52 protein-coding genes and 1 pseudogene (2 of these 53 running past the window's edge) are annotated in these 56,795 nt (G+C 72.6%); 39 read left to right on the top strand and 14 right to left on the bottom strand.

The features are described from left to right. Positions 1-397, bottom strand: the 5' end (the start) of a protein-coding gene (locus tag ACVUH9_RS00500; RefSeq protein ID WP_475752868.1) for a glycosyltransferase family 39 protein. The gene continues 1,028 nt to the left of window position 1, outside the view; the window shows 397 of its 1,425 coding nt (coding positions 1-397); its start codon is at positions 395-397; its stop codon lies beyond the left edge, outside the window. A 75-nt stretch (positions 398-472) separates the two neighbouring features. On the opposite strand from ACVUH9_RS00500, the gene ACVUH9_RS00495 reads away from it, so the two are divergent. Next, complete coding sequence (locus ACVUH9_RS00495; protein ID WP_475752866.1) at positions 473-1,186, top strand: hypothetical protein; 714 nt, start codon at positions 473-475, stop codon at positions 1,184-1,186. A 92-nt stretch (positions 1,187-1,278) separates the two neighbouring features. On the opposite strand, the gene ACVUH9_RS00490 is transcribed toward ACVUH9_RS00495, so the two are convergent. Next, complete coding sequence (locus tag ACVUH9_RS00490; RefSeq protein ID WP_475752864.1) at positions 1,279-2,361, bottom strand: aminotransferase class V-fold PLP-dependent enzyme; 1,083 nt, start codon at positions 2,359-2,361, stop codon at positions 1,279-1,281. Between the two features lie 81 nt (positions 2,362-2,442). Here ACVUH9_RS00490 and thrS point away from each other — a divergent pair, with 81 nt between their 5' ends. Next, complete coding sequence (gene thrS, locus ACVUH9_RS00485) at positions 2,443-4,422, top strand: threonine--tRNA ligase (protein WP_475752863.1); 1,980 nt, start codon at positions 2,443-2,445, stop codon at positions 4,420-4,422. Positions 4,423-4,491: 69 nt separating this feature from the next. Here thrS and ACVUH9_RS00480 read toward each other — a convergent pair. Further along, positions 4,492-5,237, bottom strand: a pseudogene (locus ACVUH9_RS00480) (SDR family oxidoreductase). Between the two features lie 111 nt (positions 5,238-5,348). Here ACVUH9_RS00480 and ACVUH9_RS00475 point away from each other — a divergent pair. Continuing rightward, entirely contained in the window at positions 5,349-6,224 is an 876-nt protein-coding gene (locus ACVUH9_RS00475; protein ID WP_475752862.1) for a LysR family transcriptional regulator, read from the top strand. A gap of 56 nt (positions 6,225-6,280) precedes the next feature. On the opposite strand, the gene ACVUH9_RS00470 is transcribed toward ACVUH9_RS00475, so the two are convergent. Continuing rightward, complete coding sequence (locus tag ACVUH9_RS00470; protein WP_475752860.1) at positions 6,281-6,769, bottom strand: low molecular weight protein-tyrosine-phosphatase; 489 nt, start codon at positions 6,767-6,769, stop codon at positions 6,281-6,283. Between the two features lie 147 nt (positions 6,770-6,916). Between ACVUH9_RS00470 and infC the strand changes: the two genes are divergently transcribed. The 10 genes from infC to ACVUH9_RS00420 all read left to right on the top strand — a co-directional run bounded on the left by infC (position 6,917) and on the right by ACVUH9_RS00420 (position 16,406). Beyond that, complete coding sequence (infC, locus tag ACVUH9_RS00465; RefSeq protein WP_475752858.1) at positions 6,917-7,810, top strand: translation initiation factor IF-3; 894 nt, start codon at positions 6,917-6,919, stop codon at positions 7,808-7,810. 127 nt (positions 7,811-7,937) lie between these two features. Further along, positions 7,938-8,138 carry a 50S ribosomal protein L35 gene (gene rpmI / locus ACVUH9_RS00460; RefSeq protein WP_475752856.1) on the top strand — a complete coding sequence of 67 codons (201 nt, stop codon included), beginning with the start codon at positions 7,938-7,940 and terminating at the stop codon, positions 8,136-8,138. Continuing rightward, positions 8,135-8,500, top strand: a complete 366-nt coding sequence (gene rplT, locus ACVUH9_RS00455) for a 50S ribosomal protein L20 (RefSeq protein ID WP_475752854.1) — start codon at positions 8,135-8,137, stop codon at positions 8,498-8,500. Before rpmI ends, rplT begins: the two co-directional genes overlap by 4 nt. 86 nt (positions 8,501-8,586) lie before the next feature. Further along, complete coding sequence (locus ACVUH9_RS00450) at positions 8,587-9,312, top strand: TrmH family RNA methyltransferase (protein WP_475752853.1); 726 nt, start codon at positions 8,587-8,589, stop codon at positions 9,310-9,312. A 163-nt stretch (positions 9,313-9,475) separates the two neighbouring features. Continuing rightward, positions 9,476-10,582: a phenylalanine--tRNA ligase subunit alpha gene (pheS, locus tag ACVUH9_RS00445; protein WP_475752851.1), complete on the top strand. Its 1,107-nt coding sequence runs from the start codon at positions 9,476-9,478 to the stop codon at positions 10,580-10,582. Continuing rightward, positions 10,579-13,143, top strand: a complete 2,565-nt coding sequence (gene pheT, locus ACVUH9_RS00440) for a phenylalanine--tRNA ligase subunit beta (protein WP_475752849.1) — start codon at positions 10,579-10,581, stop codon at positions 13,141-13,143. Before pheS ends, pheT begins: the two co-directional genes overlap by 4 nt. A gap of 7 nt (positions 13,144-13,150) precedes the next feature. Then, the gene (gene argC, locus ACVUH9_RS00435; RefSeq protein ID WP_475752848.1) at positions 13,151-14,212 is read left to right on the top strand and encodes an N-acetyl-gamma-glutamyl-phosphate reductase; all 1,062 of its coding nucleotides are present in this window, start codon (positions 13,151-13,153) and stop codon (positions 14,210-14,212) included. Between the two features lie 39 nt (positions 14,213-14,251). After that, positions 14,252-15,565: an acetyl-CoA C-acetyltransferase gene (locus tag ACVUH9_RS00430; RefSeq protein WP_475752846.1), complete on the top strand. Its 1,314-nt coding sequence runs from the start codon at positions 14,252-14,254 to the stop codon at positions 15,563-15,565. A 67-nt stretch (positions 15,566-15,632) separates the two neighbouring features. Next, positions 15,633-16,208 (top strand): TetR/AcrR family transcriptional regulator, encoded by a 576-nt coding sequence (locus ACVUH9_RS00425; protein ID WP_475753976.1) that lies wholly within the window; start codon positions 15,633-15,635, stop codon positions 16,206-16,208. Between the two features lie 15 nt (positions 16,209-16,223). Then, entirely contained in the window at positions 16,224-16,406 is a 183-nt protein-coding gene (locus ACVUH9_RS00420; RefSeq protein WP_475752844.1) for a hypothetical protein, read from the top strand. Between the two features lie 51 nt (positions 16,407-16,457). On the opposite strand, the gene ACVUH9_RS00415 is transcribed toward ACVUH9_RS00420, so the two are convergent. Further along, the gene (locus ACVUH9_RS00415) at positions 16,458-17,225 is read right to left on the bottom strand and encodes an SDR family NAD(P)-dependent oxidoreductase (protein ID WP_475752842.1); all 768 of its coding nucleotides are present in this window, start codon (positions 17,223-17,225) and stop codon (positions 16,458-16,460) included. Positions 17,226-17,309: 84 nt separating this feature from the next. Further along, a complete protein-coding gene (locus ACVUH9_RS00410) occupies positions 17,310-18,455 on the bottom strand; it encodes an acyl-CoA dehydrogenase family protein (RefSeq protein WP_475752841.1) in 1,146 nt (381 codons plus the stop codon). Between the two features lie 117 nt (positions 18,456-18,572). On the opposite strand from ACVUH9_RS00410, the gene argJ reads away from it, so the two are divergent. From argJ to ACVUH9_RS00395, 3 genes are read left to right on the top strand one after another with little or no spacing between them, the layout of a single operon-like run. Beyond that, positions 18,573-19,886, top strand: coding sequence for a bifunctional glutamate N-acetyltransferase/amino-acid acetyltransferase ArgJ (gene argJ, locus ACVUH9_RS00405; RefSeq protein ID WP_475752839.1), 1,314 nt, complete (start codon positions 18,573-18,575; stop codon positions 19,884-19,886). Continuing rightward, positions 19,883-20,773 (top strand): acetylglutamate kinase, encoded by an 891-nt coding sequence (argB, locus tag ACVUH9_RS00400; RefSeq protein ID WP_475752837.1) that lies wholly within the window; start codon positions 19,883-19,885, stop codon positions 20,771-20,773. Before argJ ends, argB begins: the two co-directional genes overlap by 4 nt. A gap of 27 nt (positions 20,774-20,800) precedes the next feature. Next, positions 20,801-21,994 carry an aspartate aminotransferase family protein gene (locus tag ACVUH9_RS00395; RefSeq protein ID WP_475752835.1) on the top strand — a complete coding sequence of 398 codons (1,194 nt, stop codon included), beginning with the start codon at positions 20,801-20,803 and terminating at the stop codon, positions 21,992-21,994. Between the two features lie 20 nt (positions 21,995-22,014). Here ACVUH9_RS00395 and ACVUH9_RS00390 read toward each other — a convergent pair whose 3' ends face one another. Continuing rightward, positions 22,015-22,659 (bottom strand): hypothetical protein, encoded by a 645-nt coding sequence (locus tag ACVUH9_RS00390; RefSeq protein ID WP_475752833.1) that lies wholly within the window; start codon positions 22,657-22,659, stop codon positions 22,015-22,017. Positions 22,660-22,857: 198 nt separating this feature from the next. Between ACVUH9_RS00390 and ACVUH9_RS00385 the strand changes: the two genes are divergently transcribed. Beyond that, the gene (locus ACVUH9_RS00385) at positions 22,858-23,559 is read left to right on the top strand and encodes a DUF4389 domain-containing protein (RefSeq protein WP_475752832.1); all 702 of its coding nucleotides are present in this window, start codon (positions 22,858-22,860) and stop codon (positions 23,557-23,559) included. A 111-nt stretch (positions 23,560-23,670) separates the two neighbouring features. Here ACVUH9_RS00385 and ACVUH9_RS00380 read toward each other — a convergent pair whose 3' ends face one another. Then, the gene (locus tag ACVUH9_RS00380) at positions 23,671-24,561 is read right to left on the bottom strand and encodes an alpha/beta hydrolase (RefSeq protein WP_475752830.1); all 891 of its coding nucleotides are present in this window, start codon (positions 24,559-24,561) and stop codon (positions 23,671-23,673) included. A 110-nt stretch (positions 24,562-24,671) separates the two neighbouring features. Between ACVUH9_RS00380 and ACVUH9_RS00375 the strand changes: the two genes are divergently transcribed. From ACVUH9_RS00375 to dnaE, 5 genes are all read left to right on the top strand, one after another. After that, the gene (locus tag ACVUH9_RS00375; protein ID WP_475752828.1) at positions 24,672-26,024 is read left to right on the top strand and encodes a hemolysin family protein; all 1,353 of its coding nucleotides are present in this window, start codon (positions 24,672-24,674) and stop codon (positions 26,022-26,024) included. 50 nt (positions 26,025-26,074) lie between these two features. Then, positions 26,075-27,424, top strand: coding sequence for an argininosuccinate synthase (locus ACVUH9_RS00370; protein WP_475752826.1), 1,350 nt, complete (start codon positions 26,075-26,077; stop codon positions 27,422-27,424). Then, positions 27,417-27,605: a hypothetical protein gene (locus ACVUH9_RS00365; protein ID WP_475752824.1), complete on the top strand. Its 189-nt coding sequence runs from the start codon at positions 27,417-27,419 to the stop codon at positions 27,603-27,605. The genes ACVUH9_RS00370 and ACVUH9_RS00365 overlap by 8 nt, the downstream gene beginning before the upstream one ends. 8 nt (positions 27,606-27,613) lie before the next feature. Beyond that, entirely contained in the window at positions 27,614-28,168 is a 555-nt protein-coding gene (locus ACVUH9_RS00360) for a hypothetical protein (protein WP_475752822.1), read from the top strand. A gap of 136 nt (positions 28,169-28,304) precedes the next feature. Then, positions 28,305-31,874 carry a DNA polymerase III subunit alpha gene (gene dnaE / locus ACVUH9_RS00355; protein ID WP_475752821.1) on the top strand — a complete coding sequence of 1,190 codons (3,570 nt, stop codon included), beginning with the start codon at positions 28,305-28,307 and terminating at the stop codon, positions 31,872-31,874. Between the two features lie 67 nt (positions 31,875-31,941). Here dnaE and ACVUH9_RS00350 read toward each other — a convergent pair whose 3' ends face one another. Both ACVUH9_RS00350 and ACVUH9_RS00345 read right to left on the bottom strand, forming a co-directional pair. Continuing rightward, positions 31,942-32,397, bottom strand: coding sequence for a carboxymuconolactone decarboxylase family protein (locus tag ACVUH9_RS00350; protein ID WP_475752819.1), 456 nt, complete (start codon positions 32,395-32,397; stop codon positions 31,942-31,944). Positions 32,398-32,438: 41 nt separating this feature from the next. Then, the gene (locus tag ACVUH9_RS00345) at positions 32,439-33,047 is read right to left on the bottom strand and encodes a carboxymuconolactone decarboxylase family protein (protein ID WP_475752818.1); all 609 of its coding nucleotides are present in this window, start codon (positions 33,045-33,047) and stop codon (positions 32,439-32,441) included. Between the two features lie 165 nt (positions 33,048-33,212). Here ACVUH9_RS00345 and pdxR point away from each other — a divergent pair, with 165 nt between their 5' ends. The 3 genes from pdxR to ACVUH9_RS00330 all read left to right on the top strand — a co-directional run bounded on the left by pdxR (position 33,213) and on the right by ACVUH9_RS00330 (position 37,747). Further along, positions 33,213-34,697, top strand: a complete 1,485-nt coding sequence (pdxR, locus tag ACVUH9_RS00340; RefSeq protein ID WP_475752816.1) for a MocR-like pyridoxine biosynthesis transcription factor PdxR — start codon at positions 33,213-33,215, stop codon at positions 34,695-34,697. Positions 34,698-34,707: 10 nt separating this feature from the next. After that, positions 34,708-36,084, top strand: coding sequence for a glutamate--tRNA ligase (gene gltX / locus ACVUH9_RS00335; protein WP_475752814.1), 1,377 nt, complete (start codon positions 34,708-34,710; stop codon positions 36,082-36,084). Positions 36,085-36,637: 553 nt separating this feature from the next. Then, on the top strand, positions 36,638-37,747 hold the full coding sequence (locus tag ACVUH9_RS00330; protein ID WP_475752812.1) for an HDOD domain-containing protein: 1,110 nt from the start codon (positions 36,638-36,640) through the stop codon (positions 37,745-37,747). Between the two features lie 216 nt (positions 37,748-37,963). Here ACVUH9_RS00330 and ACVUH9_RS00325 read toward each other — a convergent pair whose 3' ends face one another. Then, positions 37,964-38,449: a VanZ family protein gene (locus ACVUH9_RS00325; protein WP_475752811.1), complete on the bottom strand. Its 486-nt coding sequence runs from the start codon at positions 38,447-38,449 to the stop codon at positions 37,964-37,966. 60 nt (positions 38,450-38,509) lie between these two features. Here ACVUH9_RS00325 and ACVUH9_RS00320 point away from each other — a divergent pair, with 60 nt between their 5' ends. From ACVUH9_RS00320 to ACVUH9_RS00305, 4 genes are all read left to right on the top strand, one after another. Continuing rightward, entirely contained in the window at positions 38,510-38,905 is a 396-nt protein-coding gene (locus ACVUH9_RS00320) for an RrF2 family transcriptional regulator (RefSeq protein ID WP_475752809.1), read from the top strand. 2 nt (positions 38,906-38,907) lie between these two features. After that, positions 38,908-39,840, top strand: coding sequence for a cysteine synthase A (gene cysK, locus ACVUH9_RS00315; RefSeq protein WP_475752808.1), 933 nt, complete (start codon positions 38,908-38,910; stop codon positions 39,838-39,840). Between the two features lie 150 nt (positions 39,841-39,990). Next, positions 39,991-40,743, top strand: coding sequence for a serine O-acetyltransferase (cysE, locus tag ACVUH9_RS00310; RefSeq protein WP_475752806.1), 753 nt, complete (start codon positions 39,991-39,993; stop codon positions 40,741-40,743). A 444-nt stretch (positions 40,744-41,187) separates the two neighbouring features. Then, positions 41,188-42,072, top strand: coding sequence for a LysR family transcriptional regulator (locus ACVUH9_RS00305; RefSeq protein ID WP_475752804.1), 885 nt, complete (start codon positions 41,188-41,190; stop codon positions 42,070-42,072). On the opposite strand, the gene ACVUH9_RS00300 is transcribed toward ACVUH9_RS00305, so the two are convergent. Continuing rightward, entirely contained in the window at positions 42,029-42,910 is an 882-nt protein-coding gene (locus ACVUH9_RS00300) for a queuosine salvage family protein (RefSeq protein ID WP_475752802.1), read from the bottom strand. The genes ACVUH9_RS00305 and ACVUH9_RS00300 overlap by 44 nt on opposite strands. A gap of 121 nt (positions 42,911-43,031) precedes the next feature. Here ACVUH9_RS00300 and ACVUH9_RS00295 point away from each other — a divergent pair, with 121 nt between their 5' ends. The 6 genes from ACVUH9_RS00295 to gatB all read left to right on the top strand — a co-directional run bounded on the left by ACVUH9_RS00295 (position 43,032) and on the right by gatB (position 50,642). After that, positions 43,032-45,719, top strand: a complete 2,688-nt coding sequence (locus tag ACVUH9_RS00295; RefSeq protein ID WP_475752801.1) for an ATP-dependent helicase — start codon at positions 43,032-43,034, stop codon at positions 45,717-45,719. Positions 45,720-45,763: 44 nt separating this feature from the next. Then, positions 45,764-46,645, top strand: coding sequence for a bifunctional methylenetetrahydrofolate dehydrogenase/methenyltetrahydrofolate cyclohydrolase FolD (gene folD / locus ACVUH9_RS00290; RefSeq protein ID WP_475752799.1), 882 nt, complete (start codon positions 45,764-45,766; stop codon positions 46,643-46,645). Further along, positions 46,642-47,247, top strand: a complete 606-nt coding sequence (locus ACVUH9_RS00285) for a hypothetical protein (RefSeq protein ID WP_475752797.1) — start codon at positions 46,642-46,644, stop codon at positions 47,245-47,247. The genes folD and ACVUH9_RS00285 overlap by 4 nt, the downstream gene beginning before the upstream one ends. 131 nt (positions 47,248-47,378) lie before the next feature. Beyond that, the gene (gene gatC, locus ACVUH9_RS00280) at positions 47,379-47,663 is read left to right on the top strand and encodes an Asp-tRNA(Asn)/Glu-tRNA(Gln) amidotransferase subunit GatC (protein WP_475752795.1); all 285 of its coding nucleotides are present in this window, start codon (positions 47,379-47,381) and stop codon (positions 47,661-47,663) included. A gap of 1 nt (position 47,664) precedes the next feature. Beyond that, complete coding sequence (gene gatA / locus ACVUH9_RS00275) at positions 47,665-49,185, top strand: Asp-tRNA(Asn)/Glu-tRNA(Gln) amidotransferase subunit GatA (protein ID WP_475752793.1); 1,521 nt, start codon at positions 47,665-47,667, stop codon at positions 49,183-49,185. Then, entirely contained in the window at positions 49,182-50,642 is a 1,461-nt protein-coding gene (gene gatB, locus ACVUH9_RS00270) for an Asp-tRNA(Asn)/Glu-tRNA(Gln) amidotransferase subunit GatB (RefSeq protein WP_475752791.1), read from the top strand. Before gatA ends, gatB begins: the two co-directional genes overlap by 4 nt. 78 nt (positions 50,643-50,720) lie before the next feature. On the opposite strand, the gene ACVUH9_RS00265 is transcribed toward gatB, so the two are convergent. Continuing rightward, complete coding sequence (locus ACVUH9_RS00265) at positions 50,721-51,239, bottom strand: hypothetical protein (RefSeq protein WP_475752790.1); 519 nt, start codon at positions 51,237-51,239, stop codon at positions 50,721-50,723. Positions 51,240-51,265: 26 nt separating this feature from the next. Here ACVUH9_RS00265 and ACVUH9_RS00260 point away from each other — a divergent pair, with 26 nt between their 5' ends. From ACVUH9_RS00260 to ACVUH9_RS00245, 4 genes are all read left to right on the top strand, one after another. Next, positions 51,266-51,574: a hypothetical protein gene (locus tag ACVUH9_RS00260; protein ID WP_475752788.1), complete on the top strand. Its 309-nt coding sequence runs from the start codon at positions 51,266-51,268 to the stop codon at positions 51,572-51,574. Between the two features lie 156 nt (positions 51,575-51,730). Continuing rightward, the gene (gene ilvB, locus ACVUH9_RS00255) at positions 51,731-53,425 is read left to right on the top strand and encodes a biosynthetic-type acetolactate synthase large subunit (protein WP_475752786.1); all 1,695 of its coding nucleotides are present in this window, start codon (positions 51,731-51,733) and stop codon (positions 53,423-53,425) included. Positions 53,426-53,428: 3 nt separating this feature from the next. Further along, complete coding sequence (ilvN, locus tag ACVUH9_RS00250) at positions 53,429-53,980, top strand: acetolactate synthase small subunit (protein WP_475752784.1); 552 nt, start codon at positions 53,429-53,431, stop codon at positions 53,978-53,980. 101 nt (positions 53,981-54,081) lie between these two features. Further along, positions 54,082-55,557, top strand: coding sequence for an isochorismate synthase (locus ACVUH9_RS00245; RefSeq protein WP_475752781.1), 1,476 nt, complete (start codon positions 54,082-54,084; stop codon positions 55,555-55,557). A gap of 9 nt (positions 55,558-55,566) precedes the next feature. Here the strand turns inward: ACVUH9_RS00245 and ACVUH9_RS00240 are convergent, their stop codons facing one another. After that, on the bottom strand, positions 55,567-56,795 hold the 3' portion of the coding sequence (locus tag ACVUH9_RS00240) for a sugar ABC transporter permease (RefSeq protein WP_475752779.1). The gene runs 43 nt beyond the window's last position; the window shows 1,229 of its 1,272 coding nt (coding positions 44-1,272); its start codon lies beyond the right edge, outside the window — the gene reads right to left on this strand; the stop codon is at positions 55,567-55,569.

The following is a 56,795-nucleotide window of genomic DNA, read 5'->3' as shown; positions in this document are numbered from 1 at the left end:
TCAGCGCACAGCCGAGCGCGAAGGCGGCGAGGATCGTCAGCGTCGAGATCAGGAACTGCGTCCAGTACAGGACGTTGAGGTCGTCGGGGCCGGCTGGATGTGCGCCGGGCGCGATCTCGTAGGCGAGCGCGAAGACGGACGGCGTCGCCGGCGGCCAGTGGAGCGCCTGGACCTCTGCCTTCTCGCGGGCCTTCTTCGTCTCCGGCCCGCGGGAGGTACGCCCGGTGTAGGTCCCCGTGCGGGAGAGGTTCTGGGCGATCGAGGTGTACGACTTGGCGTCCGCCGACTGCTGTTCGACCGGGTTCCCGGCCTGGTACGCCCGGATTCCTCCGCCGACGAGCAGGATCAGCAGCAGGGCGAGCCAGGCCGACCGGGGTATCTGACGTAGCCGCGGCATCGCGGCGCACGATACGTGGTCGCCTGGACCCGAGGGGCCGGCGGCCCGGTCACCGGCGAGCGGTACCGTGGTGGCATGGCTGACGATCCCACGGCAGCAGGCGACGAGGAACCCACCCGCGTGACTCCGGCCACCAACGGGGCGGGCAACGGCGGGCGGCTTGCGGATGCCGTCCCCGAGGTGCCGCCGACGGTGACTCCGGCCGGCTCCGTGATCGACGCGCCGGCCGGCGACGCCGCGCCCTCGAGCCCGGCGGACGGCCCGTCGGGGGCCCCGGCCGCCGCGACCAATGCCCCGACGGACACGCCGCCGGCAGCTGCCGCTGGCTCCGCGGCGCCGAAGGGCGACGCCACCACCGGTGAGGGCGGCGGCGCGCAGCCGCCGAAGGGCCCGGGACCGGCCGACGGCGCCAAGGCCGACCCCGGAGCGGGTGACAAGGACAGCGCCCGCGCGCGCGGGCGCGCCGCTGCCGGGCGGACCGCCGAGGGAGCGAAGGTCGTCGGCGACCGGGTCTCGCAGGCGGCCAGCGCGACCGCCCAGGCCCTGCGCGACACCGACGTGCGCGAGATCGCCGAGCACACCACCAACCTGATCGAGAACGCGCGGCCGTTCTTCCTCGCCGCGTTCGCGATCGTCTTCTCCTTCCTCGCCTCGGTCGAGAACCACGCCGCGATCGGCGTCGTGTTCGCGATCGGCGCGATCCTCTGCGTGCTCGGGGCGGCCTACGCGGCCGAGCTGACGAAGGTCATCGGCCCCCGCGGGAACCGCGACCGCCAGTCGCGGAAGTAACGCGCGGGGTAGACGTCCCGCGCGGGTAGGGCAGCGCGGGGCGGGCACTGCGGCCCGGCGGGGACCGCACGGGCCGAGCCAGAGGCCGCGGCTCAGGCCAGGACCGCGAGCAGCCGGTCGAGGTCCTGCTCGTCGTTCCAGGCCCCGACCGACGCCCGCACCAGGTCGGTGCCGGGCAGGTCGCGCACGATCACGCCGGCGGCGGCCAGCCGGTCGCGGGTCGCCACCGGGTCCTGCTCGTGCCACGAGACGAGCGTCGTCCGGCCGCGCGGCGCGACCGTCCTGCCGGCCTCGCCGAGTCGTTCCGCGAGCCGTGCGGCCATCGTCGCCGCCCGCTCCAGGACCGCGTCCCAACCGTGCTCGTCGAGCACGTCGTAGGCGGCGACCGCCGCGGCCGAGACCTCGCCGGAGGTGGCGAGCGCGTCGTGCGCGCGGGCGTCCGGCCACGGCCGGGCGTCGAGTCCGGCGCCGGGCTCGGAGAGGTTCAGGTAGCCGGGGGCCGTGGGCTGCAGGCGCGCCTGCCAGGCCGGATCGATCCAGAGGATCCCGGTGCCGATCGGACCGCACAGCCACTTCTGGCCCGGGGCCGCGTAGAACGCGCAGCCGAGCGCGTGGACGTCGACCGCGATCGCCCCGGCCGCCTGAGCACCGTCGAGCAGGACGGGAACCTCGCCGCGCAGCTCGGCCAGCCCGCTCGGGGCGACGGCGCCGTCGGTCCAGCGGACGTGCGAGCACGCGACCAGCTTCGTGTCGACCCCGACCGCTTCGACGATCCGCTCCAGCGGGACCGCGCGGACGACCACGCCGTGCCGGCGGACGAGCGCCGCGAGCGGCCCGAGCAGCCCGGGGTGCTCCTGCTCGGCGATCAGGATCTCGTCGCCGGCCCGCCACTCGAGGCCCTGGAGCACCCGCGCCATCCCGTCGGTGGTCGCGGTCGTCAGCGCGACGTCCTCGGGCCGGGCACCGAGCAGCCTGGCGTAGCGCTGCCGGCGGTTCTGCTGGGCGTGGTTGACGGTCGCGAAGTGCTGGGCGCCGCGACCGTGCTGCTCGGCCTGGTGGAGCACGCCGCCGAGCGCGGCCCCGGCCGTCCGCGGGAGGGGACCGCAGGTGCCGGCGTTGAGGTAGGCCACGTCCCGCAGGACGGGATACTCGGCGCGGAGCTCGGCGGGGTCCATCGGTCGAGCATACGACCCGTCGTCAACCCCTTGTCCAACCGGACGGGCACCGCGACCGGCGCTCGCATACCCTTCGCGGCTATGCAGGTCACGCTTCCCGACGGCAAGGTTCTCGAGCTCACCGACGGGGCGACCGGTACCGACGCTGCGGCCGCGATCGGGCCGGGCCTGGCGCGGGCCGCGTTGGCGATCATCGTCGACGGCGAACAACGCGACCTCGCGGCGCCGCTGCCCGACGGCGCGCAGATCGGCATCATCACCGACCGCTCCGACGAGGCGCTCGAGCTGATCCGCCACGACACGGCCCACGTGCTGGCGGCGGCGATCCTCGATCTCTACCCGGGCACGAAGATCGCGATCGGCCCGCCGATCGAGCACGGCTTCTACTACGACTTCGAGTTCCCGGAGGGCGTCGTCCTCAACGACGGCGACTTCGAGGCGATCGAGGGCAAGATGGCCGAGCACGTCGCGGCCGACGAGACCTTCCTCCGTGAGGACGTCTCGGTCGAGACGGCGCTCGAGCGGTTCAAGGCCGAGGACCAGCCCTACAAGGTCGAGCTGATCGAGGACCTGGTCAAGAACGCGCCGGCCGACGCGCCGGTCGAGACGGTCTCGCTCTACACCAACGGGCCGTTCACGGACCTCTGCCGCGGCCCGCACGGTCCGGGCACGAAGCGGATCGGGGCCTTCAAGCTCCAGTCGCTGGCGGGGGCCTACTGGCGCGGCGACGCCGAGCGGCAGCAGCTGGTCCGGATCTACGGCACGGCCTTCTTCAAGAAGAAGGACCTGAACAAGCACCTCGAGCTGCTCGAGCTGGCCCGCCAGCGCGACCACCGCAAGCTCGGCAAGGAGCTCGGGCTCTACCACTTCACCGAGGCCGCTCCGGGCTCGGCGTTCTGGACCCCGCGCGGCACGCGGATCTTCAACGAGCTGGTCGCGCTCAGCCGCGAGATGGGCGACGACCGCGGCTACACCGAGGTCAAGACGCCGCAGCTGTTCGACGCCTCGCTCTGGAAGACGTCCGGGCACTGGGACAAGTACCGCGACGACATGTTCCTGACGGCGACCGGCGACGTCGCCTCGGCCGCCGAGGCCGGCGAGGTGATCGAGCCGAACATGGGCTTCAAGCCCATGAACTGCCCGGGCCACTACGAGCTCTACCGCCAGAGCCGCTGGAGCTGGCGCGACATGCCGGTCCGCTTCAGCGAGCCGGGGCTGCTCCACCGCAACGAGCTGTCCGGTGCGCTCCACGGGCTGATGCGGGTCCGGCAGTTCTGCCAGGACGACGCCCACCTGTTCGTGATGGAGGAGCAGATCCAGGACGAGGTGACCGCCTGCCTGAAGTTCGCGCAGGACACCTACGACCTGTTCGGCTTCGCGCAGGAGGACTTCAGCTACGAGCTCTCGACCCGTCCGGACAACCGGCTCGGCTCCGACGAGATGTGGGACAAGGCCGAGGGCGACCTCCGCCGCGCGCTCGACGCCAACCAGCTGCCCTACACGGTCCACGAGGGCGACGGCGCCTTCTACGGGCCGAAGATCGACATCCAGTTCCGCGACTCGCTCGGCCGCTCGTGGCAGCTCGGCACGGTCCAGATCGATTACCAGGCGCCGGAGCGCTTCGACCTCACCTACACCGGCTCCGACAACACCGACCACCGCCCGGTCGTGCTGCACCGGGCGCTGCTCGGCTCGTACGAGCGCTTCATCGGGATCCTGCTCGAGCACACCGGTGGCGAGCTGCCGTTCTGGCTGCAGCCGGCGCACCTGACGCTGCTGACCGTCGCCGAGCGCCACGGCGACCTCGCCCACGAGATCGCGACGCAGATGCGCGCCGCCGGGCTGCGGGTCGTGATCGACGACCGCAACGAGTCGATCGGGCGCAAGATCCGCGAGACCGAGCTGGCCAAGGCGCCGCTGATGGCGGTCGTCGGCGACCTCGAGCTGGAGCAGGGGACGCTGGCGCTGCGCCACCACGGTGGACGCGAGGAGCCGGCGACGCCGGTCACCGAGATCGCCGCCACGCTCGGGACGAAGGTCGGGGAGCGGACCGCGCTCTAGGACCGCACGACCCGTCGAAGTGCGAGGCGGCCCGTGCGGGGGCGCCTCGTCTTCGTAGTCCGTCTGCGGCTAGACGATCCCGCCGTTGGCCCGCACGACCTGGCCGTGACCCAGCGGCCGTCGGGGCCGGCGAGGAACGAGACGACCGCGGCGATGTCCTGCGGCTGGCCGAGGCGCTCCAGCGGCGGCTGGGCGGCGAGTCGGGCGATCGTCTCGTCGTCCTTGCCGTCGAGGAACAGCGCGGTCGCGGTCGGGCCGGGCGCGACCGCGTTGACGGTCACGTCGCGCCCGCGCAGCTCGCGCGCGAGGACCAGCGTCATCGCCTCGACGGCGCCCTTGCTGGCCGCGTAGGCGGCGTAGGTCGGGAACGCGAGCCCGACCACCGAGCTGGAGAAGTTGATCAGCGCGCCACCAGAGCGCAGGCGCCGGACGGCCTGCTGGTCGACGACGACGGTCCCGCGGACGTTGGTCCGGTGGAGCGCGTCGAACGCGTCGAGGTCGAACTCGGCGAGCGGGGCGAGGTGCATCCGCCCGGCGGCGTGGACGACGACGTCGATCCCGCCGAAGGCCTGCTCGGCGCGGTCGAAGAGCGCGGCGACGGCGTGCTCGTCGGCGACGTCGGCCTGGACCGCGATCGCCTGCCCGCCGGCGTCGACGACCGTGCGGACGACCGCCTCCGCGTCGCTCTGGCTGCCGGCGTAGTTGACGACGACGGCGAACCCATCGGCGGCGAGCCGGAGGGCCACGTCGCGCCCGATCCCGCGGGAGGCCCCGGTGACGAGGGCGGTGCGGGCGGTGGGGGCGGGTGCGGTCATGCTGGTCTCCGTGGGGTCGGGGCCGCGGGCGCTGCGGCACTGCGATGATCGTGCCCGTGGGGTCGGAACGGAAACACCCGTCGGTGGTGGAGCCATCGCCGCAGGGTGTCGATGCCTGACCTGCGTCAGCTGCGGGCGTTCGTGGCCGTCGCCGAGCAGCTGAGCTTCACCCGGGCGGCCGAGCGGCTGCACCTCAAGCAGCAGTCGGTCTCGAAGACCGTCCGCGAGCTGGAGCGCGAGCTCGGCGTCGAGCTGCTGGAGCGGACCACGCGCGAGGTCCGCGTGACCGCTGCCGGCGCGGCGCTGCTGGAGTCGGGGCGCGAGCTGCTGCGGCGCGCCGACCTGGCCTTCGCGGAGGCGAGCGAGGTCGGCCGCGGGCTGACCGGCACGGTTCGGATCGGGTGCACGCCGCCGGTCGGCTCGATCGACCAGGCGGAGGTCGTCCGCGCGCTTCGCGAGCGCGCGCCCGACGTCTCGGTCGCGCTCCGCGAGCTGCGGCCCGGCGACCTCGAACGCGGCCTCCGTGCCCGCGAGATCGACATCGTCCTGAGCCGGACGGCGGGCGCGGGGGAGACCGGCCTCGACCGCGCCGAGCTGCGGCCGACGCCGATGGCGGTCTGCCTGCCGGCCGACCACCGACTCGCGGGCGCGGAGAAGGTTCGCTTGGCCGAGCTCGACGGCGAGCGCCTGCTGACCGCGAGCCCGCCGGGCACGCCCTACACCGATCTGCTGCTGGAACGGTTCGCTGCGGCCGGCGCGACCGTGAAGCCGGTCGAGGCGCGGGTCACGGGCGGCTCGGCGTTGCTCACGCAGCTGGTCGACGCCGAGGCCGTCTCGCTGGTGCCGGTCGAGACGCCCGCGGTCGCGGGCACGGTGGTGATCGCGGTCGAGGACGACGTCCGCCTGCCGCTGCTGCTGTCGTGGCCGGCGGGCCTGCCGTCGCCGGCGGTGCGCTGCGTGCGCGCCGCGATGGGCGTCCCAGGCTGACGAGATCGCGAACCGGCGCGTTCCCGGGCGCCCGCTGAGGGCGTGCGTCCGCCGACTCAGGTCGGTGGGGCGACGGCACCCCGCTCGATCTGCTCGAGCAGCCCGCGGCAGGCCGCGTCGACCTGGTCGAGGACCAGCGCGAACCCGTCGCCGTCCCCGTAGTACGGATCGGGGACGTCGAGGTCGGCGGGATCGGAGGCGGGGTCGAACTCGCGCAGCAGGCGGACCCTGGCCGCGGCCTCCGGGCTCGGGGCGATCGCCCGCAGATCGCGCAGGTTCTGCTCGTCCATCGCCAGCAGCAGGTCGGCCGAGGCGAAGTCCTCGACCCGGACCTGGCGGGCGCCGCCGACGAGCCCGATCCCCCGCTGGGCCGCGGCGGCGGTGGCCCGGGCGTCGGGCGGGCTGCCGGTGTGCCACCCTCCGGTGCCGGCCGAGTCGACCGTGATCCGGTCGCCGGCACCACGCTCGGCGATCAGTGCGGCCATCACGCCCTCGCCGGTGGGGGAGCGGCAGATGTTGCCCAGGCAGACGAAGAGCAGGTGCATCCCGTCGGAGGCTACGCGAGGGCGCCGTCTCTGGCCGGATGGACGACCGGGCTGGTGCCTTGTGCCTTCTGCCGCTAGTATCTGTCCCTTGTTTGCTCGCGATATCTCGCGCTCGCACGCTGTGCGCCGCGCGAATAGCTCCTACTAGTGCCGGTCCCTCGTAGGTTTGACCGGCGTCCGCCCGAACGGGACACGACACGTGTCAACGATCGGATTCGGGTTCCCGAGGTTCGCGTCATTGACGAGAACGGGAATCAGATCGGCGTTATGCGGACGGACGAAGCCCTCCGCTACGCCCAATCCCACGATCTCGACCTGGTCGAGGTGGCCGCTACGGCACGCCCCCCGGTGTGCCGCGTTCTGGACTACTCGAAGTACAAGTACGAGCAGGCCCAGAAGAAGAAGGTCGCCAAGAAGCACCAGACCCAGGTCGTCACGCGGGAGATCAAGTTCCGCCCGAAGATCGCCGATCACGACTACGCCACCAAGAAGGGGCACGTGATCCGGTTCCTCAAGGGCAAGGACAAGGTCAAGGTCACGATCATGTTCCGCGGCCGCGAGGTGACGCACCCCGAGCGCGGGCGCGATCTGCTCGAGCGGCTGGTGGTCGACCTCGGTGACATCTGCCAGGTCGATCAGCGCCCGAGCCTGGAGGGACGCAACATGACCATGATGCTGAGCCCCTCCAAGGAGGTCGTGAACGGCACCTGGACCCCGACCGTCGAGGCGTCCGCCGAGGAGAAGGCCGCCGAGGCCGCCGAGGCCGAGGCCGCCGGGATCGTCGTCGGTGGTGACGACGCCACGGACGGCGTGGTCGACGCGCCGACCGAGGACGCGGCTCCGGCTGCGGACGAGGCGACGACGGAGACCGAGGACGCCGCCGTGGCCGAGGACGCCACGGAGGCCGAGGACGCCACGGAGGGCGACGACGCGGCCGAGGCCGCCGAGGCGCCCGTCGAGGCCGCCGAGCAGGCCTCCGGGGGCGACGACGCGGCGGAAGCCGCGGACGGCAGCAGCCCGCAGGACGCTCCGACCGCGTAGGTTATGTCGATCGGCGGTGCGCGTCCCTGCGCGCCGCCACTTGTCCTGACGTCGGTGCCGGCGTCGCGCGATCTGCGCGACGCCTCACCGCACGTTTCCCTCCTATCTGGCACAATTCCCGATCCGCATGCCCAAGCAGAAGACCCACTCGGGCGCAAAGAAGCGCTTCAAGAAGACCGGGACCGGTAAGGTCTCGGCGCGCCACGCGATGTCTTCCCACATCCTGGGAAAGAAGTCGCCGAAGCGCAAGCGCAAGTTCGCGACCGCCGCAATCCTTTCCGCTGCTGATACGGCGCGGGCCAACCGACTGCTGGGTGAGGGCAAGTGACCCGCGTCAAGCGTTCCGTCCATGGGCGCAAGAAGCGCCGTTCGATGCTCGCACGTACCAAGGGGTACGTCGGCAACGCGAACAGCAACTACCGTGAGGCGAAGGAGGCGCAGCTCAAGGCTGGCGTCTACGCCTACCGCGATCGGCGCAACCGCAAGCGCGACTTCCGTCGCCTGTGGATCACGCGCATCAACGCGGCGGCCCGCCTCAACGACATGACCTACGGTCAGCTCATCCACGGCCTGATCCTGGCCGAGATCGAGATCGACCGGAAGAGCCTGGCCGACCTGGCCGTGCGCGACGCCGAGGCGTTCACCGCCATCACGGCCGTCGCCAAGGACGCCCTGGCCGCCAAGGTCTGAGCGACTGACGACGTCGTCGGGACCACCGTCCCGACGATCGTTCCGAGTCTTCGAAGGGCGTCCCACGGGGCGCCCTTCCTCGTTCCATGCTGATCAGCTCCTTCCACAACCCCCGCCTCAAGCTGGTTCGCGGCCTGCTCTCGCGGCGCCGCGAGCGGACCCGTACCGGTCTCTTCGTGGCCGAGGGCGAGGACCTCGTCGCCGCTGCGGCCGCCGCCGGCTGGACGCCGGAGGACCTGCTCGTCGCGGCCGGCAGCGGGTTCAGCGGGACCGAGGTCAGCGAGGACCTGCTGGCCTCGACCTCGTCGCTCGGCTCGGGCACGCGCGCGATCGGGGTCTACCCCCAGCGCTGGGCGGAGACGGCAGTGGGTCCGCGCTGCGTCCACCTGCACGGGGTGCGCGATCCCGGCAACGTCGGGACGATCGTGCGGGCCGCGCACGCGCTCGGCGCGTCGTGCGTGTCGCTCGGGCCGGGGAGCGCCGACCCGTACTCGCCGAAGGCGGTCCGCGCCAGCATGGGCTCGGTCTTCGCCATCCCGCTGGCTCGCGTCGACGGGCCGGAGCAGCTGCCGGGCACGACGATCGCGCTCGTCCTCCGGGCCGGCGACGAGCTCCGCGGGGACGTCGCCGGGGCCGACGGCACGGCAGCGGTCACGCTGCTGGTCGGCGGCGAGCGCGAGGGGCTTCCGGACGAGGTGATCGCGGCCTGCGATCGGGTCGCGCACCTGCCGATCAGCGGTGCCGAGTCGCTCAACGCGGCGATGGCCGCGACGGTCGCGCTCTACGAGCTCGGCCGCACCCCGGCCACCTGAGTCCTCCGCCCGGTCAGCGACGCGGTGCCGGGTCGCCGGCGCGGCGTCCGCGCCCCGACGCCGACCGATTCGACCGGCTGTTCGGTCCGACGGGGGACACCGGCGATCGCCCGCGAGCAAGCGGCGGACGGCCGGCTCCGTCGATCTCATACCATCGACGGCGATGAACGACCGGATCGCCGAACTACGTGCTGCGGGTGAGGCGGCCGTTGCGGCAGCCACCACCACCGACGAGCTCGAGGAGCTCCGGGTCCAGCACCTCGGCCGCAAGGCCGAGCTCCCGAACCTGCTGCGCAACGTCAGCGACCTGCCGCCGGAGCAGCGCGGGATCGTCGGCAAGGCAGCCAACCAGGCGCGCCAGGCGCTCCAGGCGGCGCTCGACGCCCGCCTCGCCGAGCTGAAGAGCGTCGAGCTCGACGCGCGCCTGATCGCCGACCGGGTCGACGTCACGCTGCCCGGTCGCCGCGAGTCGGTCGGCGGGCTGCACCTGCTGACGCGGACCCGTCGCGACATCGAGGACGTCTTCCTCGGCCTCGGCTTCAGCATCGTCGAGGGGCCGGAGACGGAGACCGTCCACTACAACTTCGACGCCCTCAACCACGCGCCGAACCACCCGGCCCGCGATCGCGCCGACACCTTCTACCTGGCGCCGTCGCCGCAGCTCGACGGGGTCACGAAGGACGGCGAGGGTGCGCTCCAGCGGGTCCTCCGCACGCACACCTCGCCGATGCAGATCCGGACGATGGAGCGCGAGCAGCCGCCGGTCGCGGTGATCGTCCCCGGCCGGGTCTACCGGCCCGACAGCGACGCCACCCACACGCCCCAGTTCCACCAGGTCGAGGGACTCTGGGTCGACGTCGACATCACGCTCGCCGATCTCAAGGGCGTGCTGCTGAGCTTCGCCCGCTCGATCTTCGGCGACGAGCGCGACATCCGCCTGCGCCCGCACTTCTTCCCCTTCACCGAGCCGAGCGTCGAGGTCGACGTCAGCTGCTTCCGCTGCTCCGGCAGCGGGCACCTGCGCGACGGTTCGCGGTGTGGCCTCTGCAAGGGCACCGGCTGGATCGAGATCCTCGGCTCGGGGATGGTCGACCCGAACGTGCTGCTCGCCGTCGGCGCGGTCCGCGGGGACGACGTCTACGACCCCGAGAAGGTCCAGGGCTTCGCGTTCGGGATGGGCATCGAGCGGATCGCGATGCTCCGCTACGGGGTGCCCGACCTCCGCCTGCTGTACGAAAACGACCTCCGTCTGCTGGAGCAGTTCGCATGAAGGCTCCACTGAGCTGGCTGGGTGAGCTCGTCGACCTCGACGGGACCCCCGAGACCCTCGACGCTGCCCGGATCGCCGCGCGCCTCAACGGCACCGGCACCGAGCTGGATCACCTGATCCATCACGGCGTCCAGACCCCCGACACGGTCGTGATCGGCCGCGTGCTCGCCGCCGAGCAGCACCCCGACGCCGACCGGCTGAAGGTCTGCCGCGTCGCCACCGGCGAGGGCGACGTGACCCAGATCGTCTGCGGCGCGCCGAACGTCGCCGAGAACCAGGTCGTCGCCGTCGCGCTGGTCGGGACGGTGATGCCCGACGGGATGAAGATCAAGCGGGCGAAGCTCCGCGGTCAGGTCTCCGAGGGGATGATCTGCTCCGCGCGCGAGCTCGGGATCGGCGAGGAGCACAACGGGATCCTGGCGCTCGACGAGCACCTGCCCGGGGCCTTCGAGCTGAACCCCGGTACGCCGCTCTCGGACGTGCTGCCGCACGCCGACGACGTCCTCGACCTCGAGATCACGCCGAACCGGCCCGACTGCCTCGGCCTCTACGGCCTCGCCCGCGAGGTCTCCGCGGCGACCGGCGCTCCGCTGCGCCCGGCGCCGTGGACGCGGGCCGGCGCCCCCGACCGGATCGGCCGCGGCGGGACCCTGGCCGACGAGCACGACGAGGAGAACGTCGAGCGCGAGACGGTCCCCGAGGAGGCGGGCGAGCCCGATCCCGCCGGCGCCACGATCGACGGCTTCTCGGTCACGCTCGACGGAGCCGGCGACGGTGGCTGCCGTCGCTTCACCGCACGGCTGTTCGAGAACGTCACGATCGCGCCGTCGCCGCTCTGGCTGCAGGCGCGGCTGGCCGCGGCCGGCTACCGCTCGATCAACAACGTCGTCGACATCACCAACTACGTGATGCACGTGACCGGTCAGCCGCTGCACGCGTTCGACGCGGACCGGATCGCCGGCGGCAGCCTGCTCGTCCGCAACGCGACGGCGGGGGAGACGTTCACGACCCTCGACGGCCAGGAGCGCAAGCTGACCGCCGGCGACGTCCTGATCGCCGACGCCGACGGTCCGACCTCGCTGGCCGGGGTGATGGGCGGAGCCCGCTCCGAGGTCCGCGACGAGACGACCCGGGTCCTGCTCGAGGTCGCCTGCTGGGACGGCCCGACGATCCACAAGACCGCCCAGCGGTTCGGGCTCTTCAGCGAGGCCGCCAGCCGCAACGCCAAGGGGATCGCGCCGGAGCAGGTCGACTGGGCCCAGGTCCTGGCCACGCGGCTGCTGCACGAGGTCGTCGGCGCTCGCCGGGTCGGCGGCACGATCGACGTCTGGCCCCAGCACGAGGGCGAGTTCCACGGGCTCGGGTCGCACAGGCGGCCGCTGCTGCTGCGCGAGGCCCGGGTCGAGCGGCTGCTCGGGACCGCGGTCCCGCGGGAGCGCCAGGCCGAGCTGCTGACCGCGCTCGGCTTCGAGGTCACCGACGCCGATAGCGGCGCGCCCGCGGGCTCCGCCGTGCTGCACGTGGTCGTGCCGCCGGAGCGTCGCGCCGACGTCAGCCGCGAGGTCGACCTGATCGAGGAGATCGCGCGGCTCGGCGTGGTCGCCGACCTCGAGCCGACGCTGCCGGCCCGCCGGCGCACGAACGCGGCTCAGCTGAGCCCGGTCCAGAAGGCCCGTCGGCGGGCCGAGGACGCCCTCGTCGGGCGTGGCCTGCAGGAGGTCGCCGGCTGGTCGTTCACCGACGCCGGCGCTGCCGGCCGGCTCGGCCTGAGCGACGACGATCCGCGGGCCGCGGCGGTCCGGCTGGAGAACCCGCTGAGCGAGGACCAGGCGGTTCTGCGCCCGACGATCCTCGTCTCGCTGCTCGACATCGCTCGCCACAACCGCACCCGCGGCGCGCAGGACATCCGGATCTTCGAGACCGGCAGCGTCTTCCGCGACACGCCGGATCCGCGCCGCCCCGAGATGCCGTTCGAGCACCTCGCGATCGCGGCGCTGGTCGAGGACGACCTGTTCGCGGCCAAGGGCCTGCTCGAGGCGCTGTTCCAGGCGCTGCGGATCGAGGACTGGTCGGTCGAGGCGACCGACGCCGTCGCCTTCCTGCACCCCGGCCGCGCGGCCCGCGTCCTGATCGGCGACCAGCAGGTCGGCCTGCTCGGCGAGGTCCACCCGCGGGTGGCCGAGCGCTGGGACCTGGCGCAGGCGGCGGTCTTCCTGGTCGACCTCGACCAGGTCCTGCCGCTGGTGCCCGACGTCGTCGCCTTCCGTCCGGTCGGGCAGTTCCCCGACGCCCGCTTCGATCTGGCCGTGGTCGTGGCCGACGAGGTCACGGCCGCCCAGGCGATCGCCGTCGCCCGCAAGGCCGGCGGCAGCCTGCTGGAGGAGGTCGGCGTGTTCGACGCCTACCGCGGCACCGGGATCCCCGACGGCCACGTCTCACTCGCCCTGCACGTGCGGCTGCGCGCGGCGGACCGGACCCTGACCGACGAGGAGATCGGCGGCGTGCGCGAGAAGATCGTCGCCGCGCTGACCGAGAAGCTGGGCGCGGTGCTCCGTGGCTGAGCCCGGGGTGAGCCTGCCCGGGGCCGGTACCGGAACGGGGACGACGGGGCCGCGGGTCGCGGTGCTGGGGGCCTCCGGCTTCGCCGGCGCGCTCGCCGCCCGGCTGCTGCACCGCCATCCGTACTTCGAGCTCGGTGCGATCACCGCCCGGGCCGAGGCCGGGATGCGGCTCGACGAGCTCTACCCGCACCACCGCGTCCCGACCGTGCTGACCGAGCCGGACCTCGACGCGATCGCCGAGAGCCACGACGTCGCGATCGTCGGCTACCCGCACGGGGCGTCGAGCGAGGCGGTCGCCGGGCTCCACGCCCGCGGCCTGGTCGTGCTCGACCTGTCGGCCGACTTCCGGCTCCGCGACCCCGCGGTCTACCGCGAGTGGTACGGCGACGTGCACGTGGCGCCCGAGCTGTTCGGGACCGCCGTCTACGGGCTGCCGGAGATCCACCGCGAGGCGCTGGCGGGTGTCCGTGAGGGCGGTCGGCTGATCGCCGGTCCGGGCTGCTTCCCGACCGCGGCGGTCCTCGCGCTGGCGCCGTTGAGCCGCGCCGGCCTGGTCGCCGACGTGATCGTCGACGCCAAGAGCGGCGTCTCCGGCGCGGGGCGCAAGCTGGCCCGCAACACCCACTACGTCGCGGTCTCGGAGAACGTCCACGCCTACGGCGTCGCCGGCCACCGTCACCAGCCGGAGATCCGCCAGGAGCTGGCCGGGCTCGGGATGGACGCGGCGCTGCAGCCGGTCTTCGTCCCGCACCTGGTGCCGGTCGACCAGGGCGAGCTCGTCTCCTGCTACGTCCGCCCGACCCGTGAGGTCGCCGCGGCCGAGGTCGCCGAGCTCTTCCGCGAGGCCTACGCGGACGAGGCGTTCGTCGAGCTGACCGACGCCGAACCGGGGATGCGCGACGTCCAGGGCACCAACGTGGCGCGGATCCGCACCCACGTCGATCCGCTGTCCGGCCACGTGCTCGTCTTCGGCGTGATCGACAACCTCTGGAAGGGCACCTCCAGCCAGGCGATCCAGTGTCTCAACGTCGCCTTCGGGCGGCCCGAGGGCGAGGGCCTGCCGGCCTGACACGGGCCGCGCGGAAGCTACCAGTGGTAGCTTCCGCGGATGGCCACCACCGCAGGTCGCGACAGGACCCCGCGACAGCTCCAGCCGGTCGCGATCCTGGGCGGCAACCGGATTCCGTTCGCCCGCTCCAACGCCGAGTACCTCGACGCGACCAACCAGCAGATGCTGGGCGCGGCGCTCGACGGCCTGGTCGCCCGCTTCGGGATCGACGGCGAGCGGATCGGCGAGGTCGCCGGCGGGGCGGTGGTCAAGCTCGCCCGCGACCACAGCCTGACCCGCGAGGCGGTCGTCGACTCGGGGCTCTCCCGTCGGACGCCCGCGGTCGACATCCAGCAGCAGTGCGCGACCGGCGGTCAGACCGTCGTCCACATCGCCAACAAGATCGCCGTCGGTCAGATCGGCTCCGGGATCGCCTGCGGGGCCGACACGACCTCCGACCCGCCGCTGGGCTTCGGCTACAAGCTGCGGGGACGGCTGGTCCGGATCAACGCCGCTCGCAGCAAGGCTGACCGGGCGAAGGAGCTGCTGAAGCTGCGGCCGACCGACCTCGACCTCGACATCCCCAGCCCGGCGGAGCGGCGGACCGGCCTGGTGCCCGGCGAGGGCCAGGCCCTGACCGGGGCCGCCTGGGGCATCAGCCGGGCCGACCAGGACGAGCTGGCGCTGGCCAGCCACCGCCAGCTCGCCGCCGCCTACGACCGCGGCTTCCTCGCCGACCTGGTGACGCCGTTCCGGGGCCTGGAGGAGGACGGGAACCTCCGCCGCGACATCGACGCCGAGCGGCTGGCCCAGCTGCGGCCCTGCTTCGGTGGGCCGGACGGCACGATGACCGCCGCCAGCTCGACGACGCTGACCGACGGCGCCTCCGCCGTGCTGCTCGCCGACGAGCGCTGGGCCGACGCCCACGGCCGCGAGCCGCTCGCCTACCTGGTCGACGCCGAGACCGCGGCGGTCGACTACGTCGACGGCACAGCCCGCGACGAGGGCGTGCTGATGGCGCCGGCCTACGCCGTCGCCGACCTGCTGGACCGCAACCGGCTGACCCTCGCGGACTTCGACCTATTCGAGATCCACGAGGCGTTCGCGTCGCAGGTGCTCTCGACGCTCGCCGCCTGGGAGGACCCGGCGTTCAACCGAGAGCGGCTCGGTCGCGCCACCCCGCTGGGCACGATCGACCGCAGCCGCCTGAACGTCAACGGGGGATCGCTGGCGACCGGACACCCGTTCGGCGCGACCGGCGGTCGGATCTTCGCCGCCGCGGCCAAGCAGCTGGCGGAGCGGGGTGGGGGCCGTACGCTGGTCAGCATCTGCGCCGGCAGCGGGATGGGCGTCGTCGCGATCCTCGAGCGCTGAGGGCCGTGGCTGCCGCCGTTCCGTCGCTCCGACCCGCGCCGTCCGTAGAATCGGCTGGCCCGTGCCGATGACCGACCGCCACGAGCAGCTGCTCGACGAGCTGCTGCAGCTGTTCCTCGACGAGGGCTTCCTGCGCTTCCGGATCGCCGATCTGGCGGCGCGCCTGCACTGCTCGAAGTCGACGCTCTACGAGCTCGGCCACAGCAAGGAGCAGCTCGTCATCAACGCAGTCAAGCAGTTCTTCCGGATCGCGACCGCGGCCGTCGAGCGGCGAACCGCCGAGCACGACGGCTCGGCGGCCCGGATCGCGGCGTACCTCACGGCAGTCGCCGACGCCCTGCGTCCGGCCTCGGTCCAGTTCATGGCCGACCTCGGTGCGCACCCGCCGGCCCGAGCGGTCTACGAGCGCAACACCCGGGCGGCGGCCAACCGCGTCCGCGAGCTGATCGCGGCCGGGGTCGACGGCGGGGAGTTCCGCGCCGTCCACGCCAAGTTCGTGGCCGACACGGTCGCCGCGACGATGGAGCGGATCCAGGTCGGCGAGGTCACGCGGGCGACCGGCCTGCGCGACTCGGACGCATACCAGGAGCTCACCGCGCTGGTCCTGACCGGCATCCAGCAACCGTCGCTGGTCGGCGAGTAGGGGCAACCACCCGTGATGATCCGAACCGTCCTGGCGAGCGTCGCGGTGATCGCGATCGCCGTCTACTTCCTGGTCGTCGGGTTCCGCGACGGCCGTGCGCTGTACGTGGTGATCGGCGTGGGGCTGCCGATCGCGTTGGTCTGGGAGACCCGGCGGACGCAGCGGCGTCGCGACGCGGAGCGCGACGACGACGACTGAACGGTCGCCGCCGCGCCTGCCCGGATCAGCGGACCTCGCGGCGGGAGGCCCTCAGCGCGGCGCCATCCGGAGCGCGCCGTCGAGGCGGATGACCTCGCCGTTGAGCATCCGGTTGGCGACGATGTGCTGGACCAGCGCGGCGTACTCGGCGGGGTCGCCGAGCCGGGCCGGGAACGGGACCGTGCCGGCGAGCGAGGTCCGGGTGGCCTCGGGCAGGCCGGCCATCATCGGCGTGTCGAACAGCCCCGGCGCGATCGTGACCACCCGGATCCCGCGGCCGGCGAGCTCGCGGGCGACCGGTAGGGTCAGGCTGGCGACGCCGCCCTTCGACGCGGCGTAGGCGACCTGTCCGATCTGGCCGTCGTAGGCGGCGATCGAGGCGGTCTGGACGCAGACCCCGCGCTCGCCGTGCTCGTCCGGCTCGTTGGCGGCGATCGCGGCGGCGGCGAGCCGCAGCGCGTTGATCGTGCCGATCAGGTTGACCTGGATCACGTTGGCGAACCGCTCCAGCTCGGTCGGGCCCTCGCGGCCGAGCAGCTTGCCGGGGGTCGCGAGGCCGGCGCAGACGACCGAGAGCCGGAGCCCGCCCGGGGCCTCCGCAGCGGCGGCGACGGCGGCCTCGACCGAGCCCGGATCGGTGACGTCGGTGGCGACCGCGCGTCCGCCGATCGCGTCGGCGACGGCGTTGGCGCGATCGACGTTGAGATCGGCGATGACGACGTCCGCGCCGTCGGCGGCGAGCCGGCGGGCGGTCGCCTCGCCGAGGCCGGAGGCACCGCCGAAGACGATCGCTCCGGTGCCGCTGGTGATGTTCGTCATGTCGCTCCTGCTGGTCGTACGGGGGAATGGTGACCGCGGCACGCCCGCCGCGGCCGATCGCCGGCGGTCGGCCGCCGATCGAGGCTAGGCCACCGCGAGGTGGCGGGCGATCACGAGCCGCTGGATCTGGTTCGTGCCCTCGAAGATCTGCATCACCTTCGCTTCGCGCATGTAGCGCTCGACGGGGAAGTCCTGGGTGTAGCCGGCCCCGCCGAGGACCTGGACGGCGTCGGTCGTGACCCGCATCGCGGCGTCGGTCGCGACGAGCTTGGCGATCGACGCCTGGCGCGAGAACGGTCGGCCGCGGTCGCGGCGACGGGCCGCCTCCAGCAGCGTGGCGCGGGCCGACTCGACCGCGGCGGCCATGTCGGCGAGCAGGAAGCCGAGTCCCTCGTGGTCGATGATCGGCTTGCCGAACGCCTCCCGCTCGCGGGCGTAGGCGACGGCGTGGTCGAGCGCGGCCTGAGCGAGCCCGACGGCGACCGCGGCGATGCCGAGGCGGCCGCTGTCGAGTGCCTCGAGCGCGATCGCGAGGCCCTGGCCCTCGCGGCCGATCAGCCGGTCGGCGGAGACGACGACGCCGTCGAAGTCGAGCGTGGCGGTCGTCGACCCGGTCAGGCCCATCTTGCGCTCGGGCGCCTGCCGGGTCAGCCCGGGGGCGTCGGCGGGGACCAGGAAGCACGAGATGCCCTTGCTGCGGTCGTCGCTGGTGCGGGCGAACACGGTGTAGAAGTCGGCGTCGCCGCCGTGGGTGACCCAGGCCTTGCTGCCGGTGATCCGGTAGCCGTCGCCGTCGCGCTCGGCACGGGTGCGCATCGCGGCGGGGTCGGAGCCGGCGTGGGCCTCGGACAGGCAGTAGCCGCCGAGCAGGCTGCCCCCGACCATCTCGGCCAGCCAGCGGTCGCGCTGCTCGTCGCTGCCGTGGGTGGCGAGCGGATAGCAGGCCATCGCGTGCACGCTGATCCCGACCCCGACGCTGGCCCAGGCCGAGGCCAGCTCCTCCAGGACCTGGAGGTAGAGCTCGTAGGACTGGCCGCCGCCGTCGTACTTGCCGGGGTACGGCATCCCCAGCAGGCCGAGGCCGCCGAGCTCCCGGAACAGCTCGCGCGGGAAGGCCGCCGTGGCCTCGGCATCGGCCGCCAGCGGGGCCAGCCGGTCGTGGGCGATCTCGCGGGCGAGCGCGATGACCGCGGCGTCGTCGTCGGACGGGAGTAGGCGATCGGCAGGCACCCAGCGAGAGTACCAAGAGCAGTACCGCGGTACTGTCCGGCGAACTGGCGCTGAAGCGCGGCGGCCACAGGGGGAGCAGGCGGCGTCGGCCCCGCGTCCCGCCCTAGACTCGTGGGAATGCCCGATCCAGGTACGGAAAAGCGAAACGCCGACGACACCGCGACGCCGTTCTTCCGTTCCCGATGGATCGAGGTGCCCGACAGCGTCGTCGGGGTCGCCGATCGGGGCCTCCCGCGCGGCTTCCGCGCCGCCGGGGTGGCGGCGGGGATCAAGCCGTCGGGGAAGACCGACATCGGCCTGCTCGTCTGCGACGAGCCCGACGCGGTCAGCGCCGCCCGCTTCACCCGCTCGGGGACGGCGGCGCCGCCGGTCCTCGTGACCCGCGAGAGCTCGCGGCTGGACGCCCTGCGCGCGGTCGTCGTCACCAGCGGCAACGCCAACGCCGGCACCGGCCGTGACGGCTTCGAGACCGCCCGTCAGGTGCGGCGGGCCGCGGCCGAGGCGGCCGGGGTCGACGAGGACCAGGTCGCGGTCGCCGCAACCGGGGTGATCGGCGTCGCGCTGCCGATGGAGGTCGTCCCGAACGGGATCGCCGCGGCCGGCGAGCAGCTGCGGGCCGACGGCGACGACGACTTCCGCCAGGGGATCGAGACCACCGACCTGTTCCCCAAGACCGCGAGCCTGACCGTGGCGCTCGACGGCGGCGAGGTCACCCTCCACGCCGTCTGCAAGGGCGCGGGGATGATCCAGCCGAGCTTCGCGACGATGCTCTGCTTCGTGACCACCGACGCGAAGCTCGAGGCCGAGACGGCAGACCTGCTGCTCGGCGTCTGCGTCAAGCGCAGCTTCGACCGGATCTCCGTCGACGGTCAGCTCTCGACCTCCGACACCGCCGTCCTGATCGCCTCCGGCGCCAGCGGCGTCGCGGTCACCCCGGGCTCGGCCGACGAGCAGCGCTTCGGCCTCGCGCTCGACGCCCTGCTGCGGCAGCTCGCGCTGCTGATCACGGCCGACGGCGAGGGCGCCCGCCGCGTCGGCCGCGTGACCGTGCGCGGCTCCGACGGGCCGATGTGCGAGCGGGTCGCGCGCCAGGTCGCCAACAGCCCGCTGGTCAAGACCGCGCTCTACGGCGGCGACCCCAACTGGGGCCGGATCGTCCAGGCGGTCGGCGCCGCGGTGCCCGGCCCCGCCTTCACGCCGGTCCAGGTCCGGATCGAGGGCGTCGAGGTCTGCCGCGACGGCCAGGAGGCGCCGTTCGACCGCGCCGCCCTGGAGACGCTGGTCCGCGGCCCCGAGGTCGACTACGACATCACCGTCGGCCCGGCGACCGACGCCGAGGGCCGCCCCGTGGCGCACGCCAACGAGACCGAGGTCTACTTCAGCGACCTCGGCCACGAGTACGTCAGCCTCAACGCGGAGTACACGACGTGACCGATCCGATCCTGAGCACCCTCGCCGAGGGCGCCGGCGTCCGCGACGTCAGCATCCTGCTCGAGGCGCTGCCCTACATCCGCCAGTTCCGCGGCCGGACCGTCGTGATCAAGTACGGCGGCGCGGCGATGACCGACCCCGAGCTGCGCGAGGAGTTCGCCCGCGACATCGCGCTGCTGAAGTACGTCGGCGTCAACGTCGTCGTCGTCCACGGCGGCGGCCCGGCGATCACCGAGTACATGGAGCGGCTGAACCTGCCGGTCGAGTTCCGCGGTGGGTTGCGCGTCTCCGACCCGGCGACGGTCGAGATCGCCAAGATGGTCCTGCTCGGCAAGGTCAACAAGGACATCGTCGTCCGGATCAGCCGCCACGGCCACGCCGCGGTCGGGCTCTCCGGCGACGACGGCAACCTCTTCCAGGTCGAGACGACGACCGGCCCCGACGGCGAGGACGTCGGCTTCGTCGGCCGCGTCACCCGCGTCGACACCGGCGTGATCGACCACGTCGCCGAGGACTTCGTGCCGGTGATCGCGTCGGTCGGCTCGGACGACCAGGGGCGCTCGCACAACGTCAACGCCGACGAGGCCGCCGCGGCGGTCGCCCGTGCGCTCGGGGCGACCCGCTTGATCTTCCTGACCGACGTCGCCGGCTGGCTGCGCAACGCGAACGACCCCTCGAGCCTGATCATCCAGGCGACGACCGACGAGGTCGAGGCCGCGCTCGGCGACATCTCCGGCGGCATGCGGCCGAAGCTGCAGGCCTGCGTCGACGCGGTCCACAGTGGCGTCGGGGCCGCCAGCATCGTCGACGGTCGACGGCCGCACTCGGTCCTGCTGGAGCTGTTCACCGACGACGGCTGCGGCAGCCAGATCCGCCCCGCCCGCTGACGTCCCGCCCTACGAGAAGAGCACCCGATGCCCGATCCCCTGTCGCTCGCCCAGCTCGAGGCCATCGAGCGTGAGCGCGTCCTCCCGAACTACGCGCGGCTGCCGGTCGCGATCGTCTCGGGCTCCGACGTCTGGCTCCACACGGTCGAGGACCGACGCGTGCTCGACCTGCTCTGCGGGTTGGGCGTGACCTCGCTTGGGCACTGCCACCCGAACGTCACGATGGCGATCACCGAGCAGGCCGGCCGGCTGCTGCACACCAGCAACCTGGTCCACCTCGAGGGGCCGGTGCGGCTCGCCGAGCGGCTCTCGAAGAGCTCGCTCGGGGGCGGGGTCCTCTACACCAACTCCGGGGCCGAGGCCAACGAGGCCGCGATCAAGCTCGCCCGCCGCCACAAGCGCGGGGGAGAGGTCATCAGCCTCCACCGCGGCTTCCACGGCCGCACCTACGGCGCGCTCTCGGCGACCCCGCAGGAGGCGAAGCAGGAGCCGTTCGCGCCGCTCGTCCCCGGCTTCCGGGCGGTCCCGCCGACGGCCGAGGCGGTCACGGCCGCGGTCAACGACGGAACCGCCGCGGTGCTGCTCGAGGTCTTCCAGGGCGAGAGCGGGGTGCTCCCGATCGGCGAGGACGTGCTGCTCGCGGCCCGCGCCGCCTGCGACGCCCACGGGGCGCTGCTGATCATCGACGAGGTCCAGACCGGCATGGGCCGGACCGGGACCCTCTGGAGCTACCAGGCGACGGGGATCGTGCCCGACGCGATCACGGTCGCCAAGGCGCTCGCCAACGGGTTGCCGATCGGCGCCCTGATCACCGGCCCGCACCTCTACGACGTCTTCCAGGCCGGGGACCACGGCTCGACGTTCGCCGGCGGACCGCTGGTCGCCGCGGCCGCCCACGCCGTCTTCGACATCGTCGACGACGAGCGCTTCCTGGCCCGGGTCGTCGAGGCGGGCGACCGCTTCGCCGCCGGCCTGCTCGCGCTGCCCGACGTCGCCAGCGTGCGCGGTCGTGGCCTGATGCTCGCGTGCGAGCTGACGCCGGAGGCGCTCGCCCGCCACGGCAGCGCTCCCGAGCTGGCCAAGCGGCTGGTGCTCGAGCACGAGGTCTGGGTCAACGCCCCGAGCCCGAGCTGCCTGCGGCTGCTGCCGCCGCTGACGATCCGCGACGAGCAGATCGACGACGGCCTCGGCCGGATCGCCGCGGGACTCGCGGCGCGCTGAGCCGGGGGACCGGCCGCCGCTCAGCCGGACGTGACCGGCGGCAGGTGGCCGATCCGCTTCGCCACCAGTCCGGCGGTCACGTCGACGATCCCGTCCAGCAGGTCGAGCACCGGCTCGACCTCGCCGGCGGGGAAGGCGGTCCGGGCGAGGTGGACGGCCTCGCCGCGGCGGCTGATCGCGTCGGCGAGCAGGTCGGCGCCGGGATGGCCGTTCACGGACGGCCAGCGCGGGGAGATCGGGGCCATCCCCGCGACCTGCTCGGCGAGCCGGTCGACGCCCGCGCCGCTGGGCGTGTTCCAGTGGCGGAACTTGTGCTCCAGCGAGGTCCCGAGGTGGCGGACCGCCGTCCGGTGCCAGCCCCCGGCCAGCCGCCGCAGCACGTGCTCCCACGGCTCACCGGGCTCGCCGACGATCTCGACCAGCGTGTCGCGGATCGACTTGGGCAGGTCCTCCGGACGCCGGGCGGCGCCGATCACGGCGACCGAGGCGGCCCGCAGGACCTCCTCGCAGAACGTCTCCCAGGCGCTGAGCGCGAAGACCAGCGCCGAGGCCGGGATCAGGGCGGTGCGCGGGTCGTCCGGGTCGTCGAGCTCGAGCAGCCCGCGCGGACCAGCGCTCATCTCCGCGTAGCGGGCGCGGGCTTGCTGGATCGGAACCGGCTCCACGCCGGTGACGGTAGCGATCGACCGCCGACCGCGGCGGCGACCGGACGGTGGTTCGGTCGCCGATCGGGCCACCGCCAGACGGCGGTTGGAGCGGGAACTGGTGGTTGGTTGGTGCCTGCGACACGCGATCCGTCCGCTTGTCGCCGCCCGGTGGGCTACCGTCATCAACGTCCAACACCCAAACACAGAGGGCAGCGCATGCTTCCACCCCAGCCGGCCGACTCGCTGACGCCGCCGGATTCCGTCACATACCAGGCAGATCAGGTTGAGCGCCACAGTCGCCTAACCACCTTCTTCCGGATGCTGTTGTTCATCCCGCACTACTTCTTCCTGATCGTGTACGGCTTCGTCGCCGGCATCGCGGTCGTGATCGCCTGGTTCGCGATCGTCTTCACCGCTCGCTACCCGGAAGCCCTCTACTCGTTCGTCGCGGGCTTCCAGCGCTACTACGCGCGGGTCTACGCCTACGGGTACCTGTTGGTGGATCCGTACCCGCCGTTCTCCGGTGGGGAGCATCCGGAGTACCCGGTCCGCCTGCTCGTCGGGCCGCCGAAGGAGAAGTACAGCCGCCTGCTGACGTTCTTCCGGATCTTCCTGCTGATCCCGGTCGCGATCATCAACTACGTGATGCTGATCCTCGTCGGGATCGTCTCGTTCATCGCCTGGTTCGTGATCCTCGTGATCGGGCGCCTGCCCGAGGGCCTCTTCAAGCCGCTCGCGTTCGGTCTCTCGTACGGTGCCCGCGCCAGCGTCTACGGCTCGCTGCTGACGGAGAAGTTCCCGTCGTTCGACGGCAGCGACGGCAGCCAGGTCAGCTACGCGCCGCCCGCCGCGCCGTCGACCCCCGGCAACACCGTCACGGGCGACACCACGCCCGGCGACAGCACGCCCGGCAGCTGAGACCTCTGCGGTGATCGGGGTCCGGCCCGGCCGGACCCCGATCACCGTGTGGGCGCTAGGAGCCCGTCAAGACCATCCGCCTGCGGGTCGCTCGCGTTCCTCGACGGGCTCCTAGCGCCGGCAGGCCGCGAGCGCGCGGGCGTAGAAGTCGAGGTACGCGCCCATGTGGTGCTGCCAGTAGCGGCTCTCGTGGCCGCCGACCCAGGAGCGGTGGGTGAGCTGCTCGCCGTTGCGGAGGAGGGCCGCGCCGAAGCGCGCCTCGGTCGGACGGAAGGGATCGCTGCGGCCCGTGTCGAGCCACAGCGGCACCCGGTAGCGGACGCGACCGGCGAGGACCGGTCCGACCGGATCGTTGCGCCGGAAGTCCGCCGCGTCGTCGTAGGCGCCCGGGGCGGTCGCGCCTGCGGACGGCCAGAGCGCGGCCGAGTGCCCGCCGACGGCGCAGAAGCGCCGCGGGTTCGCCCCGGCGATCGCGAGCGCGCCGGCCCCGCCCATCGAGATCCCGCCGATCGCGACCCGGTGGCCGTCGAGGCCGTAGCGCCGGATCGCCTGTGGGATCGCCTCGTGCGTCACGTAGCGCTCCCAGCGCCCGCTGCGGCGGTCGTGCCAGTACGACCCGCCGTCGTCGGCGGGCAGGACCACGACCGGCGCTCGCGGCCCGAGCCGGGCCAGCGCGGCGCGCAATGGCGTGGCCGCCAAGCTCGCCGGATCCTGGGCCTTGCCGTGGAGGAAGATCAGCAGCGGACGACCGCGGACGTCGCCCGGCGGGAGCACCACCGTCTGGACCAGGCGACGCCCGGCGGCCGTGCTGCGGAGGTCGTAGCGCTCGACCTTCGTGCCCGCCGTCGCGCCCTCGGGCAGGTCGACCGCCGGCAGGCCCGAGCCCGAGCCGTTGCGGGCGACCACGGCCACCACCGTCACCAGGACGAGCAGCACGAGCACGGCGACGATGCCGCGCCGGAGGTTCCGGGCGCGCGGGGAGAGGGGCTGGGGGTCACCCATGCCGAACATCATCGCGGGTGCCGCCGAGGAGCGGAGCGGTCGCCGGGAGAGCGCGGACGGCGGAGAAGCGACCGGATGCGACCTTGCGGCGCGATACCGTGTCGCCGCACATGATGCTCGCTGCAGGGGGGACCGTCGCCGTAGAGCTGGCGGTCGCCGCGTTCCTGGTCCTCGCCAACGGCTTCTTCGTCGCCGGTGAGTTCTCCCTGGCCCGCGTCCGTCAGAGCCAGGTCGAGGACTGGATCAGCGAGGGCCGGCCGGGCGCGAAGTCCGTCCGCCACGCCGTCGAGCACATCGACGCGTACCTCGCCGCCTGCCAGCTGGGGATCACGCTCGCCTCGCTGGGCCTCGGCGTCTTCGGCGAGCCCGCCTTCCACGCGCTGCTGGAGCCGATCCTCGGCGACGCCGCGCGGATCGGCAGCGTCGGCCTCGCCAGCGTCCTGGCCTTCTCGATCATCACCCTGCTGCACGTGGTCGTCGGCGAGCTGGCTCCGAAGAGCGCGGCGATCGCACGGACCTCGGGGATCGTGCTCGCGCTGATGCCGCCGCTGCGCGGCTTCTACCTGGTGACGCGTCCGGTCGTCCAGCTGTTCAACGGCCTCGGCAACCTGCTGCTGCGGCCGTTCGGGATCCCGCCCGCGAGCGAGGCGGGGTCGTCGCCGTTCAGTCAGCGCGAGCTGCTCCAGATCATCCGCGAGGCCGACGAGAGCGGCGAGATCAACCCCGCCGAGCGACGCTTGACGGAGAACGTCTTCGAGTACGACGACCGCCGGGTGCGGGAGGTGATGGTCCCGCGGCGGAAGGCCGTGACGGTCAACGACGACCTCTCGATCGAGGAGGCCGCGCGGCTGGCCGTCGAGACCGGCGTCACCCGGCTGCCGCTCTGCCCCGAGGACGCCGGGCTCGACGGGGCCGAGGGGGTCGTGCACGCCAAGGACCTGCTGGCGGCGCTGCTGGAGGAGCGACGGCCGTCGCTGGTCGACCTCGCCCGGCCGGTCGTCCGGGTCGGCGACGCCTCGTTCATCGGCGCCGCCCTGCGGGAGATGCGGCGGGCCCGCCAGCACCTCGCGATCGCGATCGACGAGCACGGCACCGCGGTCGGGATCGTGACCGTCGAGGACGTGATCGAGGAGCTCGTCGGGGAGATCGAGGACGAGTTCGACCGCGACGCCGAGCGGCTGATCCGGGTCGAGCCCGACGGGCTCGTGGTCGACGGCGAGGCGGGGATCAACGAGCTGCTCGACCGGCTCGAGAACGGCGCGGGCGGCGAGGACCTCCACGAGGAGGTCCACGAGGCGACCGTCGGCGGCCACCTGCTCGAGGTCCTCGGGCGCCTGCCGGAGCGGGGCGAGGAGCTGGAGCTGTTCGACCGGCTGGTCCGGATCGAGGAGGTCGGCGAGGGCCGGATCCGGCTGTTGCGGGTGCTCGGCCCGGCGGCGCCGGAGCGTGACGACGACGACTGAGGGGAGGCGGTCGCCGAGACGCCGCGCTTCGCCAGTACCCTTGGGCCGGTATGACCGATCAGTCCTCCTCTCCCGACCAGTCCGCCGAGCACACCGAGGTCCGCCGCGTGGCGTCGCCGGGACAGACCCGCGTCGCCTCGTACCTGGCGAACAAGGACGAGGTCCGCAAGGTCCTGCTGCTCTACTCGGGCGGCCTCGACACGAGCGTCATGCTCAAGTGGATCCAGGACGAGTACCAGGCCGAGGTCGTGGCGCTGACCGTCGAGCTGGGTCAGCCGGGCGAGGACTACGACGAGGTCACCGGCAAGGCGCGCCTGCTCGGCGCCGTCGAGGCGATCGTCCACGACGCCCGCCAGGAGTTCGCCGACGAGTACCTGATCCCGGCGATCAAGGCCAACGTCAACTACGGCGACGGCTACCCGGCCTTCACCTCGCTCGGCCGCCCGCTGATCGCCAAGCTCGCGGTCGAGTACGCCCGCAAGCACGGCTGCGACACGATCGCCCACGGCTGCACCGGCAAGGGCAACGACCAGGTCCGGATCGAGGCGACCGTCGCCACGCTGGCGCCGGAGCTGAAGGTCATCGCTCCGGTCCGCTCCTGGGCGATGGGCCGCGACGAGGAGCTCGCCTACGCCCGCGAGCACAACATCCCGGTCAAGAACGCCCCCGAGGGCGCCCCGGCGCCGTACTCGATCGACGACAACCTCTGGGGCCGCAGCTCCGAGGGTCGCTGGATCGAGGACCTCTCGCACGCGCCGGAGGACGACGTCTTCCAGCTCGTGACCCGTCCGGAGGACGCGCCGGACGAGCCGGAGATCGTCACCGTCACCTTCGAGGCCGGCGTGCCGGTCGCGCTCAACGGCACGCCGATGCCGATCGTCGAGCTGCTCGAGGAGGCCGCCCGCCTGGGCTGCAAGCACGGCGTCGGGATCCTCGACCACATCGAGGACCGGATCGTCGGCCTCAAGGTCCGCGACATCTACGAGGTCCCGGCCGCGGCGATCATCCTGCCGGCCCACAAGGAGCTCGAGCGGCTGGTCGGCACGATCCACCAGAACCAGTTCAAGCCGGGCCTCGACCAGAAGTGGGCCTACCTCGTCTACGCCGGTCTCTGGTGGGAGCCGCTGCGGACCGACATCCAGGCCTACATCGAGCACGTGAACCTGCGGGTCACCGGCACGATCGGGCTGAAGCTCTACAAGGGCTCCGCCCGGGTCGTCACGCGCGAGTCCCCGAACGCGGTCTACGACGCCCAGCTGGCGACGTTCTCCGAGTCCGGCGGCCTGTTCGCGCAGGACGCCTCGCCCGGCTTCATCGAGCTGTGGTCGCTGCAGTCGCGGCTGGCCTGGCGGCTCGCCAACGGCGACCTGAACACGGGGGCGGGCGCCTCCGATGAATAGCGCACAGCGCGGCTTCTACACCCTCCTCGGGTGGGCGACCTGGCGGGCGGCCAAGTGGTACATCGCTCGCAAGCTCGGCCTCCGGCGCAAGGCCCGTACGGGCGCGCTGCTGCTGGTGGGAGCCGCTGCTGTCGGTGGGACCGTCGTGCTGGTTCGCGGCCGCGACGCCGCGAGCCGCTGACGGGAGCGATGGTGGCCGCGGACGAGCAGTCCACGTCGGTCGCGGCCGACGCGGGACCGGACACCGGCCCGCTCGCGCGGGCGGCCGAGCTGCGGATGCAGCTTCAGGAGGAGCGCCTGCGGCGGCAGCGGGCCGAGGCCCGCGCCGAGGCCGCGGAGGCGCTGGCCGAGGTCGCCGCCGCGCGCTCGGCGCTGGCCGCGGCTCAGGCGGCCGACGCCGAAGCGCTCCGGCAGACGGCGGACCGCGAGCGCGACGCCGGGATCGTGAGCCTCCGCAGTGGTCTGGTCGAGCTGCGGGCCGAGCTCGACCTCCTGCGGGAGCTGGCCGTGGCCGTCGAGCGGACGGCGGAGGTCCCGTCCGAGGCCCCGGCCGTCGCCGTCAGCGCGGCGCGCACGCCGCGCACGACGACCGACCCCTCGCTGCGGATGACCGAGCTGGCCCGCGGCGCCCGCGAGCTGCTCGCCGGCGGCCGGCTGGACGCGGCCGACGAGGTCATCCGGGGGCTCGAGGACGCGGCCGAGCGGCTGCGGGCGCAGGCCCCGCCGCCGACCGATCCGGCGTAGGCGGCGTCCACCGCCGGGCCGGGCCCGGAGTCCGAGCGCGAGGGTCCGTGGCGTTTGCAGGCAGTCCTCCCCGGGCCGGCGCCGACGGCCGCCGGAGCGGGCCCCGATGTCCGGTTCGGGGCCTACTCTGGAGAGCGTGAGTTCCGGTCCGGCTGTTCATCTGCACGTCCACTCCGAGTATTCGCTGCTCGACGGTCAGCCGAACATCGGCAAGCTCGTCAAGCGCGCCGCCGAGCTCGACCAGCCCGCGATCGGGCTGACCGACCACGGCGTGATGAACGGCTCGATCGAGCTGTTCAAGGCGGCCCGCGCCGAGGGCATCAAGCCGATCATCGGCTGCGAGCTCTACCTCGTCGACGACCACGCCTCGCGCGACGGCAAGATCAAGCCGAACCACCTGACGGTGATCGCCCGCGACGTCGAGGGCTACCGCAACCTGATGCGGCTCAGCTCGATGGGCTTCACCGACGGCTACCGCCGCGGCAAGCCGTGCGTCGACCTCGGGCAGATGGCCCAGCACGGGACCGGCCTGATCGTGATGACCGGCTGCCTGGCCTCGAAGATGTGCACGACGCTGGCCGCCGACGATCCCGACGGCGCGCGCGAGCACGTCGATCAGCTGTTCAACGTGGTGGGCAAGGACAACGTCTACTTCGAGGTCCAGAAGAACGGGATCGACATCCAGGACAAGTGCAACGTCGGGATCGAGCGGATCGCCCGTGAGACCGGCCGTCCGCTGGTCGGGACCGCCGACGTCCACTACCTCCACGAGCACGACTACGACGTGCACGAGGCGCTGCTCTGCGTGCAGACGCAGTCGACGCTGGCGAACCCGAAGATGTCGTTCTCGACCAACGAGTTCTTCGTCAAGAGCAACGAGCAGATGGCGACGCAGTTCGCCGAGTGGCCCGACGCGATCCCGACCACGGTCGAGATCGCCGAGCGCTGCGACGTCCAGATCCCGCTCGGCCAGGAGCTGCTGCCGCGGTTCCTCCCCGACGGCGAGGACGAGCAGGCGTACCTCCGCGAGCAGGTCCTGGACGGGCTCCGGGCCCGCTACGGCGATCCGATCCCCGCGGCCGCGATGGAACGGACCGAGATGGAGCTCGGCGTGATCAACAAGATGGGCTACGACGCCTACTTCCTGATCGTGTGGGACTTCGTCAAGTGGTCGAAGGACCACAACATCTCGGTCGGTCCCGGCCGTGGTTCGGCCGCCGGTTCGATCATCGCCTACTCGCTCGGGATCACCGACCTCGATCCGCTCAAGTACGACCTGCTGTTCGAGCGATTCCTCAACCCGGACCGCGTGTCGATGCCGGATATCGATATCGACTTCTCGGTTCGTGGCCGGGAGGAGGTCATGAAGTACGTGACCGGCAAGTACGGCCTCGAGCGCGTCGCCCAGATCGTCACCTTCGGCCGGATGCTGCCGCGCAACGCGACCAAGGACGCGGCCCGGGTCCTCGGCTTCGACTACGCCACCGGCGACCGGCTGGCGAAGCTGATCCCGGACCCGATCATGGGCAAGACCCCGCCGCTGGCCAAGTGCCTGGCCGAGGGCACCGAGCTGCGGGCCGCGTACGACAGCGACCCGATCGCCAAGCAGGTGCTCGACATGGCGCAGGGGATGGAGGGGACCGTCCGCAACGCGGGGATCCACGCCGCCGCGGTCGTGATCTCCGACCGCGATCTGACCGAGCTGGTCCCGATCCAGATCACCGACAGCCGCACGGTCGACGAGCAGGGCAACAAGGTCTTCAAGCGGGTCACGCAGTTCCCGATGGGACCGATCGAGGAGATCGGCCTGCTGAAGATGGATTTCCTGGGGTTGCGCAACCTCGACGTGATCCAGGACGCGCTCGACATCATCGAGAAGTCGTCCGGGACCAAGATCGACATCGCGCAGATCCCGCTCGACGACCGTCCGACCTACGAGATGCTCGCCCGCGGCGACTCGGTCGGCGTGTTCCAGTTCGAGTCCGAGGGCATGCGCAAGGCCATGCGCCAGGTCAACCCGACCGAGTTCGACGACCTGATCGCCCTGGTGGCGCTGTACCGCCCGGGCGCCATGGACCAGATCCCGACCTACGCGGCGGGCAAGCACGACCCGAACACGATCCGGATCCCCGATCCGCGACTGACGCCGATCATCGGCCCGACCAAGGGCGTGATCCTCTACCAGGAGCAGTCGATGCGGATCGCCCGCGACCTGGCGGGGTTCACGCCGGGTCAGGCGGACGACCTCCGCAAGGCGATCGGCAAGAAGCAGCTCGACAAGATGGCCAAGCTCGAGCCGGCCTTCCGCGAGGGCTGCCTCGCCTCGGGCACCGACCGCGGCGTCGTCGACTGGCTCTGGCAGACCAACCTCAACGCGGCCAACTACTCCTTCAACAAGTCGCACGCGGCCTGTTACGGCCTGGTCTCCTACCGGACGGCCTGGCTGAAGGCGAACTACCCGGCCGAGTACATGGCCGCGCTGCTCTCGTCGGTGATGTCGACGAAGGACAAGGTCCCGTTCTTCCTCAACACCTGCGAGGAGATGGGGATTCCGGTGCTGCCGCCGGACGTCAACGAGTCCGACCACGAGTTCACCGTCCACGACGGGGCGATCCGGTTCGGCCTCGACGCGGTCAAGGGGGTCGGCTACGGCGCCGTCGAGGCGATCAAGGAGGCCCGCGACGGCGAGACCTTCAGCTCGATCTGGGACTTCTGCGAGCGGGTCGACTTCCGCTCGGTCAACGGCAAGGCGCTCGACTCGCTGATCCGCTGCGGCGCGTTCACGTCGACCAAGGCGACCCGCCAGGGGATGCTCGCCGTCGTCGAGGACGCCCAGCAGGTCGGCAAGAAGGTCCAGCAGGATGCGGCGGCCGGCCAGGGGTCGATCTTCGACCTCGGGGGGATGGACCCGGAGCCCGGCGCCGGCGGCGCGCGCGGCGCGATGGTCACCCACCCGCCGATCCCGACCACGGAGTTCGACCAGCGCGAGCTGCTGGCGATGGAGAAGGAGACGATCGGCCTCTTCCTCTCCGCGCATCCGCTCAAGGACGTACGCGACGCGCTGACGAAGGCGACGGTCTGCGGGCTCGCGGACCTCCGCGCGACCCAGGCCCACGACTCGTGGGTCGAGATCGGCGGGATGGTCGGCGACATGCGCCGGCTGAACACCCGCAAGGGCGACGTGATGCTGCGCGGGACGCTGGAGGACACCGAGGGGCAGATCGACCTCGTGGTCTTCCCGAAGGGCGTGCCCGAGCTCGAGCCGATCCTGCAGCCGGACGAGATCGTCCTGCTGCGCGGTCGGCTCGACCTGAAGGACGACGAGCGGGTCGCGCTGCTGGTGCAGAGCGCCAAGCCGTTCGCGCCCTCGCAGAAGGAGATCGAGGCGGCCACCGGGGCGGCCGACGAGCGGCGGGCCGAGCGGGTTGCTGCGGCGGCGCCGACCGAGATCTACGTCAGCATCGACGGGGCCGCGATCAGCGAGACGAAGCTCAACCGCCTCAAGCACCTGCTGCGGGACCACGCCGGCGACGCGGCGCTGATCCTCACGATCGAGACCTCGGCGGGGCCCCGCTCGCTGCGGCTCGGACAGTCGTTCCGCGTCGATCCCGGGCCGACGCTGACGATGGAGCTGTCGCGGTTGTTCGGCGAGCACGCGCTCGCCGGGCCGGCGGCGGCGACCGCCGAGCTGGCGGGCGTCGCCTAGGCCGGCGGCCCGGGAGCGCGAGCGCCCCGAGCGGTCCCGGCGACGCCGGGACCAGCGAGGCGCCGGCTCAGCTGTAGTTCGGGTCGGGGGCGACCCCGGCCGCGATCATCAGGCGGTTCCAGGCGCTGACGGCGGCCACCGCGGCGGCGACCTGGGCCAGGCCCTGCGGCCCCAGCACGACCTCCGCGGCGTCGAGCACCGGTCCCGGGGCGTGCCCGGGGTCGAGCGTGGTCAGGACCTCGGCCACGCTCAGCGCCGCGCGAGCGACGTCGTCCAGCTCCGGCAGCTCCCGCCAGCCGGGAAGCGCCCGCAGGACCGTCTCGGTGGCGCCCGCCGCGGTAGCGCGGCGCACGTGCAGGTCGCAGCAGAACGCGCAGCCGTTGCGCTGGGAGACCCGCAGGCCGATCAGCTCGAGGATCACGTCCGGCACCGGGCCCTCGGCGTGGCGGGAGGCGCGGACGAAGGCGGCGAAGGTCGGGGGCAGCGCCTCGCGGGGGTTGAAGCGCGGGGTGGGGGCGGTCATCGGACTCCTGTGGTGGGTGGGATCGAAGTGGGGGTCGCCGGTCAGGCCGGCGGCGCGGGGGCGGCCAGCTCGCGGTCCGCGAGCGGCAGCGCGCAGGCCGCGCCGTCGCTGAACCCGTCGGGGGTGAGGCCGAGGGCCAGGTTGAAGCGGGAGCGGTAGTTCTCCCACGCGATCATGTGGACGAGCTCGAGGATCTCGTCCTCGGAGAAGTGCTCGCGCAGCCGCGCCCACAGCGGATCGTCGTCACCGGCACCCATCGGGGTGGCGGACATCGCCTCGGCCAGGTCGAAGGCGGCCCGGTCGGCGTCGCTGAAGCAGTCGGCCTCGCGGTGGCGGGCCAGCTGCCGCAGCTCCTCCTCGGTCACGCCGTGCTTGGTCCGCGCGATCCACGAGCCGATGTCGAGGCAGAACGGGCAGCCGAGCACGCTGGCCGACTTGAGCACGGTCAGCTCGATCAGCCGGCCGGGCAGCTTGAGGCCACGGTCGTTGGCGAGCTCGACGAGCCCGGTCGCCCAGAGCACGCCCGGTCGGCGGGCGGCCATCCGCGAGGTCGTCGGCACACGGCCACCGACGACGGGCCGGATCAGGCGGTAGGCGAGGCGGACGCTGAGGCCGCCGGCACCGTCGGGAACTCCTTCGATCCTGCTCATCAGCCGCTCCTGTCGTTCGGGGCCTGCTCGGTCGTGCGCGTCCGGTCGTCCGGGTGCCTTCACGGGGCGCTGCCGCGACCACTGCAGGCGAGCTGGATCCGAGACTCGCCGGGCGTCCAGACGTGCGGACGACCTGCCGCCACGCTACGGTCCCAGTGGTCTCCCGTGAAGGACCAGTTGTCAACAAGATCACCGGACCAGTCCTCCTCGGCGCCCCGTCGCGACCGCGGACGCGACCTGCTGCTCGACGTCGACCGCGGCTCGGTCGTGCCGCTGCGGGTCCAGATCGAGCAGCAGCTGCGCAACGGCATCCGTCAGGGGCGACTGGCGGCCGAGACGGTGCTGCCGTCGTCGCGCGCGCTCGCCGCCGAGCTGGGGACCTCGCGCGGGGTCGTGGTCGAGGCCTACGCCCAGCTCACGGCCGAGGGCTTCCTCGCCGCCCGGCCGGGCGGCGCGACGCGGGTCGCCGAGGTCCCGCCCCAACTGCTCGGGATCGGCGTCCACGAGTCGCCGCCCGCCCCCGGCACCTCGCGAGGCGCCGAGATCAACCTGCTGCCGATGGCGGGCGACCTGACCGCCTTCCCCCGCCAGGCCTGGATGCGCGGGCTGCGACGGGCCCTCGACGACCTGCCGGCCCCCGAGCTGTCCTACGGCGACCCGCGCGGTCCCCTGCGGGCGCGGACGGTGCTCGCGGCCTACCTCGGACGCAGCCGCGGGGTGGTGGCGACGCCGGAGACGACCGCCCTGACGACCGGCGTGACGTCCGGCCTCTCGCGACTGGCGACGGTGCTCGCCCGCCGTGGGGTCCGCCGGATCGCGGTCGAGGAGCCCGGGTTCTGGCCGCACCGCACGACGCTCCAGGCGGCCGGCCTCGAGATCGTGCCGGTGCCGGTCGACGGCGAGGGCCTCTGCGTCGAGCAGCTCGACGGGCTCGACGTCGGTGCCGTACTGGTGACCCCGGCCCACCAGGCCCCGACCGGGCAGGCGCTCTCGGCGCGTCGCCGGGCCACGCTCGTGCGCTGGGCGTCGCAGGTCGACGCGCTCGTGATCGAGGACGACTACGACGGCGAGTTCCGCTACGACCGGGTCGTGATCGGGGCGCTCCAGGGGCTTGCCCCCGACCACGTGGTCCACCTCGGGTCGGTCAGCAAGACGCTCGCCCCGGCGCTGCGGATCGGCTGGATGGTGGCCCCGGCGCCGCTGGTCGACGCGGTCGCCGGCAGCCGCCTCGTCGCCGCCGGGGGCACCCCGACGGTCGAGCCGCTGGCGTTGGCGTCGATGATCGAGGCCGGCGACTACGACCGCCACCTGCGGGCGCAGCGGCGGCGCTACGCCGCGCGCAGGGCCGCCGTCGTCGCGGCGGTCGAGCGCGAGCTACCCGACGCGACCGTGCTCGGTGTCTCCGCGGGCCTCCACGTCGCGGTCGTGCCGGCGGCCGCGGTCGCACCCCTCGACGTGATGCGCGAGGCCGCCGACCGGGGGTTGGCGCTGTTCGCCGTCCCGGCCTCCTTCGCCGGTCTGCCGGACCGGACGATCGTGACGATCGGCTACGGCCAGCTGACCGACGCCAACGTCGGCCACGCGGTTCGGTTGCTGGCCGGGGCGATCGCCGCGGCGACCGCGCGGCGCGGCACGGCCGCGCTTCCCTAGCCTTGGGCGGATGCGCGTCCGCTTCGCTCCCTCACCCACAGGCGCCCTCCACGTCGGCGGCGCTCGCGCCGCGCTCTACAACTGGCTCCTGGCCCGCGGGAACGGCGGCAGCTTCCTGCTCCGGATCGAGGACACCGACAAGGAGCGCTCGACCCCGGAGAACATCGAGCAGATCCTCGACGCGCTGCGGTGGCTCGGGCTCGACTGGGACGGCGAGCCCGACCTCCAGACCACCCACGAGGCCCGCCACCGCGCGGTCGTCGAGCAGCTGCTGGCCGAGGACAAGGCCTACCGCTCGACGGCGACCGCCGACGACGTCCGTGCCTACAAGGACGAGCTCGGGGCCGACAAGGGCTTCCGCGGGTACGACCATCCGACCCGCTCGACGGAGCCGAACGTCGGTGCCGTCCGCCTGCGCGTACCGGAGGGGGAGACGGTCGTCCGCGACCTGATCCGTGGCGACACGACCTTCCGCAACGTCCACATGGACGATCCGGTCGTGGCCCGCGCCGACGGCAGCCCGCTCTACAACCTGGCCGTCGCGATCGACGACCTCGACGCCGAGATCACCCACGTCGTCCGCGGAGAGGACCACCTTTCCAACACCCCGAAGCAGCTGCTGGTCTACGCCGCGCTGGGCGCCGAGCCGCCGCTGTTCGCGCACCTCCCGCTGCTGCACGGGCCGGACGGCAAGAAGCTCTCCAAGCGCCACGGGGCGGCCTCGGTCCAGGAGCTCCGCGACGCCGGCTACCTGCCCGACGCGGTCGTCAACTACCTCGCGCTGCTCGGCTGGGGCGACGAGGCGGACGAGACCGAGATCCCGCGCGACGAGCTCGTCAAGCGGTTCGACATCACCCGGGTCTCGAAGAACCCGGCCCGCTTCGACGAGACCAAGCTCCGCTGGCTCAACGGGCGCTACCTCCGTGCCCAGGGCGTCGACGGCCTGGCGGCGACGATCGCCGCGCACCTCCGCGGCGAGGGTCACGGCGACCTGATCGACGGTCGTGACGAGCTGCTCCGGACCGCCGTCGAGATCAGCCAGGAGAAGATCCAGACCGTCGACGACTTCTGGGCGCTGTCGGGCTTCCTCTTCGCCGGCCCGGTCGACGACCCCAAGGCCCGTGAGAAGTGGCTCGATCCGGCCCACCTCGAGCAGCTGGCCGCGGTCCGCGAGACGCTGGCCGGTCTCGACGACTTCACCGTCGAGGCGGTCGATGCCGCCCTGCGGGCACTGGTCGCCGAGCGCGGCGTGAAGGCCAAGGACGTCTTCCAGCCGCTGCGCGTCGCCCTTGCCGGAACGGCGATCTCGCCCGGGGTCTTCGAGTCCGCCGCCGCCCTCGGGCAGGACGAGAGCCTGCGGCGGATCGACGCCGCGCTGGCGGGCTGAGTCGGCGGCCGGGCAGCACGTCCCGCCTCGCCGCGGCCAACGGGGCGGGCGCGACCCGGCCGCGGACCGACAGCGTGTCGGCGAGCCTCACGCGGCTGCCCCACCCGCGGTTGCGAGAGGAAGACTGGACAAGTGTCGGCCGATCGTCGAGTATCGGCCGAACGGCTGGATCACGGTCGACGAAATGACGATCGTCTTGGCCAGTGGGCCAGGCGATCGGGCGCGGCATCCACCGAGCCGGCTGGAGCGGGTGGACGGGTACGACGAGCGGCTCGGCGAAGCGGCGGATCGGCCGACCGGCGGATCCTTCCGCGAGGTCGGAGCGGTGTCCCGGCTCCGGCGCCTCGCCCGGGCGCGAGTGGGTCAGATGCCCTGGGACAGGGCGTTTTGGCCGGTGCGGAACGCTCCGTCCCTACCGCACCGTAGGTCGATCGCTAGCTGATGTTCGGGCAAGTTCCGCGGGCCGCGGACCGATGTATGAAAATCCGGACTCAAGTTGGAGCGCTGGCTGGCCGATACGTCCAGGGAGGCCCTGACATCCTCGCCCCTTGACGTGAAACCCTCTGCCTCTTCGCTCTTCTCGTCCAATGCCGCTGACGCCACCGCCGGGACCCGTGCTGTGACCTCGTCGATTCCGACGCGGCCAAACGAACAACATGGTCGTCGCCTGACGGCCGCGTTCGAGGCGCTAGAGGGGTTCCCAGCCCTGGCCGAGTCGCAGACTCGGCTATTGGCTGCGCTCGCCGCGGAGCCGATCGACCCAGCCGCGGTCGTTGCCGCGCTCGAGACCGATCTGGGTCTGGGCCTCGGCGTGCTGCGGATCGCCAACCGGCTGGACACCAGCTCGGCGGGTCGGATCTCGTCGATCAGCGAGGCGATCGAGGTCGTCACCGCACCGTCGCTGCGGGTGCTCGCCGAGCGGACCCGCACCGTCGACTTCTTCGACCGGGCCGGCAGCTGGGGTCGCGAGGCCGACGCGCACCGCCGTCACGTGGCCGCCGTTCAGGGCGCGATCCACCGGATCGCGGTCGTCGTGGACGACATCGACGTCGACGTGCTGTCGTCGGCGGCGTTGCTGCACGACGTCGGCAAGCTCGTGCTGCTGCACGCCCACGCCGGCTACCCGGAGCGGGTGCTGCCGCGGGACGCGACGCCGGAGGAGCGGCTCGTCAGCGAGCGCCGCGAGCTCGGCGTGGACCACGCCCTCGTGGGTGGCGTGCTCGTACGCCGCTGGGGCCTCCCGCGTGAGCTGGCCCGTCTGGTCGAGCGGCACCACGCGGACGATCTCGATCGTGACGTCGCTGCCCTGCGGCTGGCCGACCTGCTCGCCCATCACGCCCACGGCGGCGAGGTCTCGCCGCAGGTGCTGATGCGCGTCGCCCGCGCGATCAACATCGACGCCGCCGCGCTGCGTGGCCTGCTCTACGACCAGGCGATGCCTGCGGTCCGCCGGAGCCGTGGCTCCGCGCCGTGCCCGCTGTCGACCCGGGAGATGGAGGTCCTGCGGCGACTCGCGGCGGGCCGCGTCTACAAGCAGATCGCCGGCGAGCTCGGTCTTTCGACCAGCACGGTCCGGACGCACCTCCACAACATCTACGGCAAGCTCGGCGCCGTCGACCGCGCCCAGGCGGTCCTGATCGCCGTCGAGCGCGGCTGGCTCTAGACCCGGATGGGGACGGCCGGGCCTCGAGCCCGGCCGGTGCCGTGCCGGTTTCCGGCCCGGCTACCGCCCTGCGCGGCTACGCCCTGCCCGGCTGCGGCTGCGGCTGCGGCCGTGGTTGCCGGGTCGCGGCTCGGGTCGGAGGCCGAGGAGACAGAACCGCCGAGGGCGTGAAGCTGCGCGGGGCGTGGAACCGTCGAGATCGCGGGGCGGAACCGGTCAGCTGCGGGGGCGGGCGCGATCGAACGCCCACCAGACCGCGACGGCGATCCCGATGCCGACCGAGTCGATCGCCACGTCGCGGGGACTGCCGACGCGTCCGCTGACGAAGTGCTGATGGGTCTCGTCGGTGATGGCCCACGCGAACGCGATCCCCGCACCGCCGATGATCGCCGCGCGGGGGGACAGCAGACCGCCGTCGGACGACGGCGGTCGCCAGGCGAACGGCTGCACGGGCTTCGCTCCCCAGCGAAGCGCGCGTGCCCACAGCAGGGCCAGCAGCCCGAACTCGGTGACGTGGGCGCACTTGCGCAGGACCATGTCGAGCCAGCCGAGGTCGGTCTTGAGATGGGGCTGGGCACTGAGCCACCAGATCACCGCCATCAGCAGCACGGCAGGCCCGAAGCGCCACAGGATGAGGGCGGCCCGCCGGAGCCGAGGACGGACCGGGGCGGTCGCCGTGGCGTGTGGTCCGGCCGCTGCCATAGGATCAGCAGCCTACGGGTGGTCCGCACCTGTCGTTCCTCCGGACCGGTCGCCTTTCAGATGCTCTCGATCACCGCCAAGTCCCCGTACGCCGTGCAGGCGCTGACCGAGCTCGGACGAGCCGGGGGCGTGACCACGCCCGTGCCGGTGGCCGAGCTCGCGCGGCGCCGGGACATCCCGGGTCAGTTCCTCGAGCAGTTGTTCGCGACGCTCCGGAGGTCCGGTCTGCTCCGGTCGCAACGGGGGGTCCACGGCGGCTACGTGCTGACCCGCGACGCGCGGGAGATCACCGTGCTCGAGGTCGTCGAGATGCTCGATGGCCCGCTGGGGAAGGACTCCACCGGGGTCTTCGCGGAGGTCGCCGAGGCGGCCCGCGAGGTGCTAGCGCGGACCACCATCCAGGACGTCATCGATCGCGAGGCCCGGGAACAGGGCCAGACGATGTATTGGATCTGAGCATGGCCGACGAGATCACAGACATCACCGGCCTGATCGGGAGCACACCGGTCGTCCGACTCGGCCCGCTCGAGCCCGAGGGCTCCGGCGTCGAGCTCTACGGCAAGCTCGAGACGTACAACCCCGGCGGTTCGGTCAAGGACCGGATCGCGCTGGCGATGGTGCTGGCGGCCGAGAAGGAGGGGCGGATCGTCCCGGGTCGCACGACGATCGTCGAAGCGACCAGCGGCAACACCGGGATCGGCCTGGCCTTCGTGGCCGCGGCCCGCAACTACCAGCTGGTCATCACCCTGCCGCAGGGCATGAGCCGCGAGCGCGAGACGCTGCTGCGGCTGTTCGGGGCGCGCGTGGAGGTCGTCGAGTCGCTCGGAGGGATGACCGAGGCGGTCGAGTCGGCACGCCTGCTGGCGGACGCCGACGACGTCTGGATGCCCGACCAGTTCGCCAACCCGGCGAATCCGGCGATCCACCGCAAGACGACCGGCCCCGAGCTGCTCGAGCAGCTCGACCGGCGGGTCGACGTGCTGGTGGCCGGGATCGGCACCGGTGGGACGATCTCCGGCGTCGGGCACGCGCTGAAGGCGCACAACGACGCGACCCAGGTGATCGGCGTGGAGCCGGCCTCCTCGGCGGTCCTGAGCGGCGAGAAGCCCGGTCCGCACCGGATCCAGGGCATCGGGGCGGGCTTCGTGCCCCCGATTCTCGACCGGCGTGTGCTGGACGAGGTGCTGACCGTCACCGACGAGGACGCGATCGACACTGCGTGGGCGCTCTCGCGCCGCTGCGGCGTGCTCGCTGGCCTCTCCTGTGGTGCCGCGGTGAGCGCGGCGATCGAGGTCGCGAAGCGGCCCGAGTCGAAGGGCAAGCGGATCGCCGTGATCCTGCCCGACAGCGGCGAGCGGTACGCGAGCCTCCCGTTCTTCCAGCCTCGCTGATCGCGCCGATGCCCGGCGTCGGCGTCCCGTGCAACGTCCTGGCGCTGAGCGTCGGGACAGCACAGGGATGATCTTCGTCCATTCCCACGGGCCGACCTGCGGAGCCCGGTAGCCTTGCTGACGATGTTGGGACTTCGAGCCCTATCGCGCGTGGCCGCCGAGCTTCGCCGCGACGTGCAAGCGGCCCACGAGCGCGATCCCGCTGCCCGTGGCGTCGGTGCGCTCGAGATCATGACGACCTGGCCGGGCGTCCAGGCGCTGGCCGCCCATCGCATCAGCCATGGGCTCCAGCAGCGCGGGGTTCCGATCCTGCCCCGGGCCGTCGCTCATCTCTCGCGGATGCTGACGGGGATCGAGATCCATCCCGCCGCGGTGATCGGGACGGGGTTCTTCATCGACCACGGCTCGGGCGTCGTGATCGGCGAGACGGCCAGGATCGGCAACGACGTCACGATCTACCAGGGCGTCACGCTCGGCGGCACCGGCTTCCAGGTCGGCAAGCGGCATCCGACCGTGGGAGACAGCGTCACGATCGGCTCCGGCGCGAAGCTGCTCGGTCCGATCACCGTCGGTGACGGCGCGAAGATCGGCGCCAACAGCGTCGTCATCACCGACGTGCCGTCCAACAGCACCGTCGTCGGCAACCCGGGCCATCCCGTCAGGATCGACGGCCGCAAGGTCGAGGGACCGGACGCGGATTGGATCCACCTGCCCGATCCGATCGCCGACGCGATGGGAGCCCTCGGGCGCCGCGTCGTCGAGCTCGAGGAGCAGGTCCGTGCCCTGGGCGGCGCCCCGTCGTCGAGCCGCGCCACCGGGGACGCGGACGACCCGGACGGCACCGGCGGCGGCAAGGTCCACGAGCTGCGCCCCAAGCACGGACGCAGCCCCGCCGGCGGCTGACCCGGACGCCAGCACCCGGCTCAGCGTCGCCGCGGCGGGGGGCTTGGCGACAGCAGCAGGCGGAGCGACAGCGACGAGCCTTGAGCGCAGCGAGCCTCACCGCGGCCGCCGCCGGGTCGGGGGAGACCGGCCGCCAGCACCACACCGGCGACCGGCCGCCCGCGCGTCCTGACATCTCCGGACGGTCTGCTCGCGCTGAGCTCCGTTGACGATCGTTCAGCTTCTTCGAAGGATCGCTGACGAGACCTGGCGGGGCCCGCAATCGGGGCATCTCGCCGTTGCGCCGAGCCGCCGTGCCGGGACAGGCACGGCGCGCGGTGGGCGCGGGCCAGGACGCGTGCGTGACGGTGTCGGTTTGGTGACGAACGTGGCGGAAAGGTGCCGTTGGCGTGCCGATTCGGTGACGATCGTTGGCGGTGCGATCTGGCGTCGTAGGCTCGCTCGATGGAGCTTCGGCAGCTGGAGACGTTCGTGGTGGTTGCCGAGGAGGGACGGTGCATCGCGGCCGCCCGTCGGCTCTCGGTGTCGCCGGCGACCGTCACGGCTCGTCTGGACCGGCTCGAGCAGTCGGTCGGCGTGCGGTTGCTGCGACGGACGACGCGGCACGTCGGGCTCACGCCGGCGGGCGCGCGGCTGCTGCCGGAGATTCGGGGCCTGGTCGATGCCGCCGCGACCGTACGGGAGCGCGTCGCGCGGGTGCGCGAGGGCCGCGAGGGGGTGATTCGGATCGCGACGCTGGGGCACCGACGGGGGATGGCGGTTCGTGTCGCCGGCCTCCTGCGTCGGGCCGTTCCCGGCTGGGACGTCCAGATCGCGGTGGTCGGACGACGGGCGATGCTCGACGTGTTCCGGGACGAGCTGGCTGAGGTGGCGCTGGGGAAGGTGCGAGCGCCGCGGAGCCAGGTTGGGATGAGGGGGATCGGTGGACGGCCGGGAAGTGGGGAGACGATCGCTTGGCGGCGGGCGCTCCACGAGCTTCCGGTCGCAGCGATCGCGCGGATCGCGGAGCGCCTGGGGGCGGTCGTGCGACGACGCAGCTCCCCGGGGCCGACGCCGGAGATGCGGTGGCTCTCGAGGGTCTTCGCGGCCGTGGACCGGATGCTCCTCGTCTCCGGTGGTCCCGGCGTCTCTGATGGTCCGGGCGTCTCCGGCCGCCCCGGCGTCTCCGGCCGCCCCGGTACCTCTGCTCAACACGGCATCGTTGGCGGCCTCGGTATCTCTGCTCAACCCGGCATCGTTGGCGGACCCGGGGAGCGTGCGGGTGAGGGCGTCGGTCGGCTCGCGGTCAGTAGAAGACGGTCCGGCAGCGGTGACGGGGGTGCGCCTTGACCTCGGGCCGCTGGCCGGCGTGCCAGAGCCAGGCGTCGAGGTGGCGCGGCGGGACGCCGGTCCGCTGGCTGAGCAACTCGACCGCGTGCAGGGCACAGCAGCGGATCTCGTGCTCCGCACGGCTGAGCGGCAACAGCTGGCCTTCGTCGATCGTGTGGGCCAACTGCTCGTCGTACTGCAGGACCCCCGCCCAGCGGAGGACATGCGGGACGAGATTGTCGGCGAACATGGTCAGGTCGTCGAGGTCGCGGAACTCGCCGACGCCGAAGGTCTCCACGTCCGCGCCGAGGATCTGCGCCCGCTTGTAGAGGCCATGGTCGCGGTAGAACGGCATCCCGTCGACGACCGCGGCGGCGAGCCGGGCCGCTGATCCGCGGGCTCCGGCGAAGACGTCGAGTGCGCGACGGGGTCCGAGCCAGCCTCCGAGATCTCGCAGCGCTTCGGCGTAGAGCGCCATCAGGTGGTGGCCTGGTGACTGGCCGAGCACGTCGGCGATCTCTTCTGCCGTCATCGTGCGCAGCTCGGCGGAGGTCCACGGCCCGATGTGGCGGAACCGGTCGGCGAGCCCCCAGGCAACGGTCCAGTAGCCGCTCGAATCAGGGCGCTTGGTCAGGGTCGGGAACCAGCCGGAGCCGAAGTTGATCGCGTTGAGCGCGAGCACGTAGTCGGCAACGTCCTCTGGGCTTCCGTCGTGGAAGTGCCGGATCGGATCGGGTGGTGTCGGTTCCTGCGCGGCCGCTGCATCGAGCGCGTCCAGCGCATCACGGTCGATGGTGACGAAGAGGGCGTGACCCGCCACGTCGGCCGCGTGACGCCGGACATCCGCGGGGATCGGCATGGCGCCCACCGTACATGCGGGTTGGGACGGGGCCGGGTGACGAGCGGTGGACGGGCGACGGGCGAGGGTCGTCCGGTCGGCCGCTGCGCGCGCCGGCCGATCGTCGTCCTATTCTCGAAGGGTGCCCCCTGTCGACGCCTACGCCGCCGAGCTTCTCGAGGGCTTGAACGAGCCTCAACGCGAGGCGGTCACGCATCCCGGTGGCCCGCTGCTGGTGATCGCCGGCGCCGGCTCGGGGAAGACGCGGGTGCTGACGCACCGCGTCGCCTATCTGGTGCGGACCGGCCAGGCCGGCCTCGGCGAGATCTTCGCGGTGACGTTCACCAACAAGGCCGCCGCCGAGCTCCGCGAGCGGGTCGGGGAGCTGCTCGGACGCTCCACCCGGGGCCTGTGGGTCTCGACCTTCCACAGCGCCTGCGCCCGGATCCTGCGGGTCGAGGCCGAGAAGCTCGGCTACACCCGCCAGTTCACGATCTACGACTCCGACGACTCCAAGCGGCTCGTCAAGCGCTGCCTCGAGGCCGACGGTGCCGACCTCAAGCGGTTCACGCCCAACGGCGTCCGCAACCAGATCTCCGATCACAAGAGCCGGCTGCGGAGCCCGCAACGAGCCCAGGACCTCGCCGCCGGCCTCTACGACCGGACGGTCGCCGACGCCTACGCTCGCTACCAGGAGCAGCTCGCCCGCAACAACGCGATGGACTTCGACGACCTGCTGATGCGGACCGTCGACCTGTTCGAGCGCTATGACGAGGTCCGCGAGCGCTATCGCAACGCCTTCAAGCACGTACTGGTCGACGAGTACCAGGACACCAACCCGGCCCAGTACCGGCTCCTCCAGCTGCTCTGCATGGATGACCCCATGGGCCAGACGGCCGCTGCGCGAGACGATGCGGCGATGGGGCTGTTCCCCACGGACGGCGACGACCGTGACGCTTCGATCGACGGTGACGGCGTCTCGGCCAACGGTGACGCCGCCTCGGCCAACGGTGACGCCGCCTCGGCTAACGGTGACGGCGTTGCGGTCATCGGCGACGGGGTCTCGACCGCGGGCCAAGGGGGCGACGGCGGACGACGAGGCTCCGGCCGGGAGCCGGGGCACCGCAATCTGGTCGTCGTCGGCGACGACGCCCAGTCGATCTACGGCTTCCGGTCGGCCGACATCCGCAACATCCTCGACTTCGAGGACGACTTCCCCGACGCCCGGGTGATCCGGCTCGAGCAGAACTACCGCTCGACCCAGAACATCCTCGACGTCGCCAACGCGGTCATCGCCAACAACACCAACCAGCGCCCCAAGCACCTCTGGACCGACCTCGGGCAGGGCGACACGGTCCGCGTCCGCGCCCTGCCCGACGACTTCGCCGAGGCCCGCTGGGTCGTCGCGGAGATCGAGCGGTTGGCCGGCGAAGGGGTCTCGCTCGGCGACATGGCCGTGCTCTACCGGACCAACGCGCTCTCGCGCGCGGTCGAGACCGCCCTGGTCAACGCGGAGCTCGGCTACCAGGTGATCGGCGGGCAGCGGTTCTTCGACCGCGCCGAGGTCAAGGACGTGATGGCGTACCTGACCTGGCTTCAGAATCCCTCCGACTCGGTCGCCTTCGCCCGGATCGTCAACCGGCCCCGGCGGGGGATCGGCGACACCACCGTCGGGCGGTTGCTCGCGCACGCGGCGGCCACCGGCACCACCCCGCTGGAGGCGATCAACGATCCGGTCGGCGCCGGCCTCAAGACCGCCGCCGTCCGCGCCGTCAGCAGCTTCGCCGAGCAGATCGCCGAGCTGCGCGAGATGCTCCACGGGGCCAGCCACGAGGCGGCGACCGGGACGGCGGTGGCGGAAGCGGCCCCGCCGAACGGCACCGCGAGCGAGCCGATCGGCCTCGACTTCGACGCGGTCACGCCCGATCCGGCCGAGGACGACGAGGCGCCGCTGGTGCCCGACGACGTCCCGATCGCCGACGTCGTCGAGGACATCCTGCGGGTGACCGGCTACCGCGCCGACCTCGAGGCCTCCAGCGATCCGCAGGACGAGGGGCGTCTGGAGAACCTCGACCAGCTCCACGCCTACGCCGACGAGTTCGACCACGACGACGTCGCGACCGACGACGGCCTCCGGCCGCTCGACCGCTTCCTCCAGCAGACGGCGCTGCTCTCCGACGCCGACAAGCGCGCGGACGAGCCCGACGGGATGGTCACGCTGATGACCCTCCACAACGCCAAGGGCCTCGAGTACGACGCCGTCTTCCTGATCGGCTGCGAGGACGGGATCTTCCCCCACTCACGGGCGATCGACGGCGGCGAGCTGGAGGAGGAACGGCGCCTCTGCTACGTCGGCCTGACCCGCGCGCGACGGCACCTGGCGCTGACCTGGGCCCGCCGCCGGGCGCTCTACGGTCCGCCGCAGTCCCAGGTCCCCAGTCGCTTCCTGCGCGAGCTGCCGACCGAGTCGCTGGACGACCTCTCGCCCGAGAACCTGAGCGGGACCGCCCCGCTGGCCCCGCGTCCGCGCGGCGACTTCAGCGGCGTCGGTCGGCTCGGTGGCGCCAAGGGCGGAAGCGCGAGCGGGGCAGCCCGAACCCTCGCCGACCTCGGCCTCCGGCGCGGCAGCGACCTCACCGGCAAGCCGGGGAAGGGACCGAAGCTCGACGCGGACGCGCCCGGCTGGACGCCCGGCGAGCGCGTCCGTCACGTCAAGTTCGGCGACGGCGAGGTGCGGCGGATGGACGGCGACGTGGTCGTCGTCCAGTTCGACGAGAAGGGCGAGAAGCGGCTCATCGCCGGCTTCGCCCGGCTCGAGCCGATCGGCTGAACCGGACGCCGTCGGGGCCGGTCCACCGGCTAGCCTCCGCTCTGATGCCCGCCACGATCATCGACGGAAAGCACGTAGCGAGCGAGGTCCGCGGCGAGGTCGCCCGCGACGTCGCCGCCTTCGTCGAACGGCACGGGCGGCCCCCGGGCCTGGCCACGATCCTGGTCGGCGAGGACGCCGCCAGCGCCGTCTACGTCGGCGGCAAGCAGCGCTCCTGCGCCGAGGTCGGGATCCAGGGCTTCGACCACCGGCTGGCCGCCGATGCCCCGCGCGACGACGTGATCGCCCTGATCGAGCGGCTCAACGCCGACGAGCAGGTCAACGGGATCCTCTGCCAGCTGCCGGTCCCCGGCCACCTCGACGGCGTCGAGCTGACCAACCTGATCGCGCCCGAGAAGGACGTCGACGGCCTCACGGTCGCCTCCGCCGGCCGCCTCGCGCTCGGGCTCCCGGCCCTGCGCCCGTGCACCCCGGCCGGGGTCATCCGCCTGCTCGAGCACGCCGGCACCGAGCTGAGCGGCGCCGAAGCGGTCGTGATCGGCCGCTCGAACCTGTTCGGCAAGCCGATGGCGCAGCTGCTGCTCCAGCGCAACGCGACGGTCACGATCGCTCACTCGCGGACGGCCGACCTGGCCGCCGTGGCGGCCCGCGCCGACATCCTCGTCGCGGCCGTCGGCCGCCCCGAGATGGTCCGCGGCAGCTGGGTCAAGCCGGGCGCGACCGTGATCGACGTCGGCATCAACCGTCGTGATCCCGCGCCGACCGACGGTTCGTCGGCGCTGGTCGGCGACGTCCACTTCGCCGAGGCGGTCGAGGTCGCGGGGGCGATCACCCCGGTCCCCGGCGGCGTCGGGCCGATGACGATCGCCCAGCTGCTGGCCAACACCGTCCAGGCGGCGCGGATCCAGGCTGGCGAGCCGGCATGAGCATCGGCCGGCTCCGTACCGGCGAGCTGCTCGCCCTCGGCGGCCTGGCCGCGCTCGTCGTCTCGCTCTTCCTCGACTGGTTCTCGCCGGACGCGGACGCCCGCTGCCAGGTCGGCCAGTCCGCCCTCAGCGCCGAGGCCTGCGCGACGCTCCGGCGATTCGCGCCCGCTCCCGAGATCTCCAGCGGGTGGGGTGCGCTCGGTCACCCGTGGCTCGAGTTCCTCGGCCTGTTCGCACTCGGGCTCGTCGTCGTCTTGGTGCTGGCCCAGCGGGCGGGCCCCGGTCGCCCGACCTACGGAGCGGTCGTCAGCGTCGTCATCGTCGGGACCTACGGCGCGCTGGTGCTGCTGCTGACCCTGATCCGCGTGTTCCTGGCCCGCCCGGACGCGCTGCTGCCCGGGTTCGCCGACTCCCCGCCGTTGCAGGTCGCGACGAGCATCGCCGCCGGCGGCTGGATCGGGCTCGCGGGGCTCGTCGTCGCCGTGGTCGGGCTCTGGATCGCGCTCGCCGACGACCGACCCGCCGCGCCCGAGAGCCGCTTCGATCCGCCGACGCCGCGCCCGGTCCCCACCCGGCCGGACACCGCGCCGCCGGTCGCCTGAAGGCGACCTCGGGCCGCCACGGTCGATCCGCCGCCCGCGCCCGCCTGGCTCTCCAGCCCCCGGAACGACCTCCTCGATCCCACCACCACGACTCCACTCCCCACCGGGATAGGCCCTAAGATCCCGGGCGAATGATCGACCGCGACACCGTTCTCCACGTCGCCACGCTCTCCCGGCTGGCGCTGCACGACGACGAGATCGAGCCGATGGCGCGCGAGCTCTCGGCCGTGCTCGGCCACCTCGAGACCATCGCCGAGCTGGACCTGGAGGAGGTGCCGCCGACCGCGCACGTGCTGACCGCGGCCAGCCACCTCCGGTCCGACGAGCCCCACCGCTCGCTCCCGCGCGAGGTCGCGCTCGACCAAGCCCCCGACGCCTCCGACGACGGCTTCCGCGTCCCGAGCCCCCAGGCCTGACATGACCGATCCGATCAGCCTGACCGTCGTCGAGGCGGCCTCGGCCCTGCGCCGAGGCGACCTCTCCCAGCAGGAGCTCTTCGCGGCCTACCGCGAGCGCGCCGCCGCCGACGACACCAACAGCTTCACCTGGCTCGCCGATGACCTCGAGGCCGGCCAGGGCAGCACCGCCAACGACCCGCGCCCGCTGCCCGGGACCGACACCGTCCTCGCCGGCGTGCCGCTGGCGATCAAGGACCTCTTCTGCATCGCCGGGGTGCCGACCGCCTCGGCGTCGAACCTGCTGCGCGGCTACCGCCCGCCCTACACGGCGACCGCGGTCCGGCTGCTGCAGGACGCGGGGGCGACCGTCCTCGGCAAGACCAACCAGGACGAGTTCGCGATGGGCTCGTCGAACGAGAACTCCGCGTTCGGCCCCGTCCGCAACCCGTGGGACCGGACCCGCGTTCCCGGCGGCTCGTCGGGCGGCTCGGCCGCGGCGGTCGCCGCCGGCCTCGCCCCGGCCTCGATCGGGACGGACACGGGCGGCTCGGTCCGCCAGCCGGCCGCGCTCTGCGGCGTCGTCGGCCTCAAGCCGACCTACGGCAGCATCTCGCGCTTCGGGATGATCGCCTTCGCCTCGTCGTTCGACCAGGCCGGGCCGATCGCCCGCAACGTCGCCGACGTCGCGCTGCTGTTCCGCCGGATGACCGGTCCCGCCGACCGCAACGACGCGACCTCGATCGGCTGGCAGGGCGACAGCTCCGAGATCGACCTGCCGACCGCCGAACGGCTCGACGGGCTCAAGATCGGCGTCCCGACCGACCTGCTCGGCGAGGGCATCGAGCCCGGCGTGCGCGCCTCGTTCGACGCGGCGCTGCGGCACGCCGAGGCGCTGGGGGCGGAGATCGTCGAGGTCCAGCTGCCGCACGCGCGCCACGCGCTGTCGGCCTACTACCTGCTCGCCCCGGCGGAGGCGTCCTCGAACCTCGCGCGGTTCGACGGGGTCCGGTACGGCAACCGCGCCGACATCGGTGCCGACGGCGGTCTCGTCGACCTCTACACCAAGACCCGTCACGACGGCTTCGGGCCGGAGGTCAAGCGCCGGATCATGCTCGGCACCTACGCGCTCTCGAGCGGCTTCTACGACGCCTACTACCGGCGCGCGCAGCAGGTCCGGACCAAGATCGTGGAGGACTTCCGGGCCGCCCACGAGCAGGTCGACCTGATCGCCACGCCGACCAGCCCGACCGTCGCCTGGGGCCTCGGCGAGCGCACCGATGATCCGCTCGCGATGTACCAGGCCGATGTCACGACGTTGCCGTTCTCGCTCGCGGGCGTGCCGGCGATCTCGATCCCGAGCGGCCTCTCCGAGGGTCTGCCGGTCGGCCTCCAGCTGTCCGGGCCCGCCTTCAGCGAGCAGCGGATCCTCGAAGCGGCCCACGCGCTCGAGCAGGTGATCGGCTTCGACGGCAGCCCGGCACGCAACCGCGGGGGTGCCGCCGGCGACGGCGCAGCCTCGAGCGCGGGGGGTGTCGCGTGACCGCCTACGAGCCCGTGATCGGGCTGGAGATCCACGTCCAGCTCGCGACCAAGACGAAGATGTTCTGCGGCTGTGAGCTGTCGTTCGGCGACCCGCCCAACACCCACACCTGCCCGGTCTGCCTGGGCATGCCCGGGACCCTGCCCGTCACCAACGCCGAGGCGATCCGCCTGGGCCTGATGATCGGCCTCGCCTTCGACGGCGAGCTGGCCGAGCGGCTGGTCTTCCACCGCAAGAGCTACTTCTACCCCGACCTGCCGAAGGGGTACCAGATCAGCCAGTTCGACGAACCGCTGGTCGCCGGTGGGCGACTCGGTTCGGTCGGGCTCGAGCGGGTCCACGTCGAGGAGGACGCGGCCAAGCTGACGCACCTCGGTGCGAGCGGCCGGATCGGCGGCTCGACGGCCTCGGTCGTCGACTACAACCGTGGCGGCACCCCGCTGGCGGAGATCGTCACCCTGCCGGAGATCCACTCCGCGGAGGAGGCCTCGACCTGGCTGCGGCTGCTGCGCGAGACGCTCCGCCAGCTCGGCGTCTCGGACGTGAACATGGAGGAGGGGTCGCTCCGCTGCGACGCGAACATCTCGATCCGTCCCGTCGGCGACACGAAGCTCGGGACCAAGACCGAGCTGAAGAACATGAACTCGTTCCGGTTCATCGAGCAGGGCATCAACGCCGAGATCGCCCGCCAGACCCGGATCGTCGAGTCCGGCGAGCGGGTCCAGCAGGAGACCCTCCACTTCGATCCGCGGACCGGCTCGATCACGTCGCTGCGCTCGAAGGAGGGGTCGCACGACTACCGCTACTTCCCCGAGCCCGACCTGCCGCCGCTGCCGGTTCCCTCCGAGCTGCTGGAGTCGGCGAAGGCCGAGCGCGCCGGGGTCGAGCTGCCGCTCGAGCGTGAGGCGCGCTACCGCGAGGTCGGCCTGCACGCCGAGTCGGCGCGGCTGTTCGCCTTCCGCCGGCCGCTGGCCGACCTCTTCGACCAGGCCGTCGGGGCGTCCGGGGGCACGGGCGACGAACAGGCGCTCCGCGCGCAGCAGATCGCCAACTGGATCGGCAACGACCTCGTCCGTCGGCTCGACGCCGAGGGCGAGGAAGCCGATCCGTCGAAGTCGAAGGTGACCCCGGCCGCGCTCGGCGCGCTGGTCGACCTGGTGCTGGCCAAGACGATCAACCGCAAGGCGGGCGAGCGGGTCCTCGACGTGCTCGTCGCCGAGGGCGGCGACCCGCAGGCGATCGTCGAGCGCGAGGGGCTGGCGGCGGTCGGCGGCGGCGACGAGCTGCGCCCGATCGTGCAGGCCGCGCTCGACGCCAACCCCGACGCCGTCGAGAAGATGAAGACCGGCAACATGAAGCCGGTCGGCGTGATCGTCGGGCACGTGATGCGCGAGACGAAGGGCCGCGCCGACGGCGGCGAGGTCACGCGGGTCGCGCGGGAGATCCTCGGGCTCTAGCGGGACGGCCTCGGCGTCCGGGCGGGCCGTCGGTCCGCCCGTTCCGTCGGGTGGATGTGGCCGCGCGTCGCGCGGCGGCTAGGCCGCGGGCGCGTCGGGCCTCGAGGCGAGGACCGATTCGTCCGCTACCGCCTGCTCCGTCGGCAGCAGCCCCAGGGCCTCCACCACCGGCGCCCACGAGGCCTGGCGGCCGGGGGAGACCTCGAGGTCCCAGCACGAGCCGTCGGCGAGCACGACGACGAGTGAGCAGACGAACAGGCGGCGGCGGAGCAGGACCCCGCGGATCGCCGCCCGCGGCCGCTCGATCTCGGCCCGCAGCAGCCGGTAGAGGTACGGACCGCGGACGTCGCGGTCGAGCGCGAAGACGACCACGCGCTCGGCGGTCACCACCAGGTAGCGGACCTGGGCCCCGGCCAGGGGTGGATGACCCCAGGCGCCGCGCCCGGGCGCGCGCAGGGGCACCGGCGAGACCGGCGTACCGGCCAGCACCGGCTCGTCGAGTTGCGTGGCGGCGGCCTCGCTCAGGCTGTCCCAGCGGAAGAACGTAGTCGTGTCTCTCTGATGCTCGGCTGTGGTTCCCGCCGACCGGTCGGTCACCGGTCGTTCCCCGCTAGGCTAAACCGGTGGGCGCCTCGTTCGCATTCTTCCTCCTGATCTGCGTCCTGTTCGGCGTGGCCGGAGGACTCCAAGGCCGCTCGAAGGGCAGCTCCTTCCTGCTCTGGTTCGCGATCTCGGCGGGCGTCCCGCTGTTCGGGTTCGTCGCGTCGATCGTCTATCCCGGTCAGGGTCACGAGCTCCGTCGCCGGTGCGACACCTGCGGCAACGTGCTCCCGATCACGGACACGATGTGCATGCGCTGCGGCACCGACCTCCCGTTCCCGGAGGTCGCCTACCTGCCGCCGGCCCCGCCCGGCTCGGGTTCCGGCCGCTAGCGGTCGACCGGGTCGTCAGCGGGCGGCTCGGGGCCGACGGGCGGCCGGGCATCGGCAAAACCCACTGCTATCCTCGGGGGTCTGAGGCCGTCCGCTGTGGGCGGCCTTTCGTTCTGGTGCAGGACCTACGGATCATTCGGAAGGGAGGTTGGGCAGATGCGCGCAGTCGACGCGATCATGGAGTGCCTGAAAGCGGAGGGTGTTGACGTCGTATTCGGGTATCCCGGTGGTGCCAACCTCCCGACGTACGACGCGTTCGTCGACGCCGGGATCCACCACGTGCTCGTCCGCCACGAGGCCGCAGCCGGCCACGCCGCGGAGGGCTACGCGAAGGTGACCGGCAAGGTCGGCGTGGCGTTCGGCACGTCCGGACCGGGAGCGACGAACCTCGTCACCCCGATCATGGACGCGATGATGGACTCGGTCCCGGTGGTGTTCTTCACCGGCCAGGTCCGGACCGAGCTGCTCGGGACCGACGGCTTCCAGGAGGCGGACACGATCGGCATCACCATGCCGGCGGTCAAGCACAGCTTCCTGATCACCGACCCGCGCGAGATCCCGCGGACGATCCACGAGGCGTTCTACATCGCGAGCTCGGGCCGTCCCGGCCCGGTCGTGATCGACCTGCCGATGGACCTGTCCAAGGCGGACATCCCCTACGAGCCGATCACCGACGTCCATCTGCCCGGCTACCAGCCGCGCACGACGGGCAACGCGAAGCAGATCCGCCAGGCGGCGCGGGCCCTGGCGGCCGCACGGCGCCCGGTGATCTACGCCGGTGGCGGCGTCGTCCTGGGCAACGCGGCCGTCGAGCTGCGCGACCTGGTCCGCGAGGGCGGCTTCCCGATCACCTGCACGCTGATGGGCCTGGGCGCGTACCCGGCTCCAGACGACCTCTGGCTGGGCATGCTGGGCATGCACGGCACACGGGCGGCGAACTACTCGATCGACGAAGCCGACCTGATCTGCGCGATCGGGGCCCGCTTCGACGACCGGATCACCGGCAAGCTGTCGGAGTTCGCTCCGCGCGCCAAGTTCATCCACATCGACGTCGATCCGGCCGAGATCTCGAAGAACATCCCGGCCCACATCCCGATCGTCGGCGACGCCAAGCAGATCCTGCCCCGCCTGGCCGAGGAGTACCGCACGCTCGAGGCCGACCGCTCGCGGCTCGACCCCTGGTGGCAGCGGATCCACACCTGGCAGGAGCGCCACCCGCTCACCTACGTGCCGGGCGAGAACGGCGAGATCAAGCCGCAGCAGGTCATCGAGACGATCTACAAGGTCACCGGTGGCGACGCGATCGTCTGCTCCGACGTCGGGCAGCACCAGATGTGGTCGGCGCAGTACTACCACTTCCCCGAGCCGCGTCGCTGGATCAACTCCGGCGGCCTCGGGACGATGGGCTTCGGCCTGCCGGCGGCGATCGGGGCGCAGATGGGCGACCCCGAGCGGACGACGGTCGTCGTCACCGGCGACGGGTCGATCCAGATGAACATCCAGGAGCTGGCGACGATCCGTCAGGAGAACCTGCCGGTCAAGGTCGTGATCCTCAACAACGGCTTCCTCGGCATGGTCCGCCAGTGGCAGGAGCTCTTCTGGCAGGAGCGCTACAGCCACGTCGACATGAACACGTTCGGCGGCGAGGAGGCGTTCCCGGACTTCGTCAAGCTGGCGGACGCCTACGGCATCCGCGGCATCCGGTTGACGGAGTCCGGCTCGCTGGAGGACGACCTGCGGGCCGCCTTCGAGGCCGAGGGTCCCGCCTTCATCGACGTGCGGGTGACGCGCGACGAGAAGGTCTATCCGATGATCGTGCCCGGCGAGGCCGCGCGGGACATGGTGGGCTGAGCGATGGTCGATTCGAACGAGCTCCTGAGCCTCGACGAGCTGGAGGCCGCCGGCAGCATCCGGACCGGCCGCAAGCACGTCCTCTCGATCCTGGTCGAGAACAAGCCGGGCGTGCTGACGCGCGTGTCGGGCCTGTTCACGCGCCGGGGCTTCAACATCGACACGCTCTCGGTCGGCCCGACCGACGACGAGCGGATCTCGCGGATCACGCTGACGCTCGACGGAGCGCTCCAGCCGATCGACCAGGTCACGAAGCAGCTGCACAAGCTGGTCAACGTCCTGAAGATCAAGGACCTGGCCCCGGACGAGACCGTCGCCCGCGAGCTGGCCCTGTTCAAGGTCTCCTGCGACAGCCAGACCCGCTCCGAGATCCGCGAGCTGGCCGAGGTCTTCCGCGGCAAGGTCGTCGACATCGGCAAGCGCTCGATCATCGTCGAGATCACCGGTGAGCGGTCGAAGATCGAGGCGTTCGAGCGGCTGGTCCGCCCGTACGGCCTGGTCGAGATGATCCGCACCGGCGAGGTCGCGATCGCCCGGGGCCGCGAAGAGACCTGATCGACCGGCGGAGACCGGGGGCGAGCGATGCCGCTCGTCCCCGGTCTCCGCGTGCTCGTCCTCACCGCCGACCGCCCGTCGCGGTGCAATGCTTTGCTCTCGTGAAGTCGTCGTCGAACCTTCCGCGCCGCCACAGCACCCATCCCGACCAGGCGGTGCCGGTATCCGTCGGTCAGCGGCTGCGACTGATCCGCTACGTCGAGCAGGCCCAGCGGCGGGTGCGGCGGGGCCGCCGCACGGTCGTGCTCGCGTCGATCACCGTCGACCTCGCCCCGGAGATCGACCCAATGGCGGTCGTCGCCTGCGGGCGTCGGGCCGGCGAGCCGTGGACGGTCTACGAGCAACGTGACCGCGACGGCCAGGTGCTGGCGACGCTCGGCGTGGTCGAGGCGCTGGAGGCCACCGGCGAGGGACGCTTCGCGGCGGTCTCGGCCCGCTGGTCGGCGCTGGCGGCCGACGCGATCGGCGACATCGGCACCGGCCTCGAGGGCGAGGGGCTGGTCGCGACCGGTGGCTTCGCCTTCGCCGACGACGGCGCGGCCAGCCCGGCCTGGGACGGCTTCGCCGCCGCCTCGCTGCACGTGCCGCTGCTGGCGCTGGCCGGTCGCGGGGGGCGCGCTCGGGCCACGATCGCCGTCCGGGTGACCGGCGACGAGGATCCCGAACGGACCGTCGCGGCGGCCCTCGACCGGGTCGCGGCCCTGCGGCCCGCGCGTCCGCCGCTGCTCGATCCCGATCCGGTCCGCCGCGGGCGGGTCGCCTCCGCGCTGCCCCCGGCCCACTACGAGGCCGCGGTCGCCCGCAGCGTCGAGCGGATCCGCGCGGGGGAGATGGAGAAGATCGTGCTCGCGCGCGAGGTCCAGGTGACCGGTCGCCCGACCCCGGATCCGGCGGCCGTCCTGGGGGTCATGCGCGAGGCCTACACTGGCTGCTGCGTGCTGGCCGTCGGCCGCGGATCGCGGACCTTCCTGGCGGCGACGCCGGAGCTGCTGATCCGCCGCGAGGGCCACCGGGTCTCGACGCTCGCGCTGGCCGGGACGACCGGGCGCAGCAGCGATCCCGCCGTCGAGTCGCACCTCGCCGAGCACCTGTTGCGGTCGCGGAAGGACCGCGAGGAGCACGCGATCGTCGTCCGCCGGATCCTCGCCCGGCTCGACGGGATCGCGCTCTGGACGACCGCCCCGCCGACGCCGGAGGTGGTCCAGGCCGCCAGCGTCCAGCACCTGGCGACGCCGATCCGCGCCCAGTTGGCCGGATCGGTCGGCGTCATGGAGCTGGTCGCGCGGCTGCACCCGACCCCGGCCGTCGGGGGCTTCCCGGAAGCGGCCAGCCTGCCGCTGATCCCGGCCACCGAGGGGATGGACCGGGGCTGGTACGCCGGGCCCGTCGGCTGGGTCGACGCCGCCGGCGACGGGGAGTTCTCGGTCGCCCTCCGCTCCGCGTTGCTCGAGACCGACGTCGCCCGCTGCTTCGCCGGGGTCGGCGTGGTCGCCGACAGCGATCCGGCGGCGGAGCTGGCCGAGACCGAGGTCAAGCTCCAGGCGCTGCTGCCGTTGCTCGCCGACGGCAGCGCCTAGGCCCGGCCGTCAGCTGCGGCCGCTCGCAAGTCGTCGCTTGCGCGCGAGCGCGTCGAGCACGACCGCGCCGGCGAGGACGGCGCCGGTGACGATGAACTTGACCGAGGACTCGAAGGCGAGCAGGTCCATCCCGTTCGAGATCGAGCCGATCACGAGTGCGCCGAGCAACGCCGCCCAGACCGAGCCGCGGCCCCCGAACAGGCTGACCCCGGCGATCACCGGACCGGCGATCGCCAGCAGCAGCACGTCGCCCGTGCCCGAGGACTGGTTGACGGCCAGCAGTCGCGAGGCGGCGAGCACGCCGCCGGCCGCGGCCAGGGTCGAGGCGAGCACGAAGACGACGGTCTTGACCCGCCGGGTGGGGATCCCCGCGCGCCGGGTCGCCTCCTCGCTGCCGCCGGCCGCGAGCACGTGGCGGCCGTAGCGGGAGCGGGTGATCACGGCGTCGAAGATCAGGACGAGGCCGATCAGGATGCAGAGCGAGACCGGGACCCCACGGTCCTGGTTGACCACGTAGACCGAGACCAGGACCGCGATCGTGATCGCGCCGATCCAGACGGCGGTGCGGATCAGTGGCTCGAGCTCGAGGCCGGCCACCGCCCGTCGTCGATTGCGGAGCAGCGCCCCGCCGATCAGCAGGCCGATCGCGGAGAGCGCGACCACCCACGACAGCCAGTCGGCGAGGAACGTGTTGGCGAGGTTGAGGATCGTCGGGTCGGTGATGTTGATCGTTCCCTCCTCGCCGAGCACCTTCAGCTGGACGCCCTGCCAGGTCAGCAGACCGGCGAGCGTGATCACGAACGATGGGATCCCGAGCCAGGTCACGATCGACCCTTGCAGCAGGCCGATCGATGCCCCGACCACGAGGGCGGCCCCGATCGCCATCCAACCGTTCCAGCCGTGTTGGACGGAGAGGACGCCCATCACGGCGCCGGCGACGCCGCTCACGGCACCGACCGAGAGGTCGATCTCTCCGAGCAGCAGGACCAGCACCACGCCGACGGAGATCGTGCCGGTGGCGGCGACCTGGAGGGTCAGGTTGGTCAGGTTGCCCGCGGTCAGGAAGCGATCGTTGGCGATCGCGAAGACGAACCAGATCAGCGCGAGCACGACGACCACCCGGAAGGTGCTGACGTCGCCTCCGCCGTTGAACAGCGCCCGCAGGCCGGTCTGGCGGCCGTCGCGCGCGTCGAGCGAGACCGCCGAGGCGGTCGGGTCGGCGGCGTCGTCGGCGGGGG

The sequence above is a fragment of the Patulibacter ginsengiterrae genome (assembly GCF_056269115.1).
Note: the sequence above shows the minus strand (reverse complement) of the source record. Positions and strands in the feature narration are given on the sequence as shown.

Coding starts and splice junctions, on each gene's coding strand:
- ACVUH9_RS00345 (WP_475752818.1), bottom strand. CDS start 33,047: ATGAGCAGGATCGAAGGAGTTCCCGACGGTGCCGGCGGCCTCAGCGTC.
- ACVUH9_RS00365 (WP_475752824.1), top strand. CDS start 27,417: ATGAATAGCGCACAGCGCGGCTTCTACACCCTCCTCGGGTGGGCGACC.
- ACVUH9_RS00380 (WP_475752830.1), bottom strand. CDS start 24,561: ATGGGTGACCCCCAGCCCCTCTCCCCGCGCGCCCGGAACCTCCGGCGC.
- gltX (WP_475752814.1), top strand. CDS start 34,708: ATGCGCGTCCGCTTCGCTCCCTCACCCACAGGCGCCCTCCACGTCGGC.
- rpmI (WP_475752856.1), top strand. CDS start 7,938: ATGCCCAAGCAGAAGACCCACTCGGGCGCAAAGAAGCGCTTCAAGAAG.
- ACVUH9_RS00495 (WP_475752866.1), top strand. CDS start 473: ATGGCTGACGATCCCACGGCAGCAGGCGACGAGGAACCCACCCGCGTG.
- ACVUH9_RS00305 (WP_475752804.1), top strand. CDS start 41,188: ATGGAGCTTCGGCAGCTGGAGACGTTCGTGGTGGTTGCCGAGGAGGGA.
- argJ (WP_475752839.1), top strand. CDS start 18,573: ATGCCCGATCCAGGTACGGAAAAGCGAAACGCCGACGACACCGCGACG.
- gatA (WP_475752793.1), top strand. CDS start 47,665: ATGACCGATCCGATCAGCCTGACCGTCGTCGAGGCGGCCTCGGCCCTG.
- ACVUH9_RS00430 (WP_475752846.1), top strand. CDS start 14,252: ATGGCCACCACCGCAGGTCGCGACAGGACCCCGCGACAGCTCCAGCCG.
- gatC (WP_475752795.1), top strand. CDS start 47,379: ATGATCGACCGCGACACCGTTCTCCACGTCGCCACGCTCTCCCGGCTG.
- ACVUH9_RS00385 (WP_475752832.1), top strand. CDS start 22,858: ATGCTTCCACCCCAGCCGGCCGACTCGCTGACGCCGCCGGATTCCGTC.
- ACVUH9_RS00420 (WP_475752844.1), top strand. CDS start 16,224: ATGATCCGAACCGTCCTGGCGAGCGTCGCGGTGATCGCGATCGCCGTC.
- ACVUH9_RS00375 (WP_475752828.1), top strand. CDS start 24,672: ATGATGCTCGCTGCAGGGGGGACCGTCGCCGTAGAGCTGGCGGTCGCC.
- ACVUH9_RS00415 (WP_475752842.1), bottom strand. CDS start 17,225: ATGACGAACATCACCAGCGGCACCGGAGCGATCGTCTTCGGCGGTGCC.
- ACVUH9_RS00395 (WP_475752835.1), top strand. CDS start 20,801: ATGCCCGATCCCCTGTCGCTCGCCCAGCTCGAGGCCATCGAGCGTGAG.
- pheS (WP_475752851.1), top strand. CDS start 9,476: ATGAACGACCGGATCGCCGAACTACGTGCTGCGGGTGAGGCGGCCGTT.
- thrS (WP_475752863.1), top strand. CDS start 2,443: ATGCAGGTCACGCTTCCCGACGGCAAGGTTCTCGAGCTCACCGACGGG.
- ACVUH9_RS00470 (WP_475752860.1), bottom strand. CDS start 6,769: ATGCACCTGCTCTTCGTCTGCCTGGGCAACATCTGCCGCTCCCCCACC.
- ilvB (WP_475752786.1), top strand. CDS start 51,731: ATGCGCGCAGTCGACGCGATCATGGAGTGCCTGAAAGCGGAGGGTGTT.
- ACVUH9_RS00490 (WP_475752864.1), bottom strand. CDS start 2,361: ATGGACCCCGCCGAGCTCCGCGCCGAGTATCCCGTCCTGCGGGACGTG.
- ACVUH9_RS00285 (WP_475752797.1), top strand. CDS start 46,642: ATGAGCATCGGCCGGCTCCGTACCGGCGAGCTGCTCGCCCTCGGCGGC.
- ACVUH9_RS00450 (WP_475752853.1), top strand. CDS start 8,587: ATGCTGATCAGCTCCTTCCACAACCCCCGCCTCAAGCTGGTTCGCGGC.
- ilvN (WP_475752784.1), top strand. CDS start 53,429: ATGGTCGATTCGAACGAGCTCCTGAGCCTCGACGAGCTGGAGGCCGCC.
- ACVUH9_RS00300 (WP_475752802.1), bottom strand. CDS start 42,910: ATGCCGATCCCCGCGGATGTCCGGCGTCACGCGGCCGACGTGGCGGGT.
- folD (WP_475752799.1), top strand. CDS start 45,764: ATGCCCGCCACGATCATCGACGGAAAGCACGTAGCGAGCGAGGTCCGC.
- cysK (WP_475752808.1), top strand. CDS start 38,908: ATGGCCGACGAGATCACAGACATCACCGGCCTGATCGGGAGCACACCG.
- ACVUH9_RS00370 (WP_475752826.1), top strand. CDS start 26,075: ATGACCGATCAGTCCTCCTCTCCCGACCAGTCCGCCGAGCACACCGAG.
- ACVUH9_RS00425 (WP_475753976.1), top strand. CDS start 15,633: ATGACCGACCGCCACGAGCAGCTGCTCGACGAGCTGCTGCAGCTGTTC.
- ACVUH9_RS00320 (WP_475752809.1), top strand. CDS start 38,510: ATGCTCTCGATCACCGCCAAGTCCCCGTACGCCGTGCAGGCGCTGACC.
- ACVUH9_RS00360 (WP_475752822.1), top strand. CDS start 27,614: ATGGTGGCCGCGGACGAGCAGTCCACGTCGGTCGCGGCCGACGCGGGA.
- pheT (WP_475752849.1), top strand. CDS start 10,579: ATGAAGGCTCCACTGAGCTGGCTGGGTGAGCTCGTCGACCTCGACGGG.
- ACVUH9_RS00325 (WP_475752811.1), bottom strand. CDS start 38,449: ATGGCAGCGGCCGGACCACACGCCACGGCGACCGCCCCGGTCCGTCCT.
- ACVUH9_RS00350 (WP_475752819.1), bottom strand. CDS start 32,397: ATGACCGCCCCCACCCCGCGCTTCAACCCCCGCGAGGCGCTGCCCCCG.
- ACVUH9_RS00475 (WP_475752862.1), top strand. CDS start 5,349: ATGCCTGACCTGCGTCAGCTGCGGGCGTTCGTGGCCGTCGCCGAGCAG.